Below are 55,370 nucleotides of genomic sequence, written 5' to 3' on the forward strand. Positions count from 1 at the left end.
TGGCGCAACCGAGCTTTTCATCGCCCTGTTCGGCGAGGACGGCTGGCATGCCCGTACCGCCGTCGGCGTGTCCGGCTTGCCCGGCAATGCCATGGTCGAGGTCGATGCAATCGTCAGGTTAACGCGGTAAACGGGGCGCTGAAAGTCTGGGCGCGTGGTGTTCCAGGCGGGCCGCCATCTCTAGTAAAAAGAGGTCCTGACCGGGATGCGCGGCCAGCATCACCGAACGGGGCCGCAACAGCGTGTCGATGCCCCAGGGCAGGCACACCAGCGGCCCGCCGAACACCGTCCATGGCGTCAGCCAGTCCTGAAAACCGGTGGTTCCGTCGATCAGCGGTGCGCCATCGGGGACGGGTAAAGTCAGGATCAAGTCAGTGCCCCGCATCGCATCCCAGAACGCAGTGCGCGCGCCAGTCAAGAGGGTTCGCGCCTCGGCGAGGGTGGTCTTGTCCAGATCGCGACCAGCCTCCAGTCCCGCTCGAAAATTTGGTTTGAGCATCTGGGCATTGTCGTCCAACAAGGCGTGATGCGCTGCGAATGCTTCGGCGCACATCACGCAACGGTGGGCGCTGACCACGCTGCCCACATCAGCGGGAAGGACAATTTCCGTTACGCCCGACAGGGTACCAAGCGCGCCTCGCGCGTCGTCCAAGGCTTGCAACCAATCGGGCGAAACCTCGGCTTTCGTATCCCAAAGCCCGCATGCGACCTTCGGGGCGTTGAGCGCTCCCATTGTGGCGGCCGGGGCGAGCACACGGGCCACGCGTTGCCCCAAGCTGACGTCGCGCGCAATGATGCCTACCGTATCAAAGCTGCGCGCCAAGGGTGTCACTCCACCCATCGGAAACAGCCCTGCACTTGGCTTAAATCCCACCGCCCCACAATAGGCAGCGGGGCGAATCAACGACCCGGCGGTCTGTGTTCCAAGCGCAATGTCTACAACCCCAGCTCCAACCGCAGCCCCCGACCCGCTGCTGGAGCCACCGGGCGAGCGTGACAGATCATGTGGGTTGCGGCACTGTGTGGGGTCAGTAAACGCAAATTCCGTTGTGGTGGTCTTTCCGACAATCTGTGCGCCCGCCGCGCGCAGGCGCTCAACAACCACCGCGTCATGTTCTGCAGGCATTGCATCTGCGCAGACCGCACTTCCGTTTCTTGTCGGCAGCCCCGCGACGTCGATGATGTCTTTAACCCCCACAGTCAGACCAGCTAATGGGCCGGGCCTGATGGAGGGCTTGGCGACGGGCACGTCGGAGAGTTCCACGAAGGCGTGTATATATGGCTCCCAAGCGTAAAGCGCGCTTGTCATTCGACCTCTCGCGCCACGCCGATCAAATGGTCGCGCGATATCATGGCCTCGAGTTGCGTAAGGTCGAACCTTTCGACACCAGCCGGGGCGGCGGGCAAGACCAGATACCGCATGTCTGCATTGCTGTCATGAACATCCAGTTGAACCTCCATCGGCAAGTCCAGCCCGAACTCTTTCAGCACCTGCCGGGGTTCGCGGACCGACCTGGCCCGGTACGCTTTGGAGATGTACCACGATGGTGGTTGCCCCAGAATAGAACGCGGATAGCAGGAACATAAGGTGCACGTGATCAAGTTGTGCAGGGACGGTGTGTTTTCGACCACGATGATGCTGGCCTCTGTGACGGGAATGCCCAATTCCTGCATCGCGGCGCGTCCATCATCCAGCAAACGCCGCTTGTATGCGGGATCGGTCCAGGCTTTGGCGACGACCTTAGCCCCCAGATGGATGCCTGGGCTCTCGAGTTTTGCAATCGCTGCGGTCACTTCATGGGCGGTCAGCAGTGCTTTGCTGATCAACACATCCTGTAATGCGTCCACGATGATCTGGGCCTCAATATTACCGGACTGGTCTTCGATGACCAAGGCCTCGTGCTCTTCGTGAGGGTGATCATGGGGCATGTGAACTCTCCTGCGCTGGCGCAAGCCAATGATCGTAAATCTCAATAATGAGCCGGTCTTGCGGGGCATGGACGTCATTGGGCCAGAGCGTGGTCTGGGCGAACGCCACACGGTACAGATCTACCGCTTTGCCACCAGTATTGCCTACGGCCAGATCCTCGGGATTAAGATAGGTGCCACAATAGCCCACAATTTCACCAGCCTTGCGACGGATGTAATGAGGAATGCGCACATGCCCAGCCTTTCCAAGCGCCAGTACCTGCACACGATCGCCTGCACAAAACCGTGTCATTCGCGTCCAGCCTTTTCCTGCCAGCGGTCGCGTCCTGCTGCAACAGCAGCGTCCAGTTCCGCCTGCGTGATGATGCCTTTCTCAAGAAGGATGTCGTTCATGGCCTCAAGCCGGCGCCGATAAAACGAAAATTGGTTGTACTTCTCAACGCCGAAGCTCTCAAAGCCCCGCCGCACCTCATCGAGCGATACGATACGCCGCGTGCCGTCCCCCAGGAGACCGCGGATCGCCTCAACCTGTTTTTCCCAATGGAGCCACGGCAGTTCGACTTTAGGAATCTCGCCAGCCGTATCGCCACCGACATCATGGTAACCTCGGGGTCCTTTTTCATCGCTCATGCGTATTTGCCTCCTTGATTATCGTGGTGCAGCGCCATGATGCGAACAAATGCTATTTTTTCAGACTAGCGGTGCGAAAATCGAACCGGTCATTGGAAAAGGTGACGCCGTCACCCTGAAAATGAGGCGAACCAAGTTACTGTTGCCGGACTTAACTGCATTCGTTGTAGACGTTTTGAACAGTGACGACGCCCGCTGAAGACTGATCAGCAAGAGAAGCAAGCGTCCCCGCCCTAAACCAATTCTCAACTGACAGGGACGTTCAAAATTGCAAAGCGGTATCAATCACTACATCTCTCTGCGGCGTGGGTAGGGCCCAATGCCGTTCGAGGTTTGACGCGTTTGAATTCAAGATAACCACATCAACCGCCAAAGCGCTCCAGAAGGCGAGATCACGCGCACAGATAAGGCACACGAACGGCGATGAACCTCCCAAAATTGATGGACATGTTTCCAACCTGTTACTGGTCATGCTGGACTGACACTTTGAAAGGCGACTTTGGTCATATTCCGACCATCGGCATATACTGCAGCGCTTGATAGTCTGGGATCTGCGCAGTCATTAGATCAATCGCAGCTTGTCCGCGGCATTAATGTATCCGCCCAAACATGGACGGCCCTTTCCAGACCTTGTTCGTGGTCTTCAATTGCTGCGGTGGCAGACCGCTTTTCTACCGTTCACTGCAAGCGCAAAATCAGGGGTTGGTCGAAGAGCGTTCTGCGGGACAAACCCGACTTTTCCAGTTGCGGCTTTGGCTGTCGCAGAGGACCTGTACGTCTGCGGCATGACTGACGTCGCATTGCAGTTAACGTCGCAATAGCGGTCGCCCAATCTCTCCGCGGAGTGGAACAATTAAAGCGTCATGCGAAAAACCTGAATCACGTAACGCTGCCTGAAATCAAAGATTTCAACGCGTTACGTGATACTTGATGTTTCAGGTATTTCGTCAGACGCTCTAGTTACTCTTTCATTGCGACCGGCCTGCGCCATCACGACGGGGGCGCACTGGCGATTTGGTCTGCAAGCGAACACTCGGTCCCGACAGATCCGATGGGTAGAGCGGCGCACCCCCGAAGAGAAAAGATTGCAGATCTATCCGAACCTGCGCCAGTCCTGATCAAACGCAGGTCGCAGCGGGAGGGACGTAATCTGCAGGTCTAACCCAAGAAAGGGACGCTGACCCGCCAGTACGACGATGATCTGGTCTGTGCCAAATACATGGTACAGACCATGCGCCGGATCCGGATTGCCCATGGAAATTCAAACGTGACCTTTAGCAGTTTCGTGTTTGACGCCCATCAGGTCATCCTTGCCGCCAACACGCCTTCATAAGGCAACTATCATGGGCCAATGGCACGCAGAATGATGGTCTCTGCGCAACGCGCCGAATTGGGAAGGCGGTTCTCGGGCCTGATAGAGGAAACGGGTGGTGGACGATATCACACTTGCGCATTTGGACTGAGTGTTCGGGTGGTTTGGCCATGGGAAACGTGCCGATCGTGCTGCAGCGATCCATTGATATTTTTCCCTAGGATCGTGGTCAAACATGTACCTGTTGGCTTCAAACTCTATGCCATTCGGTATCCCACATTGCGCAGTGTCACGATGCGCTGACCTTCCTGACCGAGCTTTCGGCGCAGCCGACCTACATACACATCCACCACATTGGTCAAAGGGTCTGCATTCAGGCCCCAGACCGTGTTCAGAATGCGCTCTCTGGATAAAACCCGCCCATTGCTTGTCAGGAGTAGCTGTAAGAGATCGCGCTCTTTCTTTGTGAGCTCAATCGGCTTTTTCTCCACATTGACCTCAAGGGAAGCACGGTCAAACGTAATGGCGCCGTTGGTGATAATCGTGTCACTCACGTCGGCGGTATAGCCAGTGGCACGGCGGTGCAACGCCTCGATACGTGCGACCAGTTCGTCAAAATCAAAAGGTTTGGGCAAGTAATCATCCGCGCCAATTTTCAGGCCCTCGACTTTTTCTTCGGACCCATCAAGCGCCGTCAGCATCATGATTGGTGTCTTGGATTTGCGAGCACGCAATTTACGGCAGACACCCTGTCCCTGAATGCCCGGTAACATCAGGTCCAGCAACACGACGTCGTAGTTGTTCTGGGCGGCAAGCTCCAGACCATCTTCTCCGTTGGCGGCATGATCGACCGACCATCCTTCCGCTGCCAGACCACGGCGAACAAAGTCAGCAACGCGCGCCTCGTCTTCAATCAATAGAATGTTCATCGACCATCTCCTTCATCACATCGCGCGGTCGCCCAAGCACCCAACCGCAATTATGCTCCCAAGAGAATCCGCGTTCAACCGGGCGCAACATCGGTTGGCACTGGCCGTTGAGGCGGCTCTTTTGGGATCTTCATAATAACGCGCAGGCCACCTCCGTCCGGATCTTCCAATTCAACTGTACCGCCGTGGGCAAGCACAATGGATTTCACCACCGGCAAGCCGAGGCCGCTGCCCTCAATCCCCTGCCCAGACGCGTTTGATCCGCGGAAGAACCGTTCAAAGGCTCTGGATTTCTCATCCGGGCTTAGACCCGACCCGTCGTCTTCGACCGCAATTATGTTAGTTGTCGCGCTCTGGCGCAGTGATACGGATATCGATGGGCCGCCATAACGCTTGGCATTGTGCAACAACGCCAGCACGGATTGGCGCAGCCTGACCTCATCAACGCTCCCGATAATTCTGGCGCCAGAGCTTTCCACCAACACCGTCTCTGGGAACATAGACACCGCGTCCTGTACGATCTTGAGCAGGTTCACCTTCTTACGATCAAGTCTGAGTTGTCCTGCCTCAAGGCGGGCGACGGTCAGCAAATCATCAACAATTTGGTTTGTGTGTTTGGCGGAGTCGCGAATGCGGGCCAGCGCGTCCGATACTTCCAAACTCAACTTGTGCTGGGTGCGTAGGGTCACATCGGCCTCGCCCAGAATGATCGCCAGCGGGGTGCGCAGCTCGTGACTGATGTCGGCCATCAGTTGCTTGCGGTTTTCTTCACCCATTTCAAGCTTGTTGATCAGCTGCTGCAATTCTGCAGTGCGGTCATGGACCGTTTCTTCCAGCTTTTTCTTCTGCTCCGCGCGGGTCGCCTCTCGCACGGCAAGTCCTTCACCCATGTCCTGCAGGACCGTACCGAGTTCACGGAACTCAAGGCTGCCGCCGAGCACCACGGGTTTCGAGTAGTCCGCCCCGCGCAACCGATCGATTTCGATACGCAGGCGGACGATAGGTTGCCGGATTTGTCCGTTGAAGGAGAACAAAGCAACGATCAACGTTCCTACCGCCAGTGCCACCAACACATAGACCAGCTTTTCATTTCGCGCTCGAAATGCGACAGCATCGGCCAGAACTTCTTCGGTTTCTTCAATTTCCTCTTCAAGTGCGGCGGCAATCTTGCGGTCCAGTTCCACATCAATACCACCGTCCATGAGCGCGGCAAGGCGCTCTGCCTGCACAAAGGATTCCAGCGGATCTTTGGTGCTCGTCATGGCCGCAACCGTGGCATTCAGGGAACGAATGTCGGCTTCTATCTCAGCGAGCAGTTCAAGCTCCTCGAGCTCCTCTTCACCAACCATCTCGATCTCGCGCTCGATCGTCCGGCGAATGTCCAACAGTGTCTGATCAATCCTGGCGCGCAGTTCGCGTTCCGCAGCGCCTCCCTCACTGCGCCCGAGCAGCAGAGACCCGCTATGTTGCTTGAACAGACGGTATAGTTTCGTTTCCAGCTTCAGGTGGAGCCCATAGGATTCCTGCGCCAATTGCGTGCGCGCATCCCACCACCGCGATTTTTCGAGGTTGTACAGGGTCAGCCCGGCCAGTCCACCGATCAGGCCGATGACAACGACCGCATAAATGCCAAAAAGGGTGGTGGAACGCATGTCAGATTACCTTTGGGGTCGACGTCATAGACGATGTATCTGAAGGTTCTGCTAACACCAGCGTTGCAGAACTATATTCCTGCAGAACCTCTTGCAACGCACGTGCATCTGGCTCGACAGACCAGCGCAGCGATGCGATCACAATCACGTCGGCCTTGCCCAGAACCGCGCGTGCCAGATCAAGCCGGAGCGTCTGCGCTGCACTAAGCCCGTTTCCATTTTCCGACAGGCGCTGATCCAACCCGCCCGAGGCGAGAAGCCCCCCAAGCCCAAAGCCCCTCAGGACCTCTGCGATACGCTTGTCCGTGGGTCGTTTTCGGTTCATCAATGTGACTGAGCGGCGCAGACTGCCCTGCAATCCGACGTGATCGTCACCGATGTAAGCCACACAAGGCCGTAGCACTTTACCGTCGAAGCGCAAGTCAAGGGTATCGAACGTATCCAGCCCTGCAATGGCACGCGCGAGGTGACGGCTGGTGGAACCTGTGAGATGAGACGTCTCTCCGCCCGCAACCTCGAAAACGACCGGCGTATCGCCCAGACGTCCAACTGCCTTTACCGAAACCGCTGCCTTTGAGGTCTTTAAATATCTGCGCACCGCCGGTTCCCGCAGCAGATTTTGCGCTTTTCCCCGCGCCACGCGCCAGGCGCAATATTGATCCCAGGCTGCGCCCAGATGTTGCAGCGGCAGGGCGACCAGCGCCAGAACCGAAAGGCTGGCGGCAACTGTCGCGGGGGCAATCCCCGCCATGCTGGCCGACCACAGCATCGTCAGACCGGACGCCGCCGTGCCGGCTTGCAAGAGCGATTGCAGCCCGACCGTGCGGCCACGTCTGGCAACGGCATCATCGCGCAGTCGTGCGCCTTGCGCGTCCAGACGGCGCAGTTCGGTGCCGGTGCGTCCCATCACGTCCAGTTCCGGCGCAATGGCAATGCGTTCGATCATGGAAATTGCGATCCCGGCACGGCGTTGACGCAAACGGCGGTGGCGTCGTTCAAGATGCCACGCGGCAATAGCCATCACCACCAGCGCGATTGCAAGCGGCACCAGACCGCGTGTCGCCAGAACCGGGCTCAGCGCATAAAGGATACCGACAGCACCCGGCAGCACCACGCAGGCCGACAATACTTCGGGAAGCCCACGCCCGAACCATAGCCGCGCGGCAGAAAGATCACCTACAAACCGCAATGACAGGGCACCGACACGGCGTTCCTCGTGCCGCGCTTTGGGCATCTGCGCGATCTTGGCGTAAAGCGTGCGGCGCAGGTCAATGGCGTAGCTTTGCCCAAGCCGTTCGGCGCGGCACCCGGAGATGAACAGGCACAGCGCTGTCAGCGCACCGGCCAGCGCCAGCTCCAGCATCGTTGTGGATGCGAGCGGGACACCACCGTGCAGTGCTGCAAAGGCATCGCGGGTGGCAAAGGCGGCAACGGCAAGCGCTGCGGCCTGCACGATCCCGCATGACACGACGAGGACCGCGTCAAAGACGCGATCCCTTGTGGCTACTGGGGGAAGAAGTGTCATGCGGCCACAGTCTGCGGCGCACCGCGCATGAGGGGGGCGACGTGCGACGCAATCGTGTCAGGGGACCAGAGGTCCTCGCGGGTCAGGATCGGCAGGCCTGTGACCGCTGCGGCCTCAGAAGCGGCGAGCGGTGAACAGCTGACCATGCCGCTGATTGCGAATGCGCCAAGGTTCATCTTGTTCAGGACCGTTTCGCCCCCCAGAGCGCTGAGCGCATCGGGCGCCGCAAAGAGGATCCCGTCCAGCCGGACGCGAATTCTGGACGATTTGAGGATGGCGCGGGTTTCCTGCTGAAACACCCCATCCGCGATCTCGACCACCACAACCTCAGCACCGCGTGCCGCAGCAGTAGCGATCAGCGTATCGAACCCCTTTTCAATCCTGTGCATCGGCATCCGGTAGGTGGTGGGCATGCCGACATCCGTGAAATCAAGCGCGGGAGCGCCGCCGTCCTCAAAGCTGTTGAAATCACCAAAAGCGCCCGTACCGGTCGCTTTGACCCCGGCCACGGTGTAGCCCGATTTCATGAGCCCATGCGCAAGGCTGGATGCTGCCGTCGTCTTGCCCGAGTTCATCGAGGCGCCAAAGACACCGATGACCGTTACATCATTGTTCGGGGCTGAAGAGGGCAAGGCATATGAAGCGATGTTCATCACCTGACCCCGCGCATCGGTCAAAAGGCCCAGTGGCTTCAGACGGGTTGGCTCATCCATCTGGATATGCGCGACATCAACGCGTCCTGCGACACCACCACCGGCGACAAGGTCGATCAGATCGTCGTCGATGGTGGCAGACGCCAGGAACTGATCCGGCGCGTAGCGATCACCCAGACACAGAACCACAAGATCGCCCGGATAGCTGACTGACACGCGGCGCTCGGCAAGCTGAATTTTCTTATGCTGTCCGAGCTCTGCGATTTCGCAAAGGATCAGATCACCGGCTTTGGCCGTGGCAAAGTTCGTGGACAGGCCGCGCACATCGGTGCGGGTGACGCGGCGGGTGGTAAAGGCCCATTTTGCGTTTGTGCACAGGGCGGGGGAAAGTGATTTCATTTGGGTCATTGGTCGTCTCCGTTGTGAAGCATGTGTTATGCCTCCTGTCTGACGTCTGGTGCTGAAAGCTTTCCGGCAGTCCGATGAACCATTGCTCTTAAATCTGGTGAACGGGAGATGAACGGGGCGATTGGTGGGCAAATCAGTCATCGTCACCATCCCCATCGCCGCCTCCATCGCCATCGCCGCCTCCATCGCCATCGCCGCCTCCATCGCCGTCACCGCCTCCATCGCCATCGCCGCCTCCATCGCCGTCACCGCCTCCATCCCGGTCGCTGCTGTTGTCATCACGGTCCCCATCATCGTCGTCGTTTTCGTCCCCATCGTCCCGATCGTTCCTGCCGGTGTCGCCTGTATCTCCCCTACTTCTGCTCCCCTGTCGCAACTCGAAGATTGTCAGCTTGCCGTCACCATTGCGATCGGACTGCGCAAGGAGCTGCTCGGCACCACGGACCCCAAACGCACTGATAAGTTCGTCACGGCTCAGCACCCGGTCCGAATTGGTGTCTACGGTGCGAAAGCTGGCGGATTGCGCGAGGGCGGGTGTCAAAAAGGCACAGATTACGAGAACCGCACAGGCGCCACCAATCCATGCGCCCAGCTGCGCCATGAGATTTTTCACCATGCATCTCGGTGCCAATAAACTGTCCAGCATCTAATCCGATTCCCAAACATATGCCGCACCACTGGTCTGCTCCCGTGGTCTCAAGCGGATGAGGGTCGCACCGGCACATGAAGCGCGCTCTAATACTAAATGAACGCCAGATGAACACGAAAGCGGATCCAAAGGGAATGCCATGCGTCGTCGCGCTGCTCAGAGCAACACTCTCACCACTGACCAAGCCACCGCTGTCTACATTGCGCATAAAACCGTGACACGCATTTCATCACAGATGCAGAACCACTCCACAGAGTGCCGCCAGTTTTGCAAAGAACGCCGACCATCCCGATGGCATGAACAGAACGGTTGGGACTATGCTGGAACGTCTTATTGCAAGCGGCATCATCGCACGCTTTACCCTCAACAGCACTGCGATGACCTGCCTCATTTTCGGACTTTTGTATCAACGCTACCGCGACAAGTAATTGGTGATGACAGCAGCGCTGTTCAACATCTTTGCCTTCGGCGTTCTCACAATCCTCGGCCCGGTAGAGTTCTCGTTGGCGACAGGCTTTGGCCCCTGTGCGATCCTGGCACTCTTTTACCCTGCTCTCTGAGCAAATCACCAAGATCGAGGTCAGCTATTTCTTCGGTTCCCTCACCATTGCCGTGAACTGTTCAATCCAGCGAACGACTTTGCCGTTCGTAATCACCGTGGTCGTGTCGGTGTTACTGGCGGGATAGATTGTCGATCACCCGCGCATTCTCAAGTATGTCGATAGTATGAACACCACCCTCGACAAGGTTGGCCGATGCTCCGTCTAACCCCAACAAGATGCACCGCAACCTTTCAGAGCGCTTGGGCCTCGAATTCATGAACTATCAAATCGTCGCCTTCAATTTCATCGCCAATATGGCGCAGATCAGCGTCGGCTATCACAAATGAGCCGGCCCGCAAAAAGACTGTCATATGACCTTCGATATCACAAATACCCTCACGATTTTAGACACGATCTCGCTTGAAAGCCTGAACGCCAAGTCCGCCATGCAGGAAAGACGGGACAGCAAGTATATCGCCCCTGCAGATTGACTGCCGGCTGTGTTCGCGCAGTTCCGGGACATGTTCGATGTGCCCCGAAGCCCTAGCTTTCATCGACAGCTGTCACCGGGGCTTGCACGGCACGGCCCTTTGCCAGCCCCTGAGACTGGTCTTCCAGATGCGTTATTCCGCGCAACGCTTGTCGACAAAGAGAGGAGCGCGCGCACGACGGGTTTTCCGGTTACATCACTATACGCATATCTATGCAGATGCAGCTTATTTGGTTCAGCAAGCGCGGGCAGTACAATCGTTCAATTCACACATTGGTCTCGAAGCCGCCTTGCAGCAACGCAGCAGGCAAATTCTGTTTGATGGGCGATTTTTCCGCAAGTCAACGCCTCATCAGATGACCGCTCCCAGCCCATAGCAGACCTCGGATTTGAACGCCCGATGATGGGTAAGCGGGAAAACGTGAACTCAATGCACCGTGTAAGTCTCGCGACTCTTACTACTGTATCAGGGCTCAGGCATATCCGTGACATCCAGCAGCATGGACTGAAGCTCTTCATCAAATCGTGATGGCACAATCTTCAGATTTTGGTCGCTCAATCCCTTTACTGCGCGTCCCCACAAATCAAAATGGCTTTTGCGGCAAGGGTCCAAGAATCCGCCAAAGTCTCCAGCTTTTATGGTGACAATGCACCCTATCCCTCCCACATCAACCCGGCTGACAACTAGCCATTCCAAAAAGGTGAATTCATCAAGGCCAACCGCTTTGGCGAGCGTCCCATCCTCTAACCCTCTCAGCACCTGATCGAAGGTAAGTTCAGGGTTTAACTGAGTTAATGCTCTAGCCATCTCCTCATTACTGCGTCGCCAAACAACAATTGGTTTTCCGTTGATGATAAACACGGACAGCCCACCTGGCTCTAAATCGCCGACATACGCACTCTTTAGATTTGGATTGTACTTGGCCTTAACGTCGGCTGTCGGCGTTGTGGCGGACAATAAAAAGTACCCGCCGACCAAAACTGTAAGAAGCATCCAACCGGCAGTAACGTAGTATAGTTTGACGCTCGTTTTCTTCATTTTATCACTAACAAGTCTGACCTAAGACTACGGCATTAAACAAACAGAACAATGCTGAGCTTAAGCAATTTCGAGGCTCTGCGACAGCGCGTTTTTCGATGCAATCGAAACTTTGCAAAGTCCGCTTTCTGCGCATTGATTCAGACCGCAGCGATAGCACCTTGGTGATTGGTTCCTTGAGCGGCCGCTTTTGCCAAGCCGATACTTTATCTGCACAGCTGCAGCGAATTTCCGCTTCTCGCCCTTGGTGTTTTTCGCTGCAGATGAATATCCTGCAAAGCATAACCTTCTGGTTCTTTTTTTCGTACCAAGCTGGCTGCTTGACCGTCAAACGGGCCAAAAACGGCAAAATTTCATATGTGAGTGTCGATAATTTCAAAGACTGTGTCGAAGTTCACTACTTACTGTCATTCGACACATGTAATTCAGTGGTGAGCCGTGCAGGGTTCGAACCTGCGACCCACTGATTAAAAGTCACTAGGACTAGCGACTAACCGTATTGTTTTCATTCAAAAAATTGCGATGTGCTAGCCACGTTACAAGGATCTCACATGTAATTGAGTCCAACTCCGGAATACCAGATTACCCGATTGGGCAAGACTGGCTCTACATTGATTGGTATTACGTAGAACAGAACCTAGAACCAACCACCGAAAGATCTGTGGATAATCTACAGATCGTGGTTTACGCTATGGGCAGCCCTATATATCGTGCGGCCATACGGAGGATGCACAACTTGGGCATTTGGAACAAAACACATAACATCGCTATTTCAGAAACTTTTGAAGCAGATGGACCCGAACCCTCTGGTGTTTATACAACGGAGCTTGGAGGGCTGTACCTAGCAGACTCAAGATCTGCGTTGGAAAGTAAAACGCTGCAGCCATTGTCGGGGACAGTTCAGCTTGCGTTTACTTCGCCTCCCTTCCCGCTCAATCACAAAAAGAGCTATGGAAACTTACAAGGTGAGGAGTACATCGAGTGGTTTGCGAGCTATGCCGCTCCCCTTCGCGATATGCTGACAGACGACGGTTCAATTGTAATAGAAATCGGCAACGCTTGGATGCCCGGTGAGCCCGTAATGTCTACAGATGTCATAAAGTCGTTTTTGAGTTTCCTAGAAGCAGGCGATCTCCATCTTTGCCAAGAATTTATTTGGTATAATCCAGCTCGGCTGCCATCACCAATAGAATGGGTGAACAAGGAACGAGTTAGAGTAAAAGACGCCTTTACTCGCGTTTGGTGGATGTCGCCGACCACAAGGCCCAAAGCGGATAATCGAAAAGTCCTTCGAGAATACAGTCCCAGTATGAAACGACTTATTGAGACGGGCAAATACAATGCTGGTTCCCGACCGTCCGAACACAACATTGGCAAAGACAGTTTTAAAACGAATAACAGTGGCGCTATTCCTCCCAACGTTGGAGGAACTGAGGCATTCCCATCAATGGACGCCTCCATCACACCAAAGAAATTTGCGGAATACTTAGAGCAAACAACAAATCTTCTAAAAGCTGCGAATACTTTGTCCAGCGATGGATACCATAAGTTCTGCGTTGAACGTGGTGAAAAAGTTCATCCAGCGAGGATGCCAAAAACTCTGGTGGAATTTTTCGTCAATTTTTTAACTGACGAAGGTGATCTCGTATTGGATCCATTCGCGGGTAGCAACACTACTGGCGCGGTAGCGGAAAGACTCAATAGGAAATGGTTGTCCATCGAAGCGGATTGGTCGTATGCGGCGAACTCAATAGGTCGGTTTGATCCAGAAGCAATTATCGATACCCACAGTCAAATACTGATATCAGAAGCTGAAAACGCAGAAGCATTCGGCGCTACTGACGAAGAAATCGATGAAGAAACTTTGGCTGAAAATAGTTCATCGCAGGATCAGCTCCCGTTCCCCTAACTCGGTTTTCGGTATCTACGTAACCGCTCATCTGTGCGAGAGCGGATTATTTCTAGTTCATCGTCGAACTTTTCAATCAACGCGGCATGCAGGCCAATAAGTTTGTCCAAGTCGCTGTCAGTCAGTCTGATACGTCCCACTGTCATTTCTCCAGCGTCGCCACTTTTCTCTACTGCCTCCTTGGCTTGTTTGAGAGCGTTTTCAAGGTCAGCAAACTTATGAGTCAGGGTGTTTGCGTTGCTACGCGCGCTTACATCCCAAAAAGCACTCGCTTCAGTGAACGAAATATTTTGATCTCCTTCGAGGCCTTTGCGCGCGGCATTTGTCGCAAGCAGTCTATCCAAACGATTGAACACTTCTCTTTTTAAGTCCCGTTGGGAGACGGAACTTGTTTGCTGAGCGGAGGTTCCCGCGCGTTCCAAAATAAGCTCACCATCGGAAAGACCTTTCCCCGAAAGAGAATAGCGTTTCTCTCCAATTTTTCTGAGCCAGCCTTTTCCTCGCAGACCTTTGGTTCCCATGATTTGGGTAAAAACCCTATTTGAATCTGGATATTTATCCGTGTATCCGCTCAAGCCAAACGTATCTGGATAAAGTCGCCAAGCGCATACGACTAAATCTTCTGCAGAAAATGACTTGCGTTCTTGACGCAGCTCCAATGCCGCAATCAAAATTTTCTCAGGTACAGTCAATGCTGCGGTCATGCCGCAATCTCTTCGGAGATGTCTATTCCATCAAGGAATTTTGACAAGCTCTCAGAAACACGTTGTTGCCAAGCTGCAGCCTCTTCATCCCAACGTCGGAGCATAGTTTCAAAGGTAAGCTCTTCTCCATGCTCAAAATCTATAGTCAGCATAATCTTGACTAGAGTCTCAATGTACCTTTCGATCATATAAGCTCTCCATTCTGCGCTATTCGACCCTCCGCCGCGGGCAGCATCGAGGTGTCGTCTGGCTAATGGGCTAGCCATATTAATCCACCAGATATTACGCTCAAAATCTATTGGCCTTTGGTGAACTGGTGGTTCCGAAGCGCTGAACTGGGGTATTTCCCCAGAACCAGGGTCAGGTTGAATTTCCGAAAGTAAAATCTGAGGGAAGCCACCACCGCCACTGTCTTCACCTAAGTCTTCGTTTTCTACCACTTGAACGACAGCTTCATGCTCTGCAATGCATTGGTCATCGCCAGCTGATACCGATGATTCACCAAGCGCCAGTCCAAAAACTGATCCGCTTGCACTAACTTCAATTTTGTTTGAATCGCCTTCCGCCCAAATAAGATTTACTCCCTCAAGAACTCTTCCGTCTTGGGTGCTGACTCTTGCATCTATGCTTTTCCGTCGTCCAACACCTACCACGACTTCGAGTGGAGAAAGGTGTATTTCCGCGATGTCCAGCACCTCAAGTTGAAGCTCGTTTGACCTGATTGGAAGCCCCTTGCATTTTAAACTTAAAAATATTGTGCCGGGAGCATGCGTGTTCAAAATATTCAAGTTCTCGTCGAATGTAGCAACAGCATGATCGCTAGAATCCCACTCGAACGGAACGGGCTTGATTCGGTTTTCGTTCATGTCGAAAAACTGGTAACCCGGCTTCAAAGATACACCCTGCCCTGCTCGATGGTGAGTCAAGCTAATCTCGACGCGAGCTGGCGTACCAGATGGAAGCGGATTTGGTTTTGGCTTTGGGCCTGACTGTTCACCACCTTGTCCGCCTAACCCAAACTCGTTTTGCAGGTATTCGTTTTTCCAATGATCGAGCATTTCATTTAGTCTTCGCAGCTCATCCTTTTCTTCTTCCGTGGCTTGCAATCGGTCGATTTTTACAAAATCCGAGGAATACTCATCTATCTGTTCAGAAAGCCATGTCTGGATTGCTGCGATTAACGGCGACGAGGAATGGTGTTTACGATCATTTTGCCGATACTCATCTAGTGAATCGAGAATGAGCTCACCGTAAATATGATAGCTATAAGCTGCCCTGCTGAGTTCACGTACTTCCCAATAGCCAGTAGTTCGGCCGGCGAGAGTACTGCCATGGATGGTATGACGACTTTTCAGGCTATGGGTCATTTGCTTCTTTGAGGTGCGGAGTACGAGCTTGGATCCCTCTACACTTCCAGTATCAAGCATTTCGCCATTCTCATCCGGATTGGGCAACTGTTTCGGCACAGCAATTTCGTGAGGTAGAGGAGCCGCATCCAAAGGTTCAATTTTTGGCAATGACAGTTCGGAGCCGTTATTCAGTGCTTTACCGCTCGAAAACACAAACACACGGTTTTGTTCGATTGCCGCTTTCGCTTGCTGGTGACCCTGCAAGTTTTCCAACCATTGCTTTGCTGGAACTTTTCGATGTTCGTAACCTTTTGCACCGAAACCCATAACAGCGGTAAAACCATCGCTTCTCTTTAAAGCTTCCAGTGCATCATTTGGCAGTGCGGAAATCGAAAGGTCAAACTCTTGAAGTACGTTTTCTAACTCACGCCGAGTGTTCGATACTACATATCCTCGACCCTCTTTGTTATTTGGAAAGTATCCAGATTGTGGGTTGCCGCCGACAAAGCCATATCGATTGCCGCGCCCATCTTTGACGGTGTGAGTTAGAGAATGACTGGTGAAAAGTTGCGTCATGTAGCATTTTCCGCCATTCCCGTGGCCGCCTTCAGTTGCCGTTCCATCGTCTGCAAGTGAAGCATCGGGATCTGCCCAAATTCGAAACTTCGTTTCTATGTCTGCGGTCGTCATTCCGCCAAAGTCTATGCACCCAACGACACTCGGTCGCGTTGGCGTACCGTTTCGGAACAAAAATAGAATAATGCTCTCGTCTTTTGGAAGGTCCAGCCGACGATAAACGTCGGAAGCGTTTTTCAACCATTCCGGCTGACCAGATTCATGCGATCTGAATGCGGCACAAATTATGCCCACCGCACCCTGTTCATGCACTTGAATTTTCAGATCGGGAGTAAAGTCGACCATTTGCATACCTCATCTTTTTGGAGCGCTAAAAAATGTTAGAGCTTGAATTTATTTTCAGGCCTGCCTTTTGGTGACTTGAACTTTGTTTCAACCTCTCCAACCGCGTCGCGAAGCGCTTTTATGACTTTGCGCACCTCCCCCTCTTCCCATGCATAAAGAGAGCGGTTGGATAAGTTACCAATCCGACCGATTGCCTCTAGCGCCTTGTTTGTGCGACCCTCCGCAAGTTCACGGAACTTCTCATGCTTTGCGGCATTTCTTGCAGATGTATTCTCTTCCAATTGAACACTCGCTGTCAGTTTTGAAGATATTTCAGGCTCAGAATCACCTAAACCCCTCTAAAACTAAGAATTCAACGCACTTAGTCAACATATAAGACAGAATATTCATCAATATATTCGATTATTGTCTGTATAAATTGGAGAAATGAGAGAGCATTTTTGTGGATTACGGGAGAATATGCGGATGAATATTTGCAAATTAATAGAGATTTTGTCGCATTTTTTTCAATTTTTTTGCCACATGGCGCCAGTAAGTAACTCAATATAATAGAATTATTGGAACTCACTGAAATGTAAAAAATGTGAAGAGAGAATGATGCCGAGACGACGAGCGGCTTGATCGCCGCTCGTCATTGATTTCAATACCTGCCTACCTCTTCGCAGGCCTTTCAATATATATTTCTTTCAATGCCACTTCCTTGCGTAAACGCATCAGAAGCCGCATCGCCAATTTTTCTGCGAAGAACATGCCATCATGATCATCTTGAAGGACTGCCTTCGCGAGTTGAAGTGCAAGGCGTTTGGTCACTTTCCTACGACACCGCTGAGTAATTTCGTATTCCAGCATGGATTCGAGGTCAGACAATGGAACAAGCATGTTGGCAGAATTGCTCGAGAGTTTTTCTAGTAGACTATTTTTGCTCTCGACCTGAATTCCGTCGCTTAAGTTTAAGGTCTTCACGATATTTTCTCCTTATGAGACTAAATTTCGCCTTGTTGGCGTACTACGGTTGTTTCAAAGGAGACGAAGGTTGTCAGTTGAGCAGGATATAGATTTCCTCAACTCAGATGAGGAAGGCGATGCGTTCATGGCATGGGCGATTATGTCGACCAAATTGGACGGTGCGCCTAAATGGGTGTCTGACTATTTCGCGGCACTCATGGATAAGGTTGACGCTTTCGATCCGCATGATGACTTGGAGATCGCACTAACCAATCAACTTGAAGTACCTGTAATTCGGAAACGAAAACAGAAACGACTTGGAGAAAAGTCGCCTCACGACTACGCCCACATCTTCGATTGGGTCGCCGCATGGCAAATATCCGAAGATGCAAATTTGGAGCAGGCGCTTTGGAAGTACATTGATGTACATGAACTTGATCCCGACCTTTTTGAGACAATCAAGTCAGCTTACCACAAAGTTCGAAAAGCCAGACTGCAGCAACAGTCGTAGACGCGTTGGCGTTTCAGCTAAGGCGCAATCGTTTCGCTGACCACCAAAACCCAGTTAAGGCATTTTTGAACCGGGTCGCTCGTCGATCTCACCGGGCAAACTACACCGTCGATTGCAACGAGCGCGACGAGAGACGCGGGTTTATGACCAATTCTTTAGGGTGCTGACCAGAACCTGACGCGTGCTGAGGTGCGTCGTTGACAGGTAGGCGAGTGCAAGAGCGATGCCACGGTCAGCGTGGTGCCCCTTTCCGCCACCCGCAAGCACAAGGTTGCCCGCAGAGGTCGAGGTCAGTTCGAAAGAGGCAATCTCGTTCAGCAGGTCCTGCTTCCCGTCGAGGTCGCTCGCGACCGTCAGTGCGCCCGTCTCGAGGCCCACGGCCATGTTCTCGATCAGCAGGGATTTGGAACAGGTGATCTTGCGCCCCTCACGCGACAAGGACGCGCCCGCAGTCATCACGACGGCGTTGTGCTCGATGCCCGCGAGGTCGAGGGTGGACGAGAACGGCGCGCCTAGGCCTGACGCGTCAATGGTCAATTGCCAGTTCGGAATCTGTTGCAGGCGATGGACGAGGTAGTCGGCAAGATCGGTGTAGGAGTACAGTTGAACCGTCTCCTGAAAGACGACGGTACGCCGACGTTCGCCAAGCTGCTGCTGAAATCCAGAGCCCGTAAACTCGGGGTAGCATTCATCGCGGATGGCGACGATTGCGGATGGGTCGTTGCGACCAAGATCCATGCCGACGGCATGACGACACCAACCGACCACTTGGCATCCGTGAGATGCAGGGTCGGCGTTCGATGGGAGGACGACTGAACCGTCCTTGCGGAATACTAGGTCAGACACAGTGCGCGGACCTCCTTGTTTGATGCGCCCTCGAGCGTTTCCCAAGACACAAGCGGTGTGCCTGATCCGACGAACTCGCAAAGGTGCTCGCGGCGGAATGTCGCTTCGGGCATTGTCTTGCGGTCGAACTCGACCTGCGCGCGACGGCGCGGCACGTCGATTGACCGCGCCATGATGCGCGTCACCTGCGTCTTACTCACCCAAGTGTCATAGAAGAAACCCTGCCGCAGGTTCGGCGTGGACAGAAGGAAGATGCGACCCGTCTCCTTCCGCATTGGGAAGAACGCGGTCAGCGCGTCGTCGTCGAGGAAGCAGGCCTCGTCTGCGATGATGGTGTCTGCCGTCATACCGCGCGCCTGATCGGTCGCGGGCACAACGATGATCCGTCCGCCGTGGGACGGGTGCGCCTCAAGTTCCGTCTGCGTCTGGCGCACGATGGGCGGGCAAAAGGGATCGGTGTTCTTGAACTCGAGGATGCGGCGGAACAATTCTGTTGACTGACGCAACGACGGCGCGGTCAGGATGACCATCTTGCCTTTCGAAAAGTCGTCATAACCAAGACCTCCCGCAGTGGTCGATTTCCCCGACTGCCTCCCGCATAATGCGAGCACCATTCTGTCCGCCTCGTTTAAACGCGGATTGGTTTGCAGGAGCGTGTTCTGCCATTCGTCAGGCTCCCCGACCGCCAGCTTGAACCGTTCAATGGGATCCAAGCTGACGGTGAGACCCTGCAAATAGGAGAGGAGATGCGGGTCGTGGATCATGCCCAAGGCGCGCCCTTCGGGGTTTCCGTGGGCGTGAGATGGCGGATATCAGGTGCCATGACCCAGTATTCCGCCTTCGTCTTTTCGGATATGTCGGGCACGTGCTGCCACCGGACGTAAACCACCGATGGGGTTAGGTTCTGGCTCGGTGACCAAACGGACAAAACCGAGAACCCTTTCTCGCGCAGGAGCGTGCCCGTCAATTTCAATTCTTGCCATGCCATCAGGGTAATGCCTTTGCTTGGATCACGTTCAGCGCCTGCATCTCCTGCAGGAAGGAACGCTTTGCCTCTGGGTGATGCTCGAGCACGCGCAGGATGATCTCCCGCAGTTGCAGGAATTGAGGACTTTCGTTGAGGTTCAGGTGAACCTCCATCCGCCGGTTCAATTTCCCAGACAGGTCAGCGAGTGCCATCAGGCTTGCGCGCAATTCCTTGAGCGTGCCGAGTTGGATTTGCCGATCCTCGTCGCCCTTGGCGTCTTCGAGCAGTGTTTTGAGTTCCCGCAGAACCCACTTGAGGTCCTTGTCCGTGTCCTCACCGAACGCCTCCAGAACCTCGACGTTGGTCATGGCGTCGCGGAGTTTCGCGTCATGGGCGGCTTGCGCAAGGATCGCGACACGATCCGCCTCGGTGACAGTGGACATGTAGCGGGCGACTGAGGTGTTGGAAAACCCGATGCTGTTCGCGGCGGCGTTCATGGTCATGCGACCCAGAACAATATCCCGCGCGATCTGGTCGAGTTTTTCTTGCGGGAGATCTTTCATCTCCCGCTGCTTCTTCCGCACCTTCTTCGGTTTCGGTTCCTGAAACTTGCCAGGTATCAACTGGCGTTTCCTAACCACGGTCAACGACCAGTTCGACGCCTTCCTTCTGGGCCCGTTCACGCGCCGCACGATACTTGCGCACGTCGCGGGCGTCTTCCTTGCTCAGAGTGATGGCTTTCGGCGTGTCGTCATTCGAGATGCCTTGGTCATTGTTCAGGCGTTCGCGGATTTGCTTCTGCGCGATGGCGCTGAGTTGTTCCGCCTCCTGCTTGTCCTTCATGCCTTTGAGGGTGCCCAGCAGTTCGTCGTTCTTGGCTTTGATGCCCTGAATCTGCTCCTCCACGGACTCCACGATCTGAGGCATGATCGCCTCCGCGAGTTTCGGTGCAAGAGCCTTGATCATGGCGGCGGCTTGGTCGTCGTTGGTATCGGACATTTGGTCCTCCTTTGGAAAAGTGAAACGGCGGAGCTCGCGCCCCGCCGTCTTGTTTTTTCCAAACGAAGATCTCGGGCCTCACCCAAACCGTACAAACATATTCGGACCTACCCGCATGCTGCCGCAAGCGCGCTTTTAGGTGCTGCTTGGACAAATTTCTTATCCACCTCAATCACTTCGCCGCGCTCAACCAATTTCCGAATGGCGGTGTGGATAGCATCATTGCCTGCCACCCCTTCAAGCTCCCAAAGGATTTCGCGCAGGCGTTTTGGTTTGGTCAGGAGCGGCATGATACGGTTTGGCAGGTCGTTCAGGAGTTGTTGGCGGTGCGACATTCTGACTGTGCGCCGAAGGGTGCGGCGAACAGGTGCAGGACGGTCAGACGTGCCTTGCAACTGCAACTCGCGATATACCTCCCGCGATATGCGCAGGTTCTCGAGTGCGCGCGAGTGATAGGTGCGGCGCGCTTCTGTATTCTTCAAGGTGTCCAGCATGGTGTCGTCGTCCGTCAGAAACGCGATTGCACGCTTGCGGACGTTATCGGGGTTGATGTCCGCCGCTATGCACCAGAATTCGCGCGCCTGCGCCCACGATCCCGAGCGGGCGGTGAGAAACAGGATTGCGTCCCGGCGTTCGGTTGCTTTGAGGCCCATCGAATCCGACGCCTTGCTGACCGTCAGTGACAGGTCGAGGAAGGTGTTGCGGATCACGGCACAGGCGAGGGCAGTCGTCGGGTCAGCCGCCATGCCTACGCTCCCGTGAAGGGCAGTACCAATCCTTGTCCTGCCTCGTCTTCTTCGATCATGTCTTTCTCGTCGTCGAGCGAACGTGCCACGTCCATCAGTTCTCCTTTCTTCAGGTTCATCAGGAAGGTGTCGTGCGAGATCGCGCCTGACTGCCATGCCTTGAGCAGCGCCGTGAGAACAGCAGGATCCATCTGCGCCGTGATGAAGTCGCGATTGATCTGGACAGATACCTGATCTGCCGTGTTCGGTTGCGTCCATTCGGCGGCGATACGCAGGAGGCGCACAATACCCGCCTCGACCATGTTCACGGACGAGTGCAGGAGGGACAATTCAGAACGGTGGCGCAATTTCGCCGTGTCGCTCGTCTCGTTCCGCCCCTTGCCGTCGTAAACCATGCGCGCGCCCAGTGTCGCCATCTGCGCCACCTTGTCGTCCATCGCCTCTTTCTGCGCCGCAATGCCCGCGCCCGTAAACTCGAGCATGCCTGCCGTCGCGCCCTCAGGAAGAATCCAGAATGCGCCCGCGCCGATCATCTCAGGTTTGTTCTCGGCGTTGACATTGCCCGCGATCCAAGGCGTCGGTTGCGACGTGCGGTAAAGGGCGTGCTCATAATCCGCCGACCCGCGCCAGTGGGCGAGGTTGACGTTGACGAGATCAAGAAAAGGTGGCTTCTCCACGTCGATCTTGAGGTTGTAGGCGGAAATGATCACCGCCGGAATATCGAAGAGAGGTGAGCCGTTGACAGTCGGGATAATGTCTTGGCCCACCTGCTCTTCTGTGACCTGAGACCTGCCGTCTCCCGTTGGACGCCGTGTCACGTGGACGCGACGGACGGTGTAGGCAGGTTCCAGAGTCAACACTAGGTGCTGTTCCACACCGGAATCGTCGAGGTCCTCGTTGTCCTCGTACAGACGCAGCATGGTCAGCTTGTTCTTGCCGTCGTGTAACTCCTCGCGCCAATCCAGAATTGCTTCTGCGTTGAAGGGCGAGATGTGCGGCACGGCGAGTGAATTCTCAGGTTGACTTGGGAAGTCGAGCAGGAGGGCGTACCGCCCGATGCTCAGGACTTCGCGCAAGCTGTCCTCAATCAGTGTCTCCAAGGTGTTGCCGTCGAAGGTCGCGACGTTGCGCATAGATTCGATGCGGCGAGGCAGTTCGACAATCGGGCGGTTGCGCGTTGCCGCGCCCACCATCCCGCGCAGCGTGCGCTCGGCGACGGCGTAGAACGCCGCACCTTTGACATAGTCAGAATAGGCCTTCTGCGACATGCCTTCCGGCCGACGCAGATAGAGTTCACCCTGCTTCTTGAGACGGTCCTCGCCTTCGATCACGTCCCGAATCTTGTTGTACTCAGCAAGACGGGTGTCATAGGTGCGGTGTTGAATCTTCATCGGTTACGCCCTCAGTTGGGCGACCACATCCGTGATGTGCTGCCAAGGGATGGTCATCTGCCCGCCGTCGTTGTGCAGGACGACGCCAAAGCTGACCGTGTCGATCCGATACGTGCCGCGCTTGGCACCTTCGTGATCAACAGAAAGGCACGCTTCAAGATCATCGGCGAGTGTTGGGCCTTTGGGATAGCTCGCGCCTTTGACAATCAGGGGAGCGCTTGTACTCAGGGTTTTCGCGACGAGGGTCGCGCTTGTGCCATCAACGGTGGCGGTAAGTGAGGTGTAAGGTACCACTGTGGGTCCTCCTTCGGTTTGAACATCGGGAGGCGCTTTTGACAGGAGAGGAGACTCCTTGAGAACGACACCTCCCGACAAGGGCCTGTTCTCGAGAACGAATGTAGAACAGGGCGGGATGGCGGTGACACCGAAGTTTGAGGTGGAACGTCACATTTCGAAGGTGCGCAAAAGCGCGTCATAGAACGCGGTTGCGACGTGTCGGGGGTGAGTAGTCGGAAAATGTCGAGACACCGGCGTGTCACCGAGCACATTTAGGCTCTGGCGGCGTTGCAGGGGTTTTCATGCGTAGTGTTTCCACGGCGGGCGGGGAAAACGTGGTTTTTGATGCTTCTATTTCTGCGTGGGGTGGGGTCCCACGTGTCTCAGAAAGGGGGTGGTCGGGGGTGATCCTGCGGTTTACAAGGATATTTCACACACTGACGGCATGCTAACGCATTGATTGCTCAGTGTATTTGTGCCTAGACGTACTGATATTTAGTCAGTTTCCCCGGTGGAAATACCAGAATAGGCGCGCTTCTGCGCTTCGTGTGGCTCGAACCAGAACACTCGCGTTGCATACGCGTGCGCGCAATTACGCGTGCGCGTGCGCGCGTCCTCAAAAACATCGAAAACTGAACGATCTCTGTTCCGACACTGCACCAGTACTGCACACAAACAACCGCTAACCTATTGTTCTCAATCAATGTGCTGCACATACTGCGCATACTGCATCACTTTCTTCAAATCTTTCACTGCTGCAACAACAGTGCTGGATCACACCACTGTTGTCGTTTTACGCGCACATACGCACGCACGCACGTAGTTGCCGCATGTAGCACGCAGTATCTGCATCCGTGCCCATGGCATCTGCGATCTTGGTCGCAAACCCACCCACCTGTCCCGTATATTCAACACATCAACCCAACAACCCATGGAGGCCCGACCATGATACAACACTACCGCGAACGCCTTGCCCGCGCAGGCGCACTGCATTCCCCAACCTTGTGCTCTCAATGGCTGCACGACCGCGTTGACCGCGCGACACGTCGCACAGTCATGCTTTCCCTCTTTCCTGAACAGGTGCGCGAGGTCGCCTAGGCCCGCCGCCTCAACGTGCGACGAAAGGCGAGGCGGGCACGATTGATCTCCCGTTGTTCATCAAGTACCGCCTCGTCGTCGATCCAATCCAAAACAACCTCAAACTGATCCGCGACCTGTTCCCGCGTGCGACCAGAGTCACTTTCCCGCAGGACCATGTCGATCCACTCCTCCCGCTGCGCCAAGAACTCTTCCCGCGTCTCTTGCTCTTTGATCAATCCTGTCTCGAAGAACAACCGCTCGGCATCTGTCAGATCGCGCCACTCTGTCGGCGCGCGCCCCGAGAAATTCACTTCCCGCATTTTGACGAACTTCTGCACGTCCTCGATCTGATACCGTTGACCGTCCCAGTAGTAGCGGACGTTGTGCATGAACTCGAAGTGCAGCGTCCTAACAGATTCGACGCCTTCCTTCTGGTAGCGTTTGAAGAACTCATGCTCATCCGTCTTCGGGCTGATACGCTCCACCTCGACCCCGTCGAACTCGTCGCCGTTCCAAGGTTCCACAGGTTCTGAGATGTGATCTGTCTCGGGCACGACGCGCGGACGTGCATAAGTCAACCGCGCACCCTCAACATCAGGAAGCGTCAAGGTGGCATCTGCGAGCGCAAGCGCAAGACCTATCTCCTCGCCTGTGCATCCGTGCAGTCCTGGGTTGCCTGCGCGACGTTTGATCTTCCTGACCGATTTCTCCGAGCGGTCTGCTTCTTCAAGCGAGTATGCAAGCTGCCACCCGTGCCCGTAGTCCGCCCATACCTGATACTCAGGGTTCATGTCCGCCTCGAGCGCACGCACAAGACGGCGATCCTCCTTGAACTGATCACATGCCGCGCGCAGGCGTTCCCGCCACGTGTCGAAGCGCTCTTGCACAAGCTCGCGCTCGTCACCTACCAAAGGATGGGCCTTCGCACGTTCGAACCGCGCCCACGACATGGCAGGCGACAAGGTTTTGAACCACCAGTTGAGCGGCGCGTAGTTGGTCAGGTCGTCCACGTCCTCGGGCGGCTTGCACCATTCCCACGGGTCGTCGCGCATCTCCTCAAACAGGACGTCCATGGCAGCGGCGACAGGTTCGACAACAGGATTGGACGTGAGTGCGCGCGACACGGTGCTCTTGTGGATGGGACCCGTGATGCCGTCGAGGCGTTCCCAGTTTTCCAAGAACCACGTCTCGACGCGGCGATTCTGTTTCAAGGTGAAGCGGCGCACGGCTTCTGCGTCGTCAAAGACGCGTTGCGAATGTTTCTCACCCATTGCGATGCTCCTCCAACCAAGCGACCACGTCGTCGCGCAGATACCTGACGCACCGACTTGTAGGTTTTGAATATGGCGGTCCCATGGCGTCTTTGCGCCAATGCAGGAGCGTGTCCTCGGTGACGCCGATCACCTCGGCGCACTCGGATGGGGTCATGATAAGGGGTGGTTCAGAGCGGCGCATATCGCGACGCAGTTCTGCAATGGCAGATAGAATGTCGGTCATCTTTAGGTCCTCGTTGGAAGGCCCATGACCGCGACGCTACCTGCTCCATCTGCGTCTGCGGCCTACGCGCTCAGTCAGGTCACAACGCACTGAGGGGTAGGCGGATATCTTGAGATTAAGCACACTCGCGTTTCAATGCAACGACAGACAAAGGTGCTGCCTCGATCTGCCGCCACAAGGCATTCGCGATTGCGTCTGCCGCCGCCCTTTGGGCCTCATGCGACGGCTTGCCGTAATGCCCGAGCATATTCAGGTCACCTGCCGTCAACGTCTGTTGCGCAAGCCAGCGCAAGACATGCGTCGGCGCGTGTTCGCGTCCGGCGGACATCCAGTAATGCCGAACGTCTCCCGCGCGCGTGACCACGTCCTCACCAATCGCGTCCACCTGACCAATGTGCCCGCGCACGTCCCCAATGATACGCCGCGACGGGAACACCCAGTTGCAGTCGTCCATCTTGATCTCGTGCAACTCCTTGAACAGCGCGACGACACGATCCGACAAGACGATCTCACGGTCGTAGGTGTGCTTTGAGCGCGAGAAGGTCACGACGCCAAGCTCCAAATCAATGTCGTCCCATGACAACGCCCGAGACGTCTCCTGCCGAAACCCTGCAAGCGTCGTGACCATCCACCATAGACGGATGTGGTCGTTCTTCACCTGTTCGATCTCTGCCCAGCGCGCAGACAGTGGAACGGTCATGTCGAGTTTGCCTGTCTCAACCCGCGACCGTGTCACTGTGTTGTCGAGCGTGGACGGGATAGGCAAGGCGAGCGCGCAGAACTTGTTGACGAACCGCACAACCGCACCTGCAACCGTCGATGCCATGCGGGCGGAATGCGGCACGCGCAACTGCAAGGCATTCAGGTGTTGGTTGATCTCGAGGATCGGCAGTTCGTCCACATGCACGTGCGCCCACGCGCCGAGTTCGCGGTTGAACGTGTGACGGTAGTCCTTTGCCGTCTTCTCAACCATCGGCTTCTTGCCAGATGCCCGCGCGCCCATGCGGTGTTCAATGTACTGGTCGAACGCCTCACCGAATGTTGGGATGCCAAGCTTCTGCTTTTCTGCTGCCCGCTCGTTGCGCGTGATCGCGTGCCCCTCAACGATCTGCAAAGTCGTCGCGCCCACCTGCTTCTTCGCCCAAGCGCAGTGCGTGCCTGTGTTCGCCCACTGTCCGAGTTTGATCGCGCGCGTCTTCTGTTTCGTCGGGTCCCACTTGTTGACCCACCACGTCTTCGTGCCTGTCTTGGTCACGCATAGGCGCAGGCCCCTGACGGTCGAATCTGTGAACCAAGTCGTCTTGTCCGTGGTGATTTTCGCGACCGCGCGGTCGTTGAATGTAATCTGTGGCATCCCATGCACTCCTTGTAACGTCAAAATTTTACAAGGTTCATGTTATGTTCTAACCGTACTCAAACCCAACCACAGATTTGAGAAGCATCTGAAAAACAATGGATTTTTCGTTGCAAAACACCGGTTTGACTGGTGTTTCAGTGGTGAGCCGTGCAGGGTTCGAACCTGCGACCCACTGATTAAAAGTCAGTTGCTCTACCAACTGAGCTAACGGCCCACTAAGCGGTGTACTTAGAAAGGTGGGGCGAGCGGGTCAAGCCCTTAAATCAGTGTTTTCCAAAGGTTCCACTGGATAGTTCGGACGCATCGGCTTATATCGCCGCAATGTACCAGAAAGACGATAGCGGTTTGCCCTTCATGAAGATGCACGGGCTGGGGAACGACTTTGTCGTTTTGGATGCGCGTGTACGGTCGATCGGAGTTACGCCGCTGTTTGCGCAAGCTCTGGCCAACCGACATACCGGCGTTGGATTTGACCAACTTGCCTTGATAACAAACACAAAAACCGGGGTGCACCTCGCGTTCTTCAATGCGGATGGCTCTGTTTCGTTGGCCTGTGGGAATGCGACGCGCTGCATTGCCGATTATATCATGGCGCAGACTGGGGCTTCGGATGTTACCTTATCCACGGACCGGGGCGTGCTGGCCGCGTGCCGTGCGGCAAATGGTCAGACCTCGGTCAATATGGGTGCGCCACAGCTTGATTGGACCGAGGTGCCTCTTGCGCGCGAGATGGACACGCTTGAGCTCCCGATAGAGGGTGGACCCACTGCGACTGGTATGGGCAATCCGCATTGTACCTTCTTTGTGGATGACGCCATGCAGATAGACGTTGCAAAGCTTGGTGCCCAATTCGAACACCATGAACTGTTCCCACAGCGGACAAATGTACAGTTTGCCTCGATTACAGGGCCTGACCAGATACGCATGCGGGTTTGGGAACGTGGTGTGGGGATAACGCTGGCGTCGGGGTCTTCCAGTTGCGCCGTGGCGGTTGCGGCAGCCCGGCGCGGGTTGACGGGGCGCAAGGTTCAGATTGATCTGGATGGCGGTCGCTTGGAGATTGACTGGCGCGACGATGGCGTTTGGATGACCGGCCCGACGCAGCATGTGTTTTCCGGTACGCTTACGCCGTCTTATCTGGCCAACCTTGCATGAGCGCCCCAAAGTTCACGACCTTGGGCTGCCGTTTGAATGCCTATGAAACCGAAGCGATGAAAAAGCTCGCCGCGCAGTCGGGACTTTCGGATGCTGTGGTTGTCAACACCTGTGCGGTAACCGGCGAAGCGGTGCGAAAAGCGCGCAGCACAATACGTAAACTGCGCCGGGAAAACCCGTCCGCACGCCTTATCGTGACCGGCTGCGCCGCTCAGACGGAGCCGCAGACGTTTGCGGCGATGCCCGAAGTCGATGCTGTCATTGGTAACACGGAAAAGATGCAGGGCGACACATGGAACGCGCTGGCCGCGGATTTCATAGGCGAAAGTGAAGCGGTGCAGGTCGATGACATCATGTCTGTGACCGAGACGGCAGGTCATCTTATTGACGGGTTTGGCACCCGCAGCCGTGCGTATGTTCAGGTGCAAAACGGATGCGACCATCGCTGCACATTTTGCATCATCCCTTATGGCCGAGGCAACTCGCGTTCGGTAGCTGCCGGTGTTGTAATCGATCAGATCAAACGTCTGGTGGACAAAGGCTTCAACGAAGTCGTCCTGACGGGCGTGGATCTGACAAGTTGGGGGGCAGATCTACCGGCTGCGCCAAAACTTGGTGATCTGGTGATGCGCATCCTCAGGCTTGTACCGGACTTACCGCGTCTGCGGATCAGCTCAATTGACAGTATCGAAGTTGACGAAAACCTGATGCGGGCCATTGCCACCGAACCGCGGTTGATGCCACATTTGCACCTGTCATTGCAGCACGGTGATGACATGATCCTGAAACGGATGAAACGGCGGCATTTGCGGGATGACGCCATCCGTTTCGCACAGGATGCGCGGCGGTTGCGTCCGGATATGACTTTTGGCGCTGATATCATTGCGGGTTTCCCGACCGAAACTGACGCGATGTTCGAAAACTCTCTGGCATTGGTACAGGAATGCGACCTGACCTGGCTGCATGTTTTTCCCTACTCCGCACGCCCCGGTACGCCCGCCGCACGGATGCCAGCGGTGCATGGTCAGATCATCAAGGAACGTGCGTCGCAGTTGCGTGCTGCCGGTGATGCGCAAGTGCAACGACATCTCTTCGCTCAGGTGGGTAAAACGCACAGCGTTCTAATGGAAAGCCCCCTGATGGGTCGTACCGAACAGTTCACCGAGGTTCAGGTGTCGACACCTCAAAGCGAAGGTACGATTGTCTCGCTGCGCATTGAAGGGACCGTCGGCGCCGCATTGCAGGCGTAGCGGAAAAATTCAAATCTCAGGCGAAAACCCCGTGACAAAATAGCGTATTGGCCATTAACCTTCACGCTACCTGAGGGAGATTTTTGATGACAAAACACATCCAGTGGATTCTGGAAATGAATGTGCGCGATGACGACATAGATGCGGTCGAGCAACTCGTCGATGAAATAGTCAGCGCCACAAAGGCGAATGAACCGGGTGCATTGATTTACGAATACTATCTTTCGGAAGATAGAAGTCGGTGTTCTGTTGTTGAGCGATATGCGGATTGCGCTGCGGTCATGGTTCATCTGAAGAATTTCGAGGATCATTTTGCGGAAAGGTTTTTTGCTTTATTTGAGCCCAGCCTCTTTCGTGTGTATGGTCCAGCCAACGAAGATGTCAGAAATGCTCTTGGCAGCCTTGGCGCGACCTTTGATATCGGCGTCGGCGGTTTCATACGATAAAACAGAACGTGTGTTTTGCGTAATCTAGACGGCTATAAAACAGTGTGACTGGTACAAGTTTCTTTCACTTGAAAACACAGAAATCGGGGATTGGAGTACAATGGACAGTTCGGAGTTGCCAAAAACAGGATTTTTGGCGCATGCCTCGCAGAACTTGTCCGATCTGTTGAACTCAGTCGCGACGGAAGTTGATTTAAGCGAAGGCGAGGTGCTTTTTGAGCAAGGCGATACCGGTGATGCGCTTTATGCGATCGTCTCGGGCAGCCTTGAGTTCAGCATCATATCACGGGAAGGGCGCAAACTGTCATTGGATGTTATGCGCCCCGGCGCGCTTTTCGGTGAGATTGCGCTATTTGATCCCGGCACGCGCACAGCCACAGTGACGGCGCTTGAGCCCTGCCGCGTACGTGGCGTTAAGAACGCCGATATTCTTGCAGCCATTCGCAAGTCGCCAGAGCTGGGGATTGACCTTATACAGCTGGCGGGTGAGCGGCTGCGTTGGATGAGCAGCCAGTTGAACGAGCAGGTGTTCCTTCCCATGCCAGCACGGCTTGCGCGTAAAATATTGTACCTTACGATAGACGGATCGGACGATCTCGGGCTTTTGAATTTGTCCCAAGCCGAACTGGCAGAGTTCGTCGGTGCGACCAGAGAAGCAGTTTCCAAAACGCTCTCTCTTTGGAAGCGAGCGGGGGTCATTGACGCCACGCGGGGCGGCGTAAGAGTTATCGACCGCAACGCCCTGCAGATCATGGCGGACCTGCATCACATTTGATGCATCCATGTGATTAGGGTCACAGACTGCGCCTGGCGTTTATACCATATTGAAAGCTGGCAGGGATATTTTCACCTGCGGCAAGTGTCCCCGACGTGGGCCTATATTTCAAAGGAGCCAGATTATGGAACGCGATCCTGAAAATTCATTTGTGAAGCACAATACACCGCAAAAACCCTCGCCTGTCAAAGCCATGATTACGTGGCTGATAGAGACTGATCGTGAGGTGCGCGCAACTCAGTCGATCGTGAACGAGACGCAAGACAAACACCAAAAATAATTGAGGGGAAAAATGCGGTGGGTTTCCCTTTTACAAAACTAATTCAGCCTTGTGTGAACAAGATCACAGAACTCGAATCAGATGTTAGGTATTTGTTAGGTATTGAAGTGACCGGTAAAAAGTAGAAAGCCTCGCAACAGGTGTTTCAAAGGTAACAAGGGAAATTATTTCACGGTCCAGAGGGGGAATCTGGTTGGTTTTTTGAGTGGCCTAAGGCCAGCGAAACTGACGAATTTTGGATACCCCTCTGATTTTTACTCTCCCCAGGGTCTGTTATTAGCCTTTTTATAGGTGCAGACAGACAACCCCCCAAGCCGCTCGTGCTCGGGGGGTTGTTTCTTTTCAGGAATGGAAAGCGTTTATCAGGCTGACTTCTTGCCTTTAACAGGCGCCCAGATCCGTTTGTTTGTCAGGTACAACAGTACTGACAGGATCGTCAGGAAAAGTACGCCGACAAAACCGGCCTGTTTGCGTGCCATCATTTTAGGTTCAGCGGTCCACATCAGAAACGCGGAGACGTCTTCTGAAAGATGATGCAGGTCATTTGCATGGCCGTCCGCAAATTCGACAAGCTCGTCATCCAGTGGCGGCGCCATTGAGATCCAGCCGCCGGGGAAGGCCGTGTTCTCATACAATACGATGCCTGCTTCTTCTTTCTCTTCGCCTGTATAGCCTGTCAGGAGCGAAGCGATGTACTCAGGACCACCAATACCCTTGAAGAACTGGTTGATCCCCAAGCCATAAGGCCCGTGGAAACCCGCACGCGCTTTGGCCATCAGGCTCAAGTCAGGCGCATTCTCCAAACCGGATTCCGGAAAGTGATCTGCCGGCTTAGCAGGACGGAAATCTTCGATTTCCTCATCGTAGACTTCGAAGTTCTCAGCATAGGCCCGGACCTGATCTTCTGGCATCGCTGGGCCACCCTCTTCGGACAGCGAGCGGATCGCAACGAACTTCAATCCATGGCATGCGGCACAGACTTCAGTATAAACCTGAAGGCCCCGCTGCAGCTGGTTTTGATCGAAAGTTCCGAAAGGCCCTTCGAACGAAAAGTCGAAGTCTTCGATATGCGTGTCATAGGCGCCAGCCGCCAGACCCGCCGTGGCAAACCCAAAGGTCGCCACAGCACTCAGTATAAGTCTTCTGAACATTTTCTTTTGTTCCTTTACTCGGCCGGTGTTGCCAGCGGTTGCGATCCACCATTTGCGGCAGCTTTTTGGGCGGCGACGTCGGCTTCGATGGTTTCTGGCCGTGCCAGCGGCTTTTCGATCACACCCAGCAACGGCAGGATGATCAGGAAATACGCGAACCAGTAGGCGGACCCAATCAAGGCAATGACCGGGTAGATACCTTCGGCAGGCATTGCGCCAACCCACATCAGCACAAAGAAGTTCACGACGAACACCCAGAACCACCACTTCAGCATGGGACGGTAGCGTGCGGAGCGAACAGATGATGTGTCCAGCCAAGGGGCCAGCGCCATCACGACGATCGCACCGAACATCGCAAGCACACCGAAGAACTTGGCATCGACGATACCACCGGTGATGAAGGATGCCAGTTGCACTGCCCAGACAGTATCATCGAACGCACGCAAAATGGCGTAGAACGGCAGGAAGTACCATTCGGGCACGATGTGTGCAGGCGTCGCAAGCGCGTTGGCTTCAATGTAGTTGTCCGGGTGGCCAAGGTAGTTTGGCATAAAGCCTACGATTGCGAAGTACACCGCAAGGATAACCGCCAGCGCAAAGAGGTCCTTCATGACGAAGTAGGGCCAGAATGGCAGCGTGTCTTTTTCTGCTTCTTCCTTGGACGTCCGACGCACTTCCACGCCTGTCGGGTTGTTGTTGCCCGTGGTGTGGAAGGCCCAAATGTGCACCACAACCAGCCCCAGAATAACGAAGGGCAGCAGATAGTGCAGAGAGAAGAAGCGGTTCAAGGTCGCATTGTCCACCGCTGGTCCACCCAGCAGCCAAGTCTGCAGCGCTTCACCAACGAAAGGAACCGCGCCGAACAGGCCGGTGATAACGGTCGCACCCCAGAAGGACATCTGACCCCATGGCAGAACGTAGCCCATAAAGGCCGTGCCCATCATAAGCACGTAAATCAGCATGCCGATGATCCACGTAATCTCGCGTGGTGCCTTGTAAGAGCCGTAATATAGCCCGCGCAGGATGTGCGCATAGACCGCGACAAAGAAGAGCGACGCGCCGTTTTGGTGCATGTATCGCAGCATATAGCCGCCATTCACGTTGCGCATGATGTGCTCAACCGATGCGAAGGCGTGGTCCACATGCGGCGTGTAGTGCATTGCGAGGACGATGCCCGTGACGATCTGCAAAACCAGTACGAATGTGAGGACGATACCCCAAATCCACATCCAGTTCAGGTTCTTCGGTGTCGGGATCATTAGTGTGTCGTACATCAAGCCAACAATCGGCAGGCGCTTGGCGAGACTTTTCTCCCAGGCTGCCTTTGGCTCGTAGTGATCGTGAGGAATTCCACCCATTCGTTTTCTCCCTTACCCGAGTTGGATCGTGGTATCATCCACGAATACTGCTGTTGGTACCGGCAGGTTTGTTGGTGCTGGACCTTTGCGAATGCGGCCGGAGGTGTCGTAGTGTGAACCATGGCAGGGGCAGAACCACCCGTCATAATCACCCGCATCGCCGAGCGGTACGCAGCCGAAGTGCGTGCAAACGCCCATCATCACTAGCCACTCGCCGCTTTCATCCAGTGAACGGTTCTCATCGGATGCATCCGCATCAGGGGCGATGTTGGCGTTTTCAGCCAATTGGTCCGGCAAATCGGCAAGATCAACGGCGCGTGCGGCGTCGATTTCCTCTTGGGTCCGGCGACGGACGAATACGGGCTTGCCCAACCATTTCACGGTCAACTGCGTGCCGGGCTCGATCCCGCTCACGTCAACGCGGATGGATGACAAGGCCAAAACGTCGGCTGTCGGGTTCATTTGATTGACCAAAGGCCAAATTGCGGCCCCAGCGGTTACTGCACCGGCTCCTGCCGTGGCGTAGTAAAGGAAATCCCGCCGGGTGCCTTCGTGGTCTTCTGCATGCGACACAGGTTTACTCCTCTTAGGGGCCGGTTATACGGCCAATAGCGATTTGGCCGCGTAGAACACGACATTTGCTTGTTGGGCTATGTAGCGCCGTGGTTTGGTTCAGTCCAGTGACCTTAAACGCGCAAACCGTCGCAGTCCCCTAATGTTTTTGACAAAAACACGGATTCGGGCTGTTTTTTTAAACGGTTGGGAAAGGTTCATGCCGCTGGCGGGTGAGTCGCACGCATTGAGGGGCGCGAATCAAAACCCGCGTGCCATTTCGCCAACGCTTCGTTTCCCTCTCGCCAGTTGCGCGCATCATGTCGGAAATCGAGGTAGGACAAGGCACAAGCCACCGAAATATGCCCCATCGTCAATGGCCCTGACAAATGGCTGATCCAACGTGTGTTCAGGGCAAAAAGCGTGCGCTCGATTTTTGCCCACTGCGCGTCGATCCACGCTTGCGAGACCCGTTCGGCATCCCGCAGGCGCAATTCGTAAACCATGGATACACCTGAATCCATGATACCGTCCCCTGTCGCTTCCAAGGTCAGTGTTTCCCAGCGCGACGAGTTCTGCGGATAAAACGTGCCGTTGAACAAATCATTGAGATAGGCCGTAATCACGCGGCTGTCATAGAGGGTAATGCCGTCGTCGCGTTCAAGGGCAGGCAAACGCGCCAGCGGATTGGCCGTCTTGAGCGCCTCATCCGACGCAAGCGCTGTCGTCGTGACCGTTTTCAGCGTCACAGCATCGGTCTGACCAAGCTCATGCAACAAAACGGTGACTTTGCGCACAAAGGGTGACGCTGGCGAATGGTAGAGTTTCATCGGATGGCCCTCACTATATATATAACGATGGTATCAGAGCCGCTAGCTCTGTCCATCCACCGCGCGCATCAGTGCCGACAACAGTTTCAACTCGGTGCCCTGACCATAGGCGTCAACATGATCGGCAGCACTCTGTCGTACTTCGGGCGCTTTGTTCTGATTAAGCTTCCAAGTTCCCTCAACCGACGTCAGAACCATCCGGCAGGGCACAATCGCGCGCATCATGCGTGTCATCACGCCATCCGACATCTTATCTGTCGTCCATGGTTGTTTGGGGACAAGTCGATCCTCGAAATGCGCCGATTGCCGATCCAGAATGCCGTGCAACTCGTCCTGCGGGCGCAACTCAAGCTCTCCGATGAGATGTACAGCCACGTAATTCCATGTGGGCACCTGATCGATCACACCATACCAATCGGGCGAAATGTAACTGTCGGGGCCAGACACCGCGATTCTGGCCGCGCGGTTTTCTGTCAGCGCGCGCACAATCGGGTTGGAGCGTACAAGATGCAGCCAGACCGTTTTGCCGTCGTCATCCACAAGAAACGGGATATGAGACAAAAGCGGGCCATTTTCACCATTCACCGCAAGCACGCCGAAGCCTCGTTCGCGCGCGAAGGCAAGGTTTTCGATCTCTTGTCGCGTGTGAAAAGCCGGGTTCGGGTGCATCGTTTTGCCTTTGTAGTGTGTCGTATTTGGTCTTGCAGATTTTTGAAACTATTGGCAACCTTGGCGTATTCTCAGGGCGGGGCGAAATTCCCCACCGGCGGTATGTGGGGCCTGACCTTACGAGCCCGCGAGCGGCCTTTCCCGAACTGAAAGGTGTCAGCAGATCTGGTGAGATGCCAGAGCCGACGGTCATAGTCCGGATGAAAGAGAATGCGACCGCAAGAAGGCACGCCTGTGCCTTTTCGCGGACGTGATCGCCTTGGGTGGACGTGTCGACCGCAAAAAAGGAGATCACTATGACACACACCCGTTTCGCCTTTGTCAAAGCACAATGGCATGCCGATATTGTCGACCGGGCCTTGGATGGCTTTACCGAGATAATTCCCGCAGCACAGGTCGATGTTTTCGACGTGCCCGGCGCTTTTGAAATGCCTTTGTTGGCACGTGATCTGGCAGCCACCGGGCGATATGATGCCGTCGTCTGCGCCGCATTTGTCGTGGATGGGGGTATATACAGACATGATTTCGTGGCCCAGTCGGTCGTAGATGGCCTCATGCGCGCGGGTCTGGATACGGGTGTGCCGGTGTTATCCGTATCCCTGACACCGCATCATTATCAGGAAACCGATCATCACAACGAAATTTATCGCGGTCATTTCGTGACCAAGGGGCGCGAAGCGGCGCAGGCGGCCTTGGGTATCTTTAAAACCCGCCAGTTGGTCAGCGCGCGCAGCGCCGCATGAGGCGTCTGACGAAATACCGGGAACATCACATATCAACTGACGCGTTGAAATCTCTGATTTCACGCAGCACTGGATGATCCGGGTTTTTCGCATGACGCTTTAACCGAGGTAAGCGCGCAATGCAGGCGGCGGGTTGTTCATCAGATCCGCCGCAGGTGCAGGCGCATGCGCGCGCCCTCCTTCGACAAAGATCACATCATCTGCAATCCGCGCGACGTCTTCCGGCGCATGTGTCACCATGAGCAGCGTCGCCCCCGTTTCGGTTGCCAGCTCTGCGACCAGATCAAGCATCTCATGTCGCAAGGCAGGACCAAGCGCGGCAAAGGGTTCATCCAACAGCACAAGCGGCTTATTCTGCACGAGAACGCGCGCCAGTGCCGCGCGGCTTTGTTGACCGCCTGACAAGGCCCCCGGCAGGCGCGCCTCAAACCCCGCGAGGCCAACCCGACTTATGGCGGCAGCAACATGGGCCTTGTCATCCGCGCTGAGCTTGAGGTTGGGGCGCAGGCCAAGGCTGACGTTTTGCGCAACACTCAGGTGTGGGAACAGGTTGTTGTCCTGAAACAGCATCGCGATGGGCCGATCACCGGGTGCCGCGTCGCTGACGTCCTTGTCCGCCAGATGGATACGCCCCCGGGCAAGCGGGATAAAGCCACTGATCGCGCCCAGTATCGTTGACTTTCCCGCACCAGAGGGCCCGATTACCGCAACTTTGCGCTCCTGTTGCACCGTGAAATCCGCGTCCAGCGCAAAGCTGCCTTGGGCGATTGATACGTTGTCAAGTACGAGCATACCAGCGCGCCCCCCTGTCAAAGCTCCAGAAAATGCCAAGTGCCATGGCCAGCAATATCAGCGCAGCACCCGCCGCCGCTTCGGTCTTATAGGCCCCCATCAGGCGATACATCTGCAAGGGCAGCGTTGTGCGATCCGGGTCCGAGAACAGTGCGATGACGCCAAGGTCCCCAATCGACAGTGCGCCCGTCAGCCCAGCGGCGAACCCGATCTGCGGCAGCGCACGCGGCAGGATCACCCAGCGCCACGTGGTCCACCCGGTCATGTTCAAGGTCATGCACAGCCGCCCATGCGATTGCAGCGCCTCGCGAATTCCCGGCACCATGATGCGCAGCGCAAAGGGCAGCGCCATCAGTGCATTGACCACTGCCGTTACCAAAAGCGACAGGCTGACAGGATCGGCAATCGGGTTGATCAGGATGAACCACCCGGTGCCGATCATCAAAGGCGATGCAGACAGTCCCAAAAGGCCGATGGCCTCAACACTGCCCCGCGCATGGATGGCGATCCAGCCGGCAAGAGGCAGCGCAACGGCCAGCAAAACGCATACGCTGATGCCAGCCACCCAGAGCGAGGTCAGCGCCGCGCGCCACACCGAGGCGGGCACCTCTGGCAGTCCGATCAGCCCCGACACCGCCACCGAAAACAGCGGCAGCAACAAAAACCCGGCGCCGAGCAGGATCGCGACGCCGTCCCCGAACCGTTGCAGACCGCCGCGCCCGTCCCATCGTTGCACAGGTCGGTCCATCCCGCCGGTCAGTGAAATCTGCGGGATGATCCAAAGCGCCAGCACGGCAGCGCCGCCCGCCAGAACAAGCTGGATCACCGACAGCAAAGCCGCCTTTGACAGATCAAAATCAAAACGGAACGCCTGATAGATGGCCAGTTCGATTGTCGTGGCGCGGGGACCGCCCCCCAGTGTCAGAGCAACCGCAAAACTCGTCAGACAAATCACAAAGATCAAGGCGGCCGCACCGGGCAGAATACGGATCAGCAGCGGCACCTCAATGGTGCGAAAGATAACCCATGGCGACAGGTTCAGTTGCGCGGCAAGGCGAAACCGCTCTGCCGGGATGCTCTGCCAGCCTTGCAGCAACAGGCGTGTGGCCAAGGGCAGGTTGAAGAACACATGGGCCAATACCACACCGTGTAAGCCATAGATCGACACCGGCGGCAAACCCAAGGTGCCAAAGGCGGCATTGACCCACCCATTGCGACCAAATACGGCCAGCAGACCCAGAACCGCGACGATGACCGGCAGGATAAAAGGCGCACCCAGCAAGGTGATCAGCATCTGACGTCCCGGCAGGTCACGCCGCGCCAGCGCACGGGCCAGCGGAATGGCCAGCACCACGGATATCGACGCGGACAGGACGGACTGCACAACGGTAAAGCGGATGGCTTGCCATTCCGCAGCCCCAAAGCCCGCGCTGGCTTCGGCCCGCAAACCGATGCCAAGAAACGCCAACAGGACCGCCGCGACCACCAAGGTGCCCGCAACGATCCCCGCGCGTCCGCTTATTGGCTGAGCGCTGCGCGCCATGTCTCAATGGCTTCTGCCTGAAGCGCGGTTGCATCGGCTTCGGAGTAAAACAGCACCTTGTCCGGCAGCGGCAATTGCGCCCAGCCTTCGGGCCACTGATCCTGCGGCAACGCAGATGGCAACGACCAGTTGGCCGCGGGGATGGAGGATTGAAAGCTCTGGCTCATCACATAGGCCATGAAGGCATCGGCCAGTTCAGGCTGATCCGTCGCTGCGATCTTGCCGACGGTTTCGACCATAAAATAGTGGCCCTCGGGGAAAATCGCGGCCTGTCTGGTGAAATCATCCTCCGCAAACATGTGGTAGGCGGGTGAGGTGGTGTAACTCAGCACCATGTCTGCTTCCCCATCGGTAAACATGCCGTAGCTGGCCGACCAGTCCTTGGTCACGGTCAGGATGTTCGGCGCCAGCTTTTCCCAGGCCGCGCCTGCGTCATCGCCAAAGACCGATTGCACCCAAAGCACCAGCGCCAGACCCGACAAAGACGTGCGCGGGTCCTGAATGACGATTTTTACATCATCGGGCATGTCCAGCATGGCCTCGAAACTCGCAGGCGGGTTGGCAACAGTGGTTTTGTTGTAAACGAACGCCGCATGCCCATAGTTGAATGGCAGGAACGTGTCATCCGTCCAATCAACCGGCAGTGTCAGCGCCCCGTTGTCCTGCCCGTGCGGTGCAAACAAGCCGGTCGCGCGTGCTTTGGATGTGACATCCGACGTCAGACCCATCACGACATCAGCCTTGGTTCGCGCGCCTTCCAACAGCAAACGCGGCACAAGATCACCGGTCGAAAACTGCAGATCGCACCCGCAAATCTCTTCAAACCCGGTTTCGATCATCGGGCCGGGCCCCCATTCGGAGGTAAAGTAATCGCCCGCGTAGACGGTAAGCACGGGCGTTTCAGCCGCAGCCTGCGAGGCCAACACGATGCTAGCAGTTATCAGAGTTCTTCGCATGATCTATCCTTTTCAAATGCGTCGAACGGCGAAAGAGGATGATATGCTCAACCTTCCCTCCGCCGGTTCTAACCGGTTCAGGTTCTACGGGTCCGCGCGCGTGCGCATCTCAGCCGGATTGGCCCCCCGAGGTAAGCAGGGACGTATTACGCGCGGCGGAGCTTGGCAAGCGATAAGGGCTTGAGGCGCTCGGTCTGCGCGGCTAAGCACCTGTGCTAAAGGAGCACCGCCGATGTCGATGAATTCATTTGGCCATCTTTTCCGTGTCACCACGTGGGGTGAAAGCCATGGCCCCGCCCTTGGCGCCACTGTGGATGGCTGCCCGCCCGGTGTCGCAATTGACGCGGGCAAAATTCAGCACTGGCTGGACAAACGCAAACCCGGGCAGAACAAATACACCACGCAACGACGCGAAGCGGATGAGGTCAAAATCCTCTCCGGTACCTTCGAAGGGGTGACGACCGGCACGCCGGTTCAACTGATGATCGAGAACACGGATCAACGGTCCAAGGATTACGGCGATATCAAGGATAAATTCCGCCCCGGCCATGCGGATATCACCTATTTTCAGAAATACGGCGTGCGTGATTATCGTGGTGGCGGCAGGTCCTCGGCGCGCGAAACAGCAGCGCGTGTAGCCGCCGGTGGGCTGGCGCGCGAGGCGATCAATGCCATCGCACCGGGGATCGACATCAAAGGTTACATGACGCGTATGGGCGCGCATGAAATCGACCGCTCCCGGTTCGACTGGGATCAGATCGACGCCAACCCCTTCTGGACGCCCGATGCGCAGGCGGCGGATGAGTGGGCAAACTACCTAGATGGGCTGCGCAAGTCGGGCAGTTCCGTAGGCGCGGTGATCGAAGTCGTCGCGCGTGGGGTCCCCGCAGGTCTGGGTGCGCCGATCTATGCCAAGCTGGACACGGATCTGGCCGCCGCGATGATGAGCATCAACGCCGTCAAAGGTGTCGAGATTGGCGAGGGTATGTCCGCCGCCATGCTGACCGGTGAATTGAACGCCGATGAAATTTCGATGGGACCGGATGGCCCAGAGTATTCATCGAACCATTCCGGCGGGATTCTGGGCGGTATCAGCACCGGGCAGGATGTTGTGGTGCGTTTTGCCGTCAAACCGACCTCAAGCATCCTGACCACGCGCAAGACGATCACCAAAAGCGGCGAAGACACCGAGATCATCACCAAGGGCCGCCATGATCCTTGTGTCGGCATTCGCGCCGTTCCCGTTGGTGAGGCAATGATGGCCTGCGTTTTGCTCGACCATCTGCTGCTCCACCGGGGGCAGGTTGGCGAAAATCAGGGTCATATCGGGTAGCAGCCATGCATTCAGCGCCGTGCCCGCGCGCTTGATCTTTGCAAGACGGGCGCGCACAGAAGGCTTATGGCAACCGATCTGACCCAAAACAAACCCGGCCGCGCAATCGCCCTGAAGCTCTGCGCGGTCTTTCTGTTTATGGTCATGGCGGCGCTGATCAAATCCGTATCACCCCATGTGCCACCCGGTCAGGCCGTGTTTTTCCGCTCCTTCTTTGCGCTGCCGGTGCTGGTGCTATGGTTGTGGCAACGGGGCCAGTTGCGGCAGGGGCTGGTGCCGTCCAATCTGATGGGTCACGTGTGGCGCGGTATTTTTGGCACATCGGCGATGGGGTTGACCTTTGCCGGGCTTGGTCTGTTGCCGCTGCCCGAAGTGACCGCCATCGGGTACGCGACGCCCCTCTTTGCCGTGCTCTTCGCCGCGATTTTCCTTGGTGAGCGCGTGCGCATCGTCAGATTGTCTGCGGTGGCATTGGGTCTGATCGGTGTCATGATCGTCATTGCGCCCCGCTTGTCCGTCGGCGCGGATGCCTTGACATCAGCGGCGACCGTGGGCGCGGTTCTGGTATTGATCGCCTCGATCCTGCGCGCGATGGTCCAGATCCATGTGCGTCGCCTTGTGCAGACCGACACGACGGCCTCCATCGTGTTTTACTTTTCCATCACCGCCTCGACACTGGGATTGCTCACGCTGCCGTTGGGATGGGTGACGGGGCTGGATGTGCTGACATGGACTGCACCCACGGCCTGGGTCATCTGGATGTTGATCCTGTCGGGCCTGATCGGCGGCATCGCACAGATCATGGTCACCGCCTCGTACCGTTTCGGCAGCGCGTCCATGCTGGCGCCTTTTGACTATGCCTCGATGATCTTTGCCAGCTTCATCGGATATATCGCCTTCGGCGAGTTGCCCACCGGACCCATCCTCATCGGCGCGAGCCTCGTGATCGCGGGTGGCGTCCTGATCATCTGGCGCGAAAGGCAACTCGGGCTGGACCGCAGCAAGTCCAAACCGAACGTCCCACCGTCCGGGACGCCCTGATCTTAGTAAATGGAGCAAAACAGCCCCTCATGTAGATTGCACTAAGGCACAAAAAAGGCGGCAATGACTACCGCCTTTTCAGTTTTTTTCTTTGTTGCCTCAGGCTTTCTTGCGCCGCTTCATGGCAAACATACCGCCCAACGCACCGATCATTAGAAATCCTGCCGCTGGCAGCGGTACTGGGGCAATATTCGTTCCGTCAGCTTCGACGAATACAAGCTGAACCTGTGTATCCTGGCCCTCGAACCACAAAAGTTCAATGTCATAGACGCCGGTGGTCTGTCCAAATGTAAAGAACTCCGCAGTGCCGCCGCTGATCAGTCCGCCGGGTGCTTGTCGATTTTCTTTGCGCGTGTTGAAACCGCCAATTGTAAGGTCATAGCCATCGTCGGACAGGATCGCGTAATCGGTACCCATCTCGAATAGAGCCGAGCCGGTGATCCGCATCAGAGTGCGCTCGATCGTCAACCCACTGGAACCGGATACAAGAGAGGCGCCGGTACCGTCGTTGCCATTCAGGAAGGTTTGAACGGTCATATCAGGGGTGCCGATATTCCAACCACTGCCGTTGTCTATATTGCCAACACCGAAATTGATGTCAGCCGTCGCATATATAGCATCGGCAGCGACAGGCGGGCCGAAAGCTTCGGCTGCGGTGAGATTATTGACAGTCGCGTTGCCCAGAATATCCCAGACTTCAACCTTGAAGGTGGCGGCAGATGCTGCTGACGCGAGCATACCCACTGCAGCCACGGCTGCAAAAATTGTCTTTTTCATTAATTTAGCTCCGTATGAAAGTTATCCCTAGGAAGCTGGTTGCAGCTCCTAGCGTAAAGGTTAACACAAAAAACCGAATTTTAAAACAATTTTAAGGTTTCGAACTTTCAAGCCAAAACATTAAACGCATGCTCAAAATTCAGTCATTCAGGCGAAAAATTTCCACCATTAATTGAATTTCGCGAAACGTCTGCTTCAGTTTTCTGCGCATCATTGAGATGATTACAACACGATAAGCGGCACCATCCTGTACGGAGCGTTCCAGTTCTAAAGTGACACATGTCGCCTTGAGCGTATTAGGTTGTTTTGAATCACACGCGCACCAGAGTTTCATAGCCTTGGGCGATGTCGCGGGTCAGGCTGCCGACCTCGAAATTATAGTCGCCGATTTTTCCAACGGGTGTGACCTCGGCTGCTGTGCCGGTCAGCCAGCATTGTTCAAACCCTTCAAGCTCCTCCGGCATGATATGCCGCTCATGCACTTTGACCTGACGGTCTTTGAGCATTCCGATTACGGTCTGGCGTGTGATCCCGTTCAGAAAACAATCGGGGTCAGGCGTGTGTACTTCGCCGTCCTTCACGAAAAAGATGTTGGCACCCGTCGCCTCGGCCACATAGCCACGATAGTCAAACATCATGGCATCCGAACATCCCTTGGCCTCTGCCGCGTGTTTTGACATGGTGCAGATCATGTAAAGACCGGCGGCCTTGGCATGGCTTGGGATGGTTTCAGGGCTGGGGCGTTTCCATTTGGAGATATCCAGCTTTGCGCCCTTCATCTTGGCGTCGCCGTAATAGGCACCCCATTCCCATGCCGCAATCGCGAGCCTGACCGGGTTGCGCGCGGAGGCGACCCCCATGTCTTCTCCAGCGCCGCGCCATGCGATGGCGCGCACATAGGCGTCCTGCAGCCCAGATTTTTCCAGCACCTCGACCTTGGCGGCTTCGATCTCGTCGATGGTATAGGGGATCTCGAAATCAATCATCTGAGCCGACCGCTTGAGGCGTTCGGAATGCTCGCGGCTTTTGAAAATCTTGCCGTTGTAGGCCCGCTCCCCCTCAAAGACGGATGATGCGTAATGCATGGCATGGGTCAGAATATGCACATTTGCATCGCGCCAATCTACCATCTGGCCATCCATCCAGATATGTCCGTCACGATCATTATAGGCACCCGCCATGGTTTTTCCTTCCGTGATTACCCATCGCATTTTTCATAAGTTGCGCCGATCGGTCCGCATCGGACATAAAATTGCGCAAAACCTGCGATTCGATATCGCTTCGCTCTTGGAATGTCAACAACACTGACATAAGCTGGGCTGGAACAAAAAAGAATATTTGAGGCATTCAATGGCAGATGGACGCGCAGGCTCCGCCCATCACGGCGAAAACCTTCTGTTTTTAACAGATGAGCAGCTGAGGCAGGGCATCGAGGCAATGTTCTTCGCTTATCGCGGCTTTACGGCCGACCCGGATCGGATATTGTCGGACATGGCCTACGGGCGGGCGCACCATCGGGCGATCCACTTTATCAACCGCGCACCGGGCACAACCGTCAACAACCTGCTCAACATTCTTGGCGTCACGAAACAATCGCTGAACCGTGTCTTGCGCACCTTGATCGAGGATGGTCTGGTTGAAAGCAGGGTCGGCAAAAATGACAAACGCGAACGCCATCTATTCCTGACCCCCGACGGGCGCGGCCTTGAGCAGAAATTGTCTGATGCTCAGCGGGCCCGGATGAGGATGGCATTTCGTGATGCGGGGCCAGATGCTGTGGCAGGCTTTCGCAGGGTACTGGAGGCCATGATGGATCGAGAAATGCGCTATGCTTATACCCGACTGAAGGATAGCGGACCATGAGTGACTTTGATGCACATTTGCTGATTGTTGACGACGACGAACGCATTCGCACCCTGCTGCAGAAATTTCTGGTGCGGAATGGTTTTCTGGTCACTGCCGCGCGCGATGCCGCCCATGCAAGGCGCATTCTGTCGGGGCTGGATTTCGATCTGATCGTTCTGGATGTGATGATGCCGGGCGAAGACGGTCTGGCCTTTACCCGTGCCCTGCGCGAGACAAACGCAGTGCCGATCCTGTTGCTCACCGCCAAGGGTGATACGGACAACCGGATCGAAGGACTGGAAGCGGGCGCGGATGATTACCTGCCCAAACCGTTTGAACCCAAAGAGCTTTTGCTGCGGATCAATGCCATTTTGCGACGTGTGCCAGAGGTGCAGGAAGATGTGACCGCCCCCAAGGTTCTGTCGCTCGGCCCCATCCGCTATGATCTGGAGCGGGGCGAATTATGGCAGGGCGAGGACCTCGTCCGGCTGACGGCGACCGAGATGCACCTGATGAAAATATTTTCGGCCAGTTGTAACGAGGCGATCAGCCGCGCGAAACTGGTCGAAGAACTGGGCCGTGACCGTGGGCAGGCACAGGAACGCGCCGTTGATGTGCAGATCACACGGCTGCGGCGCAAGATCGAAAGTGACCCGAAACAACCACGCTATCTGCAAACCGTGCGCGGGGCTGGGTATATGCTTGCACCGGATTGACGACCGACAGTGATTTCACCGCATTGCCGGTCTGGCACCTGCCTGAATTTATGACTACTGTTGGCGCAGACACGCATGCAGGATACCGATGCCATGACAGACACACCCGTCACCGAGATGAGTTTTGAACAAGCCATGAGCGAGCTTGAAAAAGTACTTGGCCAGTTGGAGCGGGGCGATGTGGCCTTGGATGAGAGCATCGCGCTTTATGAACGCGGTGCAGCACTGAAAAAGCGGTGCGAGGAAAAGCTGAAAGAAGCAGAGGAAAAGGTCGCGGCCATCACGCTGGATGCAGATGGCGCGCCCACCGGTACAAAGCCTGTCACGGGCCTCTGACACATGTTTTCGCAACGGCTTGAAGCTGCGGGCGCTGCTGTTCAGGCGCATTTTGACAAGGTACTGGCTGAGTTTGAACCGCTCCCGATTGTTGAGGCCATGGCGCATGCCACCAGCGGGGGCAAACGCCTGCGGGGTTTTCTGGTGTTGGAAACGGCCCGGCTGCATGACATAGCGGCAGGCGAAGCCATCTGGTCCGCCACGGCCATTGAGGCCCTGCATGCCTATAGTCTGGTCCATGATGACCTGCCCTGCATGGATGATGACGACATGCGGCGCGGTCAGCCAACCGTGCATAAGAAATGGGACGACGCCACAGCTGTGCTGGCCGGCGATGCCCTTCAGACGCTGGCCTTTGAACTGGTCACGCACCCGGGTGCCAGTGCATCCACCGAGGTGCGGGCAGATCTCGCCCTCAGCCTTGCGCGCGCGAGCGGGGCACAGGGGATGGTCCTGGGGCAAGCGCTTGATATTGCAGCTGAAACCGCACAGACCCCCCTATCTCTGGATGAAATAACGCGGCTGCAGCAGGGCAAGACCGGTGCGTTGATTGGATGGTCGGCACAGGCGGGTGCGCGGCTGGCACAGGCGGATACGGCGGCGCTGAAACGCTATGCGCAGGCCCTTGGCCTTGCCTTTCAGATCGCTGATGACATCCTCGACGTGACAGGCGACAGCGCGCAGGTTGGCAAAGCCGTGGGCAAGGATGCCAGCGCGGGCAAGGCGACTTTCGTATCACTTTTGGGTCTGGACGCAGCGCGCACGCGCGCCATGTCGCTGATTGACGAGGCCTGCGACAGCCTGGCGACTTACGGCGCCAGAGCTGACACCCTAAAAGACACCGCGCGCTTCGTGGTGCGACGCACACATTAGGGAACGACAATGACAGACACGCCCAAAACCCCGCTTTTGGATCTGGTGCACCGCCCCGCCGACATGAAGGGCCTGTCAGACCGGCAGCTGGTGCAGTTGGCAGACGAGCTGCGCCGCGAAACCGTTTCAGCGGTTTCGGTGACGGGTGGGCATCTGGGCGCAGGCCTCGGTGTGGTGGAACTCACGGTCGCGCTTCATGCGGTGTTCGACACGCCCCGCGACAAGATAATCTGGGACGTTGGGCATCAGTGTTATCCGCATAAAATCCTGACGGGTCGGCGCGACCGCATCCGCACCCTGCGCATGAAAGGGGGCCTCAGCGGGTTCACCAAACGCAGTGAATCCCCCTATGATCCTTTCGGTGCCGCCCATAGTTCCACGTCGATTTCGGCGGCTTTAGGATTTGCCGTGGCGCGTGATCTTGGCGGTGTCGTGCCAGAAGGTCTTGGGGACGCCATTGCCGTCATTGGCGACGGGTCGATGTCCGCAGGCATGGCCTATGAAGCGATGAACAACGCGGGTCATCTGAAAAAACGCATGATCGTGATCCTGAACGATAATGAGATGTCGATTGCTCCGCCCACCGGTGCGATGTCGTCTTATCTCAGCCGTCTCTATTCGGGCGAACCCTTTCAGGATTTCAAAGCGGCGGCCAAAGGGGCGGTGAGCCTGCTGCCGGAACCGTTCCGCGAAGGGGCTAAAAGGGCCAAGGATATGCTCAAGGGGATGGCCGTTGGCGGCACCCTGTTCGAAGAGCTTGGGTTTTCCTACATCGGCCCGATTGACGGGCATGATCTGGACCAGCTTTTGCCGCTTCTGCGCACTGTCAAAGCACGCGCGACCGGGCCGATCATGATCCACGCGCTGACCAAGAAGGGCAAAGGCTATGCGCCCGCCGAAACCGCCCGAGACAAGGGGCACGCCACCGCGAAATTCGACGTACTGACCGGGCAGCAAACCAAGGCCCCGTCAAATGCGCCCAGCTACACCAAAGTCTTTGCGCAAAGCCTGCTCGAAGAAGCAATGAAAGACGACAAAATTTGTGCCGTAACGGCTGCGATGCCGGACGGCACGGGGTTGAACCTCTTTGCGGAACGCTACCCCAGCCGCTGTTTTGACGTCGGTATTGCCGAACAACATGGGGTGACCTTTTCGGCGGCGCTGGCCGCGGGCGGGATGAAGCCGTTCTGCGCGATGTATTCGACATTCCTGCAACGGGGCTACGATCAGGTTGTGCATGACGTTGCGATCCAGCGCCTGCCCGTGCGCTTTGCGATTGATCGCGCAGGGTTGGTCGGGGCGGATGGCGCGACGCATGCAGGGTCCTTTGACATCGCCTATCTGGCCAACCTGCCCGGTTTCGTTGTGATGGCCGCAGCCGATGAAGCAGAACTGAAGCATATGGTTGCCACCGCTGTTGCGCATGATGATGGGCCAATCGCGTTCCGCTTTCCACGCGGCGAAGGCAATGGCGTCGATATGCCGGAAGTTGGCGAAGTGCTGGAAATCGGCAAGGGCCGGATCATCACAGAGGGAGCGCGCGTCGCGATCCTGTCCTTTGGCACCCGTCTGGCAGAGGTTCAAAAGGCAGGCGAAGCACTGGCGGCCCGCGGCATCACGCCGACAATTGCAGATGCACGGTTCGCCAAACCGCTCGACCGGGACATGATCCTTGATCTGGCCGTCAACCATGAGGCCCTGATCACCGTCGAAGAAGGGGCCATCGGCGGTTTTGGCAGCCATGTGGCGCAGTTGCTATCGGATGAAGGGGTGTTTGATACCGGCTTCAAATTCCGCTCAATGGTGCTGCCCGATATCTTTATCGACCAGTCCAGCCCAGCGGACATGTACGCTGTTGCGGGCATGAACGCGGCGGATATCGAAACCAAAGTGCTGTCGGTTTTGGGCATTGCCCAGATCGGTGAGGCGCGCGCCTAAAGCGTCATGCGAAAAACCTGAATCACGTAACGCTGCCTGAAATCAAGGGGTTAAACGCTTTACGTGATACTTGATGTTTCAGGTATCTCGTCAGACGCTCTAAAGCAGACTGTCCGGCATCTTTTGCTCCGCCGCCGTGTTGGCGCGCCGGAAAGCCAGCGTGACCAATGTGGCGACAATCACGATAAACAGGGAATAGAGCACGGGCACCGCAGTGACGGCCTGTTGCTCAGCTCCCGAAAAGGTGAAAACGATAATCGCAATCGCCAAGGGTCCGTTCTGAATACCCGTTTCCAAGGCGACGGTGCGCGCATTTCTCGGGTGCAGACGCAGCGCGCGCGCAAAGATATACCCGATAGTGATCCCGAAAACACCCAATGCGATGGATGCGAAATAGGTCGCCGCGCTGGTTTCCAGCAGGAATTGCCAATTGCGCGGTATCCAGCTGACGATGAGGAACAGAATAAAGAACAGCGCCAGAGCAGAGCCGAAAAACTCCGTCACAGCCCCGACATTCGCGCTGATCTTGCGCAGCACCATGCCGATTGCCACGGGAACGAGCAGCAGGACCAAAGTGGCGATGATGTTTTCGCGCGGAATCTCAAGATCAAGCGCCGTTGCGTAAACCAGCAACACAATCGGGATCATGATCACGCCTGTCACGGTCGACGTTACCGTCATCAAGACCGAGAGCGCCAGATTACCTTTAGAGAAATAGGTGAAGATGTTCGACGTTGTGCCCCCCGGCATGCAGGACATGATCAATATGCCAATCGCAATAGCGGGCGGGACATTCAGCAGGGTCGCCAGCAAAAAGCCGATCAGGGGCATAAACCCATATTGCGCGATCACGCCGATGGCGAGGCCATAGGGTCGCCGCAAGGCCAGATAAAAATCGCGCGGCGTCAGCGACGCCCCCATCCCCAGCATGATCACGAAAATCATCAACGCGAGGATCGCCTGTTCAAATGCTCCGACCATGCCCGTTACTCCTGCGCCTGATGCGCGATCTCGGTCGCGCGCAGGTCTTTTCTGAGGATTTTTCCGACGTTGGATTTCGGCAGTTCATCGCGAAACTCGACCCGTCTGGGGATTTTATAGGCGGTCAGATGCGCCTTGCAATGGCTGCGGATGTCAGCCTCCGACAGGCTGGGGTCTCGTCTGACGATAAAGGCTTTGACCGCCTCCCCGGTTGCGTCATCGGGGACGCCGATCACCGCCGCCTCAACAATCGCAGGATGGGTTGCGAGGCATTCCTCGATCTCATTGGGGTAGACGTTGAAACCGGACACCACCACCATGTCCTTTTTGCGGTCCACGATGGTGAAATAGCCATCGGCATCCATGACGCCGATGTCGCCGGTCAGGAACCAGCCGTCTTTCATCGCCGCCGCGGTTTCCTCGGGCTTGTTCCAATAGCCGGCCATGATCTGCGGCCCCTTCGCTGCAATCTCTCCGGATTGGCCGACGGGGACTTCGTGGCCGTCATCATCAAGGCAGGCCACCAAGGTGGACGGCACAGGCACGCCGATGGTGCCACTGCGCTTTTTACCCAAGGGCTCAAAGGTCAAGGCGGGTGATGTTTCGGTCAGGCCATACCCCTGAACCACTGGTTTTCCGGTAATCTCCTGCCAGCGTTCTTCGACCGCCGTTTGCAGCGCCATACCGCCAGCAGAGGCGAATTTCAGATGTTTGGGCGGGCTGTCCGTGAACCAGACCTCATTCGTCAAGCCGTTGAACAGGGTGTTCACACCGCTCATCCACGTGATCTTGTAGTTCTCCATCGCGCGTTTCAGGCTGGCCAGCGGGCGCGGGTTCGGGATCAGGATGTTGCGCGCGCCCAGCCAGTAAAACCCGAGCAAATTTACCGTGAAGGCAAAGATGTGATACATCGGCAGGGCTGTCAGGGCGACCTCTTTGCCCTTCTCCACGCCGGAGATTAGCTCCATCACCTGTTCCATGTTCATGATCAGATTGGCATGGGTCAGCATCGCGCCCTTGGCCACGCCGGTCGTCCCACCGGTGTATTGCAGACAGGCGATGTCGTCAGGCTGCACATTGCGCCGATAGGCATAAACCTCGATCTTTTCGGACTGCATATGCACCCGACCCGCCGCAATCGCATCGGGCAAACGAATATGCGGCACTTCAATGGGTTTCACCGATTTGTCCCAGTGCTTTTGCACCAGCCCGATGATCCACTTTGGCAGGGTCGGCAAAAACTCCGCGACCCGCGTAACGATGATATTCGGGATCGGATGACCGCGCGTCGCTTGCGGGATTTTGTCGGCGAACATATCCACGATGATCAGGGCGTGGGGTTCTGCATCGATAAACTGCTTTGCCATTTCATCCGCTGTGTACAGTGGGTTCACATTGACCAGAACACACCCCGCTTTCAGGATCCCAAAGGCCGCGATTGGAAAGCTGAGGCAATTGGGCATCTGCAACGCGACGCGATCACCCTGCTGCAACCCGGCGACCTCGCGCAGGTACACCGCAAAGGCGTCGGACATCTGGTCCACCTGCTCAAACGTCAAAGTTCCGTTCATGCCGTTGGGCATGCAGGCGGTGAAGGCAGGGGCCTTGCCATAGGTATTGGCGACGGAATGCACCAGATCGCCAATGGTTCGGTACGATGCCTCGGGCAGGTCCGGACGCACGTCCACACCATAAAATGCCGTCCATGGCCGCTCATGCGCAGTCATCGAATCCTCCTCCCCAAGAAATCCTTGAAAAGGACGTACCCGCAGGACGACCCCTTGTCGAATACGACCCTACGGCCAATCCGCAGTTTCGCAGGCTTTGCAGTAATTTCCGTGCATCTGTGCAAAGTTAAACAGGATATATGCGTATTTCGCGCTTATTTGCACAAAACAAGATGCTATCTAGGCACCAACGCAAACACATTCAGGAGACTGACATGGATAAGAAACGCATGAACGGCCTGCATCACGTCACTGCAATCAGTGGCCCCCCGCAGGCAAATGCAGACTTTTTTACCAAGGTCATGCAACAGCGTCTGGTGAAAAAGACCGTCAATTTTGACGATCCGGGCACGTATCATTTGTACTACGGCAACGAAACGGCTGATCCCGGCACGATCCTGACGTTCTTCCCCTTTGTAAACGCCGGTCCCGGGCGCGCCGGTCCCGGTATGGCGTCTGCCTATGCATACGCTGTGGGTCAGCGCGGGTTTGATACCTGGATGGAACGTCTGGCGCTTGAGGCCATCGATTTTGATGGCCCCGCGGATCGGTTTGGCAGCAGGGTTATCAAAGTTTCGGACCCGGATGGGGCCAAGGTCGAACTTGTTGAAGTAGAAGGCGATGACGGGCCCACGCTGGACGGCTTTCATTCTGTGACTTTGCAACTGGACGATATGGAGCCGACACAGCGGTTGCTGACGGACATCATGGGCTATGACGAGGTCGCGCATGAAACCAAGAACGGCGAAGAGCGTCTGCGTTTGCAACTGCCCGGCGACGTGCGTGGCGGCGTTGTTGATCTGATGCGCTCGGATGTACCTTCCATCGGGCGTCAGGGTGCGGGCAGCATCCATCACGTGGCCTTTCGCGCGCTGGATGACGAGGATCAATTGGATTGGCGCGAACGCTTGGTGAGCGCGGGCATGGACGTCACACCCGTGATCGACCGGCAGTATTTCAACGCGATCTATTTTCGCGAACCCGGCGGTGTCCTTTTCGAAATTGCAACGGACCCACCCGGGTTTACCCGCGATGAAGACCTCGCGCATCTGGGTCAGTCCCTGCAGCTGCCCGCACGATACGAAAGCGCGCGCGACCGGATCGAGCGGACCCTGCCCCCGCTTGTGGCCTGAGGGGAGCGCGATGCTACACGCCGGGCAGAACCCTCGGGCGGCGTCCTTTGGCCTCGTGCTGTTGCACGGGCGCGGGGCCGGGGCGTCGGATATCATCGGTTTGGGCGAAGCTTTGGCTTTGCCCGACCTTGCCTTGATCGCGCCCGAAGCGCCAGGGCGGTCATGGTGGCCAACGAGCTTTCTCGCACCCTCAGATCAAATGGAACCCTATGCGCAGGCCGGTCTGTCGCAGGTCGACGCCGCCATCAGAACCCTGAGCGAAAGTGGCCTGCCCCGAAAACGGATCGGGGTGCTCGGCTTCAGTCAGGGTGCTTGTCTGGCCGCTGAATATCTGGCGCGGCGCGGCACGGGGTTGGGCTTTGGGTTTATACTGTCAGGTGGCCTGATCGGAACAGCGGATGCGGACACAGGTCCTAATGCCGCGCTGTACGGGTTTGGCGACAAAGTCTTGAACTACGATACCAATCTGTCAGGCACGCAGATCGACATGAGCTGCCACGCAGAGGATCCGCATATTCCCCACCGGCGCTTTGCGGATAGTGCGGCGCGCTTGCAAAAGGCCAGAGCGAACGTTTCGGCGCGGACCAAACCGGGTCAGGGCCATGGGATCGACGAAGCCGATATCGCCAAAGTGCGTAAACTGCTGAATGTGACAGCGGCGTGAATCAGACGCCGATATACCGCGTGCTGATCTCTGGCGTGAGGTCGCTCATGGCACCGGACCAGACAGTCGTTCCGCGTTCCAGTATGGTTGCACGTTCGCAAATGCGTGACAGCTCACCAAGCGATTTGTCGATCAGGATAATCGACATGCCCGTGGAGCGTTTCAGTTCCGTGAGGGCCGCCCATATCTCTTGCCGCACAAGGGGTGCCAAGCCTTCGGTTGCCTCATCCAGAATGAGCAGCCGGGGGTTTGTCATCAGGGCGCGCGCGATCGCCACCATCTGTTGCTCGCCACCCGAAAGCGTTGCGGCTTTTTGGTCCTTGCGTTCTGCAAGCCGGGGAAACAGTTCTGCAACCGTCTCGAATGTCCAGTGACCGGGGCGTGCAGCCGCAGACAGGTTTTCCGACACCGTCAGTGACGAAAAACAGCGCCGCCCCTCAGGCACCAGACCGATGCCCAGCCGCGCGGCGCGATGGCTGGGCAAGCGCGACAGATCTTGCCCATCAAACTGCAATGTGCCGCGTGTCGGCACCATCCTGCAAATCGCCTTGACGGTGGTGCTTTTGCCCATCCCGTTGCGCCCCATCAGCGCCATGACCTCACCCGGCTGCAAACTCAGATCAACACCGAAAAGCGCGGGGCTGACCCCGTAAGATGCCTCAACATTGCGCAGCGTCAAAAGCGTCATGCTTCACCGCCCAAGTAAGCGTCGCGTACGGCTTTGCTGGCGCGTATCTCTGCCACGGTCCCGGTCTCGATCACCTTACCATAGACCAGAACGCTGATCCGGTCGGCCAGCGCAAAAACCGCATCCATGTCATGCTCGACCAGTAGAATGGGCGCATCCGCGCGCAGACTGTCCAGAAAGCCGGTCAATTGCCTGGACCCTTCCGACCCCAGCCCCGCCATGGGTTCATCCATCACAAAGGCTTTGGGTTGCAGGCTCAGCGCGACGGCGACCTCAAGCTGGCGGCGCTGCCCGTGGCTGAGTTCCGCAGTGCGTTTGGCACGGGCATCCGTCAGGCCAACACGCGCCAACGCGGCCTCGGCTCTGTCACGCAGCGCGTCATCTTTCAAGGCGGGTCGCAGGAATTGCCATGGGCGACCCATCGCCCCCAATGCGCCCAGCATGACATTTTGCAACACGCTGTCTTCCATCGCGAGCGCGGAGATCTGAAACGTGCGCCCAAGCCCTGCCCGCGCGCGCAGCCGCGTCGCTTCCTGCGTCACGTCTCGACCCAGAAATTCGATGCGCCCGCGATCAGGCGTCAGCCCACCGCAGATCTGCGCAATCAACGTGGATTTCCCCGCGCCATTGGGTCCGATCACCGCATGGATTTCACCCGCGCGCAGATCAAGCGTGACATCATCGGTTGCGGTCAACGCGCCGAAACTCTTGCTGAGGTTATGGGTGGCAAGTACAGGGTCAGTCATGCAGCTGCCCCCGCCCGCACAACAGACCGATGATCCCGCCACGGGCGAACAAGACGATTACCAGCAAAAGCGCCCCGAGATAGATATGCCAGTAGTTGCTGAGGCCACCGAGTATGTGTTCAAGCATGACAAACAACACCGCGCCAACCACCGGACCAAAGAGCCGCGCAACACCGCCGAGGATGACAAAAATCATTATCTCACCGGACATCTGCCAGCTGAACATCGTCGGGCTGACAAAGCGGTTGAGGTCAGCAAAAAGCGCGCCCGCCAAACCCGTGATCACGCCCGAAATCACAAAGGCGACCAACTTGAGGCGCACAGGGTCCATCCCCACGGTCTCAACCCGGGTCGGCACCTGACGCGCGGCGTTCAATGCAAGCCCAAAGGGTGATTTGATCAGCCGCGCATTGATAAAAAGCACGATGCACAGGATCACGAAACACAGGGCGAAAAAGTGGATCGGGACCAATGTGTTCAGCCCCGGAAAATCGTTCCTGACGTAGATGGATAGTCCATCCTCGCCGCCGTATTCCGCCCACGAAATGGCGAAATAGTAGAACATCTGCCCAAAGGCGAGGGTGATCATGATGAAATACACACCCGCCGTGCGCAGCGACAAAAGCCCGATCACGAGGGCCGCGACACCTGCGCTGATCATCGCCACCAGCCAGATCACAGGCATGGATTTTGTGCCCTCAATCAGGAACGGCCATTCCATCACGGGTGTGAATGTCTGCGCATGATGGGCAAGGATACCCATCGCATAGCCGCCCAGACCAAAGAACACCGCATGCCCGAGGCTCACCAGACCAC

General features: G+C 56.3%; 62 protein-coding genes, 1 tRNA gene and 2 riboswitches (2 of these 65 cut by a window edge). Of the genes, 22 read left to right on the top strand and 41 right to left on the bottom strand.

Annotation, left to right across the window (positions count from 1 at the left end; translation table 11 throughout):
• A protein-coding gene (locus K5Q35_RS05735; RefSeq protein ID WP_220798818.1) for a RidA family protein crosses the window boundary here: on the top strand, positions 1–130 show its end. The gene continues 344 nt to the left of window position 1, outside the view; 130 of the gene's 474 nt are visible here — the last part of the coding sequence; its start codon lies off the left edge, out of view; the stop codon is at positions 128–130.
• Here the strand turns inward: K5Q35_RS05735 and K5Q35_RS05740 are convergent.
• The 9 genes from K5Q35_RS05740 to K5Q35_RS05780 all read right to left on the bottom strand — a co-directional run bounded on the left by K5Q35_RS05740 (position 119) and on the right by K5Q35_RS05780 (position 9,038).
• Positions 119–1,309, bottom strand: coding sequence for an amidase (locus K5Q35_RS05740; RefSeq protein WP_220798819.1), 1,191 nt, complete (start codon positions 1,307–1,309; stop codon positions 119–121). The genes K5Q35_RS05735 and K5Q35_RS05740 overlap by 12 nt on opposite strands.
• Complete coding sequence (locus tag K5Q35_RS05745) at positions 1,306–1,929, bottom strand: nitrile hydratase subunit alpha (RefSeq protein ID WP_220798820.1); 624 nt, start codon at positions 1,927–1,929, stop codon at positions 1,306–1,308. Before K5Q35_RS05745 ends, K5Q35_RS05740 begins: the two co-directional genes overlap by 4 nt.
• A complete protein-coding gene (locus tag K5Q35_RS05750; protein ID WP_220798821.1) occupies positions 1,919–2,221 on the bottom strand; it encodes an SH3-like domain-containing protein in 303 nt (100 codons plus the stop codon). The genes K5Q35_RS05745 and K5Q35_RS05750 overlap by 11 nt, the downstream gene beginning before the upstream one ends.
• Entirely contained in the window at positions 2,218–2,559 is a 342-nt protein-coding gene (locus K5Q35_RS05755) for an SH3-like domain-containing protein (protein WP_220798822.1), read from the bottom strand. Before K5Q35_RS05755 ends, K5Q35_RS05750 begins: the two co-directional genes overlap by 4 nt.
• Positions 2,560–3,652: 1,093 nt before the next feature.
• Positions 3,653–3,814, bottom strand: a complete 162-nt coding sequence (locus K5Q35_RS05760; RefSeq protein ID WP_158308172.1) for a hypothetical protein — start codon at positions 3,812–3,814, stop codon at positions 3,653–3,655.
• Between the two features lie 314 nt (positions 3,815–4,128).
• Positions 4,129–4,800 (bottom strand): response regulator transcription factor, encoded by a 672-nt coding sequence (locus K5Q35_RS05765; RefSeq protein WP_013963801.1) that lies wholly within the window; start codon positions 4,798–4,800, stop codon positions 4,129–4,131.
• A 74-nt stretch (positions 4,801–4,874) separates the two neighbouring features.
• Positions 4,875–6,452 carry a HAMP domain-containing sensor histidine kinase gene (locus K5Q35_RS05770; RefSeq protein ID WP_220798823.1) on the bottom strand — a complete coding sequence of 526 codons (1,578 nt, stop codon included), beginning with the start codon at positions 6,450–6,452 and terminating at the stop codon, positions 4,875–4,877.
• 1 nt (position 6,453) lies between these two features.
• On the bottom strand, positions 6,454–7,977 hold the full coding sequence (locus tag K5Q35_RS05775) for an ABC transporter ATP-binding protein (RefSeq protein ID WP_220798824.1): 1,524 nt from the start codon (positions 7,975–7,977) through the stop codon (positions 6,454–6,456).
• Positions 7,974–9,038: a hypothetical protein gene (locus tag K5Q35_RS05780; RefSeq protein WP_220798825.1), complete on the bottom strand. Its 1,065-nt coding sequence runs from the start codon at positions 9,036–9,038 to the stop codon at positions 7,974–7,976. The genes K5Q35_RS05775 and K5Q35_RS05780 overlap by 4 nt, the downstream gene beginning before the upstream one ends.
• 124 nt (positions 9,039–9,162) lie before the next feature.
• Between K5Q35_RS05780 and K5Q35_RS05785 the strand changes: the two genes are divergently transcribed.
• Both K5Q35_RS05785 and K5Q35_RS05790 read left to right on the top strand, forming a co-directional pair.
• Positions 9,163–9,672 carry a hypothetical protein gene (locus tag K5Q35_RS05785; RefSeq protein ID WP_220798826.1) on the top strand — a complete coding sequence of 170 codons (510 nt, stop codon included), beginning with the start codon at positions 9,163–9,165 and terminating at the stop codon, positions 9,670–9,672.
• A gap of 449 nt (positions 9,673–10,121) precedes the next feature.
• Positions 10,122–10,247 carry a DUF4956 domain-containing protein gene (locus tag K5Q35_RS05790; RefSeq protein WP_220798827.1) on the top strand — a complete coding sequence of 42 codons (126 nt, stop codon included), beginning with the start codon at positions 10,122–10,124 and terminating at the stop codon, positions 10,245–10,247.
• Positions 10,248–11,185: 938 nt separating this feature from the next.
• On the opposite strand, the gene K5Q35_RS05795 is transcribed toward K5Q35_RS05790, so the two are convergent.
• Positions 11,186–11,758, bottom strand: a complete 573-nt coding sequence (locus tag K5Q35_RS05795) for a ubiquinol cytochrome C oxidoreductase (protein ID WP_220798828.1) — start codon at positions 11,756–11,758, stop codon at positions 11,186–11,188.
• 98 nt (positions 11,759–11,856) lie between these two features.
• On the opposite strand from K5Q35_RS05795, the gene K5Q35_RS05800 reads away from it, so the two are divergent.
• Together K5Q35_RS05800 and K5Q35_RS05805 are read left to right on the top strand one after the other, a co-directional pair.
• Positions 11,857–12,225, top strand: coding sequence for a hypothetical protein (locus K5Q35_RS05800; RefSeq protein WP_220798829.1), 369 nt, complete (start codon positions 11,857–11,859; stop codon positions 12,223–12,225).
• 269 nt (positions 12,226–12,494) lie between these two features.
• Positions 12,495–13,667, top strand: a complete 1,173-nt coding sequence (locus K5Q35_RS05805; protein ID WP_220798830.1) for a site-specific DNA-methyltransferase — start codon at positions 12,495–12,497, stop codon at positions 13,665–13,667.
• On the opposite strand, the gene K5Q35_RS05810 is transcribed toward K5Q35_RS05805, so the two are convergent.
• The 4 genes from K5Q35_RS05810 to K5Q35_RS05825 form a co-directional block, all read right to left on the bottom strand.
• Positions 13,664–14,371, bottom strand: coding sequence for a hypothetical protein (locus K5Q35_RS05810; RefSeq protein WP_220798831.1), 708 nt, complete (start codon positions 14,369–14,371; stop codon positions 13,664–13,666). The genes K5Q35_RS05805 and K5Q35_RS05810 overlap by 4 nt on opposite strands.
• Complete coding sequence (locus K5Q35_RS05815) at positions 14,368–16,647, bottom strand: hypothetical protein (protein ID WP_220798832.1); 2,280 nt, start codon at positions 16,645–16,647, stop codon at positions 14,368–14,370. The genes K5Q35_RS05810 and K5Q35_RS05815 overlap by 4 nt, the downstream gene beginning before the upstream one ends.
• Positions 16,648–16,676: 29 nt before the next feature.
• Entirely contained in the window at positions 16,677–16,922 is a 246-nt protein-coding gene (locus K5Q35_RS05820; protein WP_220798833.1) for a hypothetical protein, read from the bottom strand.
• A gap of 370 nt (positions 16,923–17,292) precedes the next feature.
• Positions 17,293–17,604, bottom strand: a complete 312-nt coding sequence (locus tag K5Q35_RS05825) for a hypothetical protein (protein WP_220798834.1) — start codon at positions 17,602–17,604, stop codon at positions 17,293–17,295.
• A 70-nt stretch (positions 17,605–17,674) separates the two neighbouring features.
• On the opposite strand from K5Q35_RS05825, the gene K5Q35_RS05830 reads away from it, so the two are divergent.
• Positions 17,675–18,097 (top strand): hypothetical protein, encoded by a 423-nt coding sequence (locus tag K5Q35_RS05830; RefSeq protein ID WP_220798835.1) that lies wholly within the window; start codon positions 17,675–17,677, stop codon positions 18,095–18,097.
• 141 nt (positions 18,098–18,238) lie between these two features.
• Here K5Q35_RS05830 and K5Q35_RS05835 read toward each other — a convergent pair whose 3' ends face one another.
• From K5Q35_RS05835 to K5Q35_RS05870, 8 genes are all read right to left on the bottom strand, one after another.
• Positions 18,239–18,943: a hypothetical protein gene (locus K5Q35_RS05835; protein ID WP_220798836.1), complete on the bottom strand. Its 705-nt coding sequence runs from the start codon at positions 18,941–18,943 to the stop codon at positions 18,239–18,241.
• A complete protein-coding gene (locus tag K5Q35_RS05840) occupies positions 18,931–19,707 on the bottom strand; it encodes a terminase large subunit domain-containing protein (RefSeq protein WP_220798837.1) in 777 nt (258 codons plus the stop codon). The genes K5Q35_RS05835 and K5Q35_RS05840 overlap by 13 nt, the downstream gene beginning before the upstream one ends.
• The gene (locus K5Q35_RS05845; RefSeq protein WP_220798838.1) at positions 19,704–19,931 is read right to left on the bottom strand and encodes a hypothetical protein; all 228 of its coding nucleotides are present in this window, start codon (positions 19,929–19,931) and stop codon (positions 19,704–19,706) included. The genes K5Q35_RS05840 and K5Q35_RS05845 overlap by 4 nt, the downstream gene beginning before the upstream one ends.
• Positions 19,931–20,473 carry a hypothetical protein gene (locus tag K5Q35_RS05850; protein ID WP_220798839.1) on the bottom strand — a complete coding sequence of 181 codons (543 nt, stop codon included), beginning with the start codon at positions 20,471–20,473 and terminating at the stop codon, positions 19,931–19,933. The genes K5Q35_RS05845 and K5Q35_RS05850 overlap by 1 nt, the downstream gene beginning before the upstream one ends.
• 70 nt (positions 20,474–20,543) lie before the next feature.
• Positions 20,544–20,909, bottom strand: coding sequence for a hypothetical protein (locus K5Q35_RS05855; protein ID WP_220798840.1), 366 nt, complete (start codon positions 20,907–20,909; stop codon positions 20,544–20,546).
• A gap of 107 nt (positions 20,910–21,016) precedes the next feature.
• Positions 21,017–21,655: a hypothetical protein gene (locus tag K5Q35_RS05860; protein ID WP_220798841.1), complete on the bottom strand. Its 639-nt coding sequence runs from the start codon at positions 21,653–21,655 to the stop codon at positions 21,017–21,019.
• 2 nt (positions 21,656–21,657) lie between these two features.
• Positions 21,658–23,046: a DUF4055 domain-containing protein gene (locus K5Q35_RS05865; protein WP_220798842.1), complete on the bottom strand. Its 1,389-nt coding sequence runs from the start codon at positions 23,044–23,046 to the stop codon at positions 21,658–21,660.
• A 3-nt stretch (positions 23,047–23,049) separates the two neighbouring features.
• Entirely contained in the window at positions 23,050–23,340 is a 291-nt protein-coding gene (locus K5Q35_RS05870) for a hypothetical protein (protein ID WP_220798843.1), read from the bottom strand.
• A gap of 927 nt (positions 23,341–24,267) precedes the next feature.
• Here K5Q35_RS05870 and K5Q35_RS05875 point away from each other — a divergent pair.
• Positions 24,268–24,420, top strand: a complete 153-nt coding sequence (locus K5Q35_RS05875) for a hypothetical protein (protein ID WP_220798844.1) — start codon at positions 24,268–24,270, stop codon at positions 24,418–24,420.
• On the opposite strand, the gene K5Q35_RS05880 is transcribed toward K5Q35_RS05875, so the two are convergent.
• The 4 genes from K5Q35_RS05880 to K5Q35_RS05895 form a co-directional block, all read right to left on the bottom strand.
• Positions 24,417–25,673 (bottom strand): hypothetical protein, encoded by a 1,257-nt coding sequence (locus tag K5Q35_RS05880; RefSeq protein WP_220798845.1) that lies wholly within the window; start codon positions 25,671–25,673, stop codon positions 24,417–24,419. The two genes, K5Q35_RS05875 and K5Q35_RS05880, sit on opposite strands and share 4 nt — an antisense overlap.
• On the bottom strand, positions 25,666–25,899 hold the full coding sequence (locus K5Q35_RS05885) for an AlpA family transcriptional regulator (RefSeq protein ID WP_220798846.1): 234 nt from the start codon (positions 25,897–25,899) through the stop codon (positions 25,666–25,668). The genes K5Q35_RS05880 and K5Q35_RS05885 overlap by 8 nt, the downstream gene beginning before the upstream one ends.
• A 115-nt stretch (positions 25,900–26,014) precedes the next feature.
• Complete coding sequence (locus K5Q35_RS05890) at positions 26,015–27,253, bottom strand: integrase family protein (RefSeq protein WP_220798847.1); 1,239 nt, start codon at positions 27,251–27,253, stop codon at positions 26,015–26,017.
• Between the two features lie 141 nt (positions 27,254–27,394).
• Positions 27,395–27,470, bottom strand: a tRNA-Lys gene (locus K5Q35_RS05895).
• A 107-nt stretch (positions 27,471–27,577) separates the two neighbouring features.
• Here K5Q35_RS05895 and dapF point away from each other — a divergent pair.
• The 5 genes from dapF to K5Q35_RS05920 all read left to right on the top strand — a co-directional run bounded on the left by dapF (position 27,578) and on the right by K5Q35_RS05920 (position 31,162).
• The gene (gene dapF, locus K5Q35_RS05900; protein WP_220798848.1) at positions 27,578–28,411 is read left to right on the top strand and encodes a diaminopimelate epimerase; all 834 of its coding nucleotides are present in this window, start codon (positions 27,578–27,580) and stop codon (positions 28,409–28,411) included.
• The gene (gene mtaB, locus K5Q35_RS05905) at positions 28,408–29,661 is read left to right on the top strand and encodes a tRNA (N(6)-L-threonylcarbamoyladenosine(37)-C(2))-methylthiotransferase MtaB (protein ID WP_220798849.1); all 1,254 of its coding nucleotides are present in this window, start codon (positions 28,408–28,410) and stop codon (positions 29,659–29,661) included. Before dapF ends, mtaB begins: the two co-directional genes overlap by 4 nt.
• A gap of 86 nt (positions 29,662–29,747) precedes the next feature.
• Complete coding sequence (locus K5Q35_RS05910; protein WP_220798850.1) at positions 29,748–30,107, top strand: putative quinol monooxygenase; 360 nt, start codon at positions 29,748–29,750, stop codon at positions 30,105–30,107.
• 100 nt (positions 30,108–30,207) lie between these two features.
• Positions 30,208–30,882: a Crp/Fnr family transcriptional regulator gene (locus tag K5Q35_RS05915; protein ID WP_013963814.1), complete on the top strand. Its 675-nt coding sequence runs from the start codon at positions 30,208–30,210 to the stop codon at positions 30,880–30,882.
• Between the two features lie 124 nt (positions 30,883–31,006).
• Positions 31,007–31,162 carry a hypothetical protein gene (locus K5Q35_RS05920; protein ID WP_220798851.1) on the top strand — a complete coding sequence of 52 codons (156 nt, stop codon included), beginning with the start codon at positions 31,007–31,009 and terminating at the stop codon, positions 31,160–31,162.
• Between the two features lie 362 nt (positions 31,163–31,524).
• Here K5Q35_RS05920 and K5Q35_RS05925 read toward each other — a convergent pair whose 3' ends face one another.
• From K5Q35_RS05925 to K5Q35_RS05945, 5 genes are all read right to left on the bottom strand, one after another.
• A complete protein-coding gene (locus K5Q35_RS05925; protein ID WP_220798852.1) occupies positions 31,525–32,313 on the bottom strand; it encodes a cytochrome c1 in 789 nt (262 codons plus the stop codon).
• Between the two features lie 14 nt (positions 32,314–32,327).
• Positions 32,328–33,671, bottom strand: a complete 1,344-nt coding sequence (locus K5Q35_RS05930) for a cytochrome b N-terminal domain-containing protein (protein WP_013963817.1) — start codon at positions 33,669–33,671, stop codon at positions 32,328–32,330.
• A gap of 12 nt (positions 33,672–33,683) precedes the next feature.
• Positions 33,684–34,244, bottom strand: coding sequence for a ubiquinol-cytochrome c reductase iron-sulfur subunit (gene petA, locus K5Q35_RS05935; protein WP_013963818.1), 561 nt, complete (start codon positions 34,242–34,244; stop codon positions 33,684–33,686).
• A gap of 197 nt (positions 34,245–34,441) precedes the next feature.
• A complete protein-coding gene (locus K5Q35_RS05940) occupies positions 34,442–35,053 on the bottom strand; it encodes a glutathione S-transferase (RefSeq protein WP_220798853.1) in 612 nt (203 codons plus the stop codon).
• Between the two features lie 42 nt (positions 35,054–35,095).
• Positions 35,096–35,722: an FMN-binding negative transcriptional regulator gene (locus K5Q35_RS05945; RefSeq protein ID WP_220798854.1), complete on the bottom strand. Its 627-nt coding sequence runs from the start codon at positions 35,720–35,722 to the stop codon at positions 35,096–35,098.
• 63 nt (positions 35,723–35,785) lie between these two features.
• Positions 35,786–35,938: riboswitch (FMN riboswitch) on the top strand.
• A 74-nt stretch (positions 35,939–36,012) separates the two neighbouring features.
• On the opposite strand from K5Q35_RS05945, the gene K5Q35_RS05950 reads away from it, so the two are divergent.
• The gene (locus K5Q35_RS05950; protein WP_259650491.1) at positions 36,013–36,465 is read left to right on the top strand and encodes a 6,7-dimethyl-8-ribityllumazine synthase; all 453 of its coding nucleotides are present in this window, start codon (positions 36,013–36,015) and stop codon (positions 36,463–36,465) included.
• A gap of 99 nt (positions 36,466–36,564) precedes the next feature.
• On the opposite strand, the gene thiQ is transcribed toward K5Q35_RS05950, so the two are convergent.
• Genes thiQ through K5Q35_RS05965 form a run of 3 tightly spaced genes read right to left on the bottom strand, consistent with a single transcriptional unit; the run spans position 36,565 to position 39,756 of the window.
• The gene (thiQ, locus tag K5Q35_RS05955; RefSeq protein ID WP_220798856.1) at positions 36,565–37,257 is read right to left on the bottom strand and encodes a thiamine ABC transporter ATP-binding protein; all 693 of its coding nucleotides are present in this window, start codon (positions 37,255–37,257) and stop codon (positions 36,565–36,567) included.
• Complete coding sequence (locus K5Q35_RS05960) at positions 37,244–38,800, bottom strand: thiamine/thiamine pyrophosphate ABC transporter permease ThiP (protein WP_220798857.1); 1,557 nt, start codon at positions 38,798–38,800, stop codon at positions 37,244–37,246. The genes thiQ and K5Q35_RS05960 overlap by 14 nt, the downstream gene beginning before the upstream one ends.
• On the bottom strand, positions 38,776–39,756 hold the full coding sequence (locus tag K5Q35_RS05965) for a thiamine ABC transporter substrate binding subunit (protein ID WP_220798858.1): 981 nt from the start codon (positions 39,754–39,756) through the stop codon (positions 38,776–38,778). The genes K5Q35_RS05960 and K5Q35_RS05965 overlap by 25 nt, the downstream gene beginning before the upstream one ends.
• A 37-nt stretch (positions 39,757–39,793) precedes the next feature.
• A riboswitch (TPP riboswitch) is annotated at positions 39,794–39,895 on the bottom strand.
• 93 nt (positions 39,896–39,988) lie between these two features.
• Here K5Q35_RS05965 and aroC point away from each other — a divergent pair.
• Together aroC and K5Q35_RS05975 are read left to right on the top strand one after the other, a co-directional pair.
• A complete protein-coding gene (aroC, locus tag K5Q35_RS05970) occupies positions 39,989–41,089 on the top strand; it encodes a chorismate synthase (protein ID WP_013963825.1) in 1,101 nt (366 codons plus the stop codon).
• 66 nt (positions 41,090–41,155) lie between these two features.
• A complete protein-coding gene (locus tag K5Q35_RS05975; RefSeq protein WP_220798859.1) occupies positions 41,156–42,130 on the top strand; it encodes a DMT family transporter in 975 nt (324 codons plus the stop codon).
• A 99-nt stretch (positions 42,131–42,229) separates the two neighbouring features.
• Here K5Q35_RS05975 and K5Q35_RS05980 read toward each other — a convergent pair whose 3' ends face one another.
• Positions 42,230–42,907, bottom strand: coding sequence for a VPLPA-CTERM sorting domain-containing protein (locus tag K5Q35_RS05980; protein WP_259650478.1), 678 nt, complete (start codon positions 42,905–42,907; stop codon positions 42,230–42,232).
• Positions 42,908–43,218: 311 nt separating this feature from the next.
• A complete protein-coding gene (locus tag K5Q35_RS05985; RefSeq protein ID WP_220798860.1) occupies positions 43,219–44,088 on the bottom strand; it encodes a branched-chain amino acid aminotransferase in 870 nt (289 codons plus the stop codon).
• A gap of 169 nt (positions 44,089–44,257) precedes the next feature.
• On the opposite strand from K5Q35_RS05985, the gene K5Q35_RS05990 reads away from it, so the two are divergent.
• The 5 genes from K5Q35_RS05990 (at position 44,258) to dxs (ending at position 48,615) form a co-directional block, all read left to right on the top strand.
• Positions 44,258–44,770 (top strand): MarR family winged helix-turn-helix transcriptional regulator, encoded by a 513-nt coding sequence (locus K5Q35_RS05990; protein WP_013963830.1) that lies wholly within the window; start codon positions 44,258–44,260, stop codon positions 44,768–44,770.
• The gene (locus K5Q35_RS05995; RefSeq protein WP_220798861.1) at positions 44,767–45,468 is read left to right on the top strand and encodes a response regulator; all 702 of its coding nucleotides are present in this window, start codon (positions 44,767–44,769) and stop codon (positions 45,466–45,468) included. The genes K5Q35_RS05990 and K5Q35_RS05995 overlap by 4 nt, the downstream gene beginning before the upstream one ends.
• A gap of 93 nt (positions 45,469–45,561) precedes the next feature.
• Positions 45,562–45,804, top strand: coding sequence for an exodeoxyribonuclease VII small subunit (locus tag K5Q35_RS06000; protein ID WP_013963832.1), 243 nt, complete (start codon positions 45,562–45,564; stop codon positions 45,802–45,804).
• A gap of 3 nt (positions 45,805–45,807) precedes the next feature.
• A complete protein-coding gene (locus K5Q35_RS06005) occupies positions 45,808–46,677 on the top strand; it encodes a polyprenyl synthetase family protein (protein ID WP_220798862.1) in 870 nt (289 codons plus the stop codon).
• A 9-nt stretch (positions 46,678–46,686) separates the two neighbouring features.
• Positions 46,687–48,615, top strand: a complete 1,929-nt coding sequence (dxs, locus tag K5Q35_RS06010) for a 1-deoxy-D-xylulose-5-phosphate synthase (protein ID WP_013963834.1) — start codon at positions 46,687–46,689, stop codon at positions 48,613–48,615.
• Between the two features lie 99 nt (positions 48,616–48,714).
• Here the strand turns inward: dxs and K5Q35_RS06015 are convergent, their stop codons facing one another.
• Together K5Q35_RS06015 and K5Q35_RS06020 are read right to left on the bottom strand one after the other, a co-directional pair.
• The gene (locus tag K5Q35_RS06015) at positions 48,715–49,596 is read right to left on the bottom strand and encodes a bile acid:sodium symporter (protein ID WP_220798863.1); all 882 of its coding nucleotides are present in this window, start codon (positions 49,594–49,596) and stop codon (positions 48,715–48,717) included.
• 5 nt (positions 49,597–49,601) lie between these two features.
• On the bottom strand, positions 49,602–51,323 hold the full coding sequence (locus K5Q35_RS06020; protein ID WP_220798864.1) for an AMP-binding protein: 1,722 nt from the start codon (positions 51,321–51,323) through the stop codon (positions 49,602–49,604).
• A gap of 215 nt (positions 51,324–51,538) precedes the next feature.
• On the opposite strand from K5Q35_RS06020, the gene K5Q35_RS06025 reads away from it, so the two are divergent.
• Together K5Q35_RS06025 and K5Q35_RS06030 are read left to right on the top strand one after the other, a co-directional pair.
• Positions 51,539–52,456, top strand: a complete 918-nt coding sequence (locus tag K5Q35_RS06025; protein WP_220798865.1) for a ring-cleaving dioxygenase — start codon at positions 51,539–51,541, stop codon at positions 52,454–52,456.
• 10 nt (positions 52,457–52,466) lie between these two features.
• Entirely contained in the window at positions 52,467–53,120 is a 654-nt protein-coding gene (locus K5Q35_RS06030; RefSeq protein WP_220798866.1) for an alpha/beta hydrolase, read from the top strand.
• 1 nt (position 53,121) lies between these two features.
• On the opposite strand, the gene K5Q35_RS06035 is transcribed toward K5Q35_RS06030, so the two are convergent.
• The 3 genes in view from K5Q35_RS06035 to K5Q35_RS06045 are tightly spaced (each overlapping or abutting the next) and all read right to left on the bottom strand, a layout consistent with a single transcriptional unit that may run on beyond the window.
• A complete protein-coding gene (locus K5Q35_RS06035; protein ID WP_220798867.1) occupies positions 53,122–53,808 on the bottom strand; it encodes an ABC transporter ATP-binding protein in 687 nt (228 codons plus the stop codon).
• Positions 53,805–54,554 (bottom strand): ABC transporter ATP-binding protein, encoded by a 750-nt coding sequence (locus tag K5Q35_RS06040; protein WP_220798868.1) that lies wholly within the window; start codon positions 54,552–54,554, stop codon positions 53,805–53,807. The genes K5Q35_RS06035 and K5Q35_RS06040 overlap by 4 nt, the downstream gene beginning before the upstream one ends.
• Positions 54,547–55,370: the 3' portion of a branched-chain amino acid ABC transporter permease gene (locus K5Q35_RS06045; protein WP_220798869.1), read on the bottom strand. Its footprint extends 160 nt past the window's final position; the window shows 824 of its 984 coding nt (coding positions 161–984); its start codon lies beyond the right edge, outside the window; it ends in the stop codon at positions 54,547–54,549. Before K5Q35_RS06045 ends, K5Q35_RS06040 begins: the two co-directional genes overlap by 8 nt.

Origin of the sequence: Roseobacter sp. OBYS 0001 (assembly GCF_019654895.1) — a bacterium.
Lineage (GTDB): Bacteria > Pseudomonadota > Alphaproteobacteria > Rhodobacterales > Rhodobacteraceae > Roseobacter > Roseobacter litoralis.

Coding starts and splice junctions, on each gene's coding strand:
- thiQ (WP_220798856.1), bottom strand. CDS start 37,257: ATGCTCGTACTTGACAACGTATCAATCGCCCAAGGCAGCTTTGCGCTG.
- K5Q35_RS05990 (WP_013963830.1), top strand. CDS start 44,258: ATGGCAGATGGACGCGCAGGCTCCGCCCATCACGGCGAAAACCTTCTG.
- K5Q35_RS05845 (WP_220798838.1), bottom strand. CDS start 19,931: ATGGCATGGCAAGAATTGAAATTGACGGGCACGCTCCTGCGCGAGAAA.
- K5Q35_RS05875 (WP_220798844.1), top strand. CDS start 24,268: ATGATACAACACTACCGCGAACGCCTTGCCCGCGCAGGCGCACTGCAT.
- K5Q35_RS06030 (WP_220798866.1), top strand. CDS start 52,467: ATGCTACACGCCGGGCAGAACCCTCGGGCGGCGTCCTTTGGCCTCGTG.
- aroC (WP_013963825.1), top strand. CDS start 39,989: ATGTCGATGAATTCATTTGGCCATCTTTTCCGTGTCACCACGTGGGGT.
- K5Q35_RS05890 (WP_220798847.1), bottom strand. CDS start 27,253: ATGCCACAGATTACATTCAACGACCGCGCGGTCGCGAAAATCACCACG.
- K5Q35_RS05860 (WP_220798841.1), bottom strand. CDS start 21,655: ATGGCGGCTGACCCGACGACTGCCCTCGCCTGTGCCGTGATCCGCAAC.
- K5Q35_RS05960 (WP_220798857.1), bottom strand. CDS start 38,800: ATGGCGCGCAGCGCTCAGCCAATAAGCGGACGCGCGGGGATCGTTGCG.
- K5Q35_RS05945 (WP_220798854.1), bottom strand. CDS start 35,722: ATGCACCCGAACCCGGCTTTTCACACGCGACAAGAGATCGAAAACCTT.
- K5Q35_RS05800 (WP_220798829.1), top strand. CDS start 11,857: ATGCAATCGAAACTTTGCAAAGTCCGCTTTCTGCGCATTGATTCAGAC.
- K5Q35_RS05790 (WP_220798827.1), top strand. CDS start 10,122: ATGACAGCAGCGCTGTTCAACATCTTTGCCTTCGGCGTTCTCACAATC.
- K5Q35_RS05910 (WP_220798850.1), top strand. CDS start 29,748: ATGACAAAACACATCCAGTGGATTCTGGAAATGAATGTGCGCGATGAC.
- K5Q35_RS05865 (WP_220798842.1), bottom strand. CDS start 23,046: ATGAAGATTCAACACCGCACCTATGACACCCGTCTTGCTGAGTACAAC.
- K5Q35_RS05920 (WP_220798851.1), top strand. CDS start 31,007: ATGGAACGCGATCCTGAAAATTCATTTGTGAAGCACAATACACCGCAA.
- K5Q35_RS06035 (WP_220798867.1), bottom strand. CDS start 53,808: ATGACGCTTTTGACGCTGCGCAATGTTGAGGCATCTTACGGGGTCAGC.
- K5Q35_RS05930 (WP_013963817.1), bottom strand. CDS start 33,671: ATGGGTGGAATTCCTCACGATCACTACGAGCCAAAGGCAGCCTGGGAG.
- K5Q35_RS05750 (WP_220798821.1), bottom strand. CDS start 2,221: ATGACACGGTTTTGTGCAGGCGATCGTGTGCAGGTACTGGCGCTTGGA.
- K5Q35_RS05760 (WP_158308172.1), bottom strand. CDS start 3,814: ATGGGCAATCCGGATCCGGCGCATGGTCTGTACCATGTATTTGGCACA.
- K5Q35_RS05740 (WP_220798819.1), bottom strand. CDS start 1,309: ATGACAAGCGCGCTTTACGCTTGGGAGCCATATATACACGCCTTCGTG.
- K5Q35_RS05855 (WP_220798840.1), bottom strand. CDS start 20,909: ATGTCCGATACCAACGACGACCAAGCCGCCGCCATGATCAAGGCTCTT.
- K5Q35_RS05995 (WP_220798861.1), top strand. CDS start 44,767: ATGAGTGACTTTGATGCACATTTGCTGATTGTTGACGACGACGAACGC.
- K5Q35_RS05745 (WP_220798820.1), bottom strand. CDS start 1,929: ATGCCCCATGATCACCCTCACGAAGAGCACGAGGCCTTGGTCATCGAA.
- dxs (WP_013963834.1), top strand. CDS start 46,687: ATGACAGACACGCCCAAAACCCCGCTTTTGGATCTGGTGCACCGCCCC.
- K5Q35_RS05985 (WP_220798860.1), bottom strand. CDS start 44,088: ATGGCGGGTGCCTATAATGATCGTGACGGACATATCTGGATGGATGGC.
- K5Q35_RS05975 (WP_220798859.1), top strand. CDS start 41,156: ATGGCAACCGATCTGACCCAAAACAAACCCGGCCGCGCAATCGCCCTG.
- K5Q35_RS05770 (WP_220798823.1), bottom strand. CDS start 6,452: ATGCGTTCCACCACCCTTTTTGGCATTTATGCGGTCGTTGTCATCGGC.
- K5Q35_RS05810 (WP_220798831.1), bottom strand. CDS start 14,371: ATGACCGCAGCATTGACTGTACCTGAGAAAATTTTGATTGCGGCATTG.
- K5Q35_RS06015 (WP_220798863.1), bottom strand. CDS start 49,596: ATGGTCGGAGCATTTGAACAGGCGATCCTCGCGTTGATGATTTTCGTG.
- K5Q35_RS05765 (WP_013963801.1), bottom strand. CDS start 4,800: ATGAACATTCTATTGATTGAAGACGAGGCGCGCGTTGCTGACTTTGTT.
- K5Q35_RS05850 (WP_220798839.1), bottom strand. CDS start 20,473: ATGAAAGATCTCCCGCAAGAAAAACTCGACCAGATCGCGCGGGATATT.
- K5Q35_RS05775 (WP_220798824.1), bottom strand. CDS start 7,977: ATGACACTTCTTCCCCCAGTAGCCACAAGGGATCGCGTCTTTGACGCG.
- K5Q35_RS05815 (WP_220798832.1), bottom strand. CDS start 16,647: ATGCAAATGGTCGACTTTACTCCCGATCTGAAAATTCAAGTGCATGAA.
- K5Q35_RS05795 (WP_220798828.1), bottom strand. CDS start 11,758: ATGAAGAAAACGAGCGTCAAACTATACTACGTTACTGCCGGTTGGATG.
- K5Q35_RS05980 (WP_259650478.1), bottom strand. CDS start 42,907: ATGAAAAAGACAATTTTTGCAGCCGTGGCTGCAGTGGGTATGCTCGCG.
- K5Q35_RS05780 (WP_220798825.1), bottom strand. CDS start 9,038: ATGACCCAAATGAAATCACTTTCCCCCGCCCTGTGCACAAACGCAAAA.
- K5Q35_RS06000 (WP_013963832.1), top strand. CDS start 45,562: ATGACAGACACACCCGTCACCGAGATGAGTTTTGAACAAGCCATGAGC.
- K5Q35_RS05755 (WP_220798822.1), bottom strand. CDS start 2,559: ATGAGCGATGAAAAAGGACCCCGAGGTTACCATGATGTCGGTGGCGAT.
- K5Q35_RS05925 (WP_220798852.1), bottom strand. CDS start 32,313: ATGTTCAGAAGACTTATACTGAGTGCTGTGGCGACCTTTGGGTTTGCC.
- K5Q35_RS06025 (WP_220798865.1), top strand. CDS start 51,539: ATGGATAAGAAACGCATGAACGGCCTGCATCACGTCACTGCAATCAGT.
- K5Q35_RS06020 (WP_220798864.1), bottom strand. CDS start 51,323: ATGACTGCGCATGAGCGGCCATGGACGGCATTTTATGGTGTGGACGTG.
- K5Q35_RS06040 (WP_220798868.1), bottom strand. CDS start 54,554: ATGACTGACCCTGTACTTGCCACCCATAACCTCAGCAAGAGTTTCGGC.
- K5Q35_RS05885 (WP_220798846.1), bottom strand. CDS start 25,899: ATGACCGACATTCTATCTGCCATTGCAGAACTGCGTCGCGATATGCGC.
- dapF (WP_220798848.1), top strand. CDS start 27,578: ATGTACCAGAAAGACGATAGCGGTTTGCCCTTCATGAAGATGCACGGG.
- K5Q35_RS05880 (WP_220798845.1), bottom strand. CDS start 25,673: ATGGGTGAGAAACATTCGCAACGCGTCTTTGACGACGCAGAAGCCGTG.
- K5Q35_RS05965 (WP_220798858.1), bottom strand. CDS start 39,756: ATGCGAAGAACTCTGATAACTGCTAGCATCGTGTTGGCCTCGCAGGCT.
- mtaB (WP_220798849.1), top strand. CDS start 28,408: ATGAGCGCCCCAAAGTTCACGACCTTGGGCTGCCGTTTGAATGCCTAT.
- K5Q35_RS05940 (WP_220798853.1), bottom strand. CDS start 35,053: ATGAAACTCTACCATTCGCCAGCGTCACCCTTTGTGCGCAAAGTCACC.
- K5Q35_RS05915 (WP_013963814.1), top strand. CDS start 30,208: ATGGACAGTTCGGAGTTGCCAAAAACAGGATTTTTGGCGCATGCCTCG.
- K5Q35_RS05840 (WP_220798837.1), bottom strand. CDS start 19,707: ATGATCCACGACCCGCATCTCCTCTCCTATTTGCAGGGTCTCACCGTC.
- K5Q35_RS06005 (WP_220798862.1), top strand. CDS start 45,808: ATGTTTTCGCAACGGCTTGAAGCTGCGGGCGCTGCTGTTCAGGCGCAT.